This is a genomic window from Sphaerisporangium sp. TRM90804 (assembly GCF_029846175.1).
In the GTDB taxonomy this organism is placed as follows: domain Bacteria; phylum Actinomycetota; class Actinomycetes; order Streptosporangiales; family Streptosporangiaceae; genus Sphaerisporangium.
This window is the reverse complement of record NZ_JARWAC010000009.1, coordinates 388,991-446,661: the sequence shown is the minus strand read 5'-3', so window position 1 is coordinate 446,661 and position 57,671 is coordinate 388,991. Positions and strand designations below refer to the sequence as shown.

The 57,671-nt window shown below is 75.0% G+C and carries 46 protein-coding genes (2 of these 46 running past the window's edge); 27 read left to right on the top strand and 19 right to left on the bottom strand.

The features are described 5' to 3' along the window. Both PYR91_RS12765 and PYR91_RS12760 read right to left on the bottom strand, forming a co-directional pair. Positions 1–297, bottom strand: the start of a protein-coding gene (locus PYR91_RS12765; protein WP_279779875.1) for a BTAD domain-containing putative transcriptional regulator. The gene continues 2,799 nt to the left of window position 1, outside the view; the window shows 297 of its 3,096 coding nt (coding positions 1–297); the start codon lies at positions 295–297; the stop codon falls past the left edge of the window. 413 nt (positions 298–710) lie between these two features. Continuing rightward, on the bottom strand, positions 711–866 hold the full coding sequence (locus tag PYR91_RS12760; RefSeq protein WP_279779873.1) for a hypothetical protein: 156 nt from the start codon (positions 864–866) through the stop codon (positions 711–713). 506 nt (positions 867–1,372) lie between these two features. Between PYR91_RS12760 and PYR91_RS12755 the strand changes: the two genes are divergently transcribed. The 3 genes from PYR91_RS12755 (at position 1,373) to PYR91_RS12745 (ending at position 6,726) form a co-directional block, all read left to right on the top strand. Beyond that, entirely contained in the window at positions 1,373–1,708 is a 336-nt protein-coding gene (locus tag PYR91_RS12755) for a hydroxyisourate hydrolase (protein ID WP_279779871.1), read from the top strand. A gap of 129 nt (positions 1,709–1,837) precedes the next feature. Continuing rightward, complete coding sequence (locus tag PYR91_RS12750) at positions 1,838–3,712, top strand: 2-isopropylmalate synthase (RefSeq protein ID WP_279779934.1); 1,875 nt, start codon at positions 1,838–1,840, stop codon at positions 3,710–3,712. A gap of 221 nt (positions 3,713–3,933) precedes the next feature. After that, positions 3,934–6,726, top strand: coding sequence for an AAA family ATPase (locus PYR91_RS12745; RefSeq protein WP_279779870.1), 2,793 nt, complete (start codon positions 3,934–3,936; stop codon positions 6,724–6,726). A gap of 205 nt (positions 6,727–6,931) precedes the next feature. Here PYR91_RS12745 and PYR91_RS12740 read toward each other — a convergent pair whose 3' ends face one another. Then, positions 6,932–10,399, bottom strand: a complete 3,468-nt coding sequence (locus PYR91_RS12740; protein ID WP_279779868.1) for an AAA family ATPase — start codon at positions 10,397–10,399, stop codon at positions 6,932–6,934. A gap of 14 nt (positions 10,400–10,413) precedes the next feature. On the opposite strand from PYR91_RS12740, the gene PYR91_RS12735 reads away from it, so the two are divergent. The 10 genes from PYR91_RS12735 (at position 10,414) to PYR91_RS12690 (ending at position 22,705) form a co-directional block, all read left to right on the top strand. After that, positions 10,414–11,556: a GTPase gene (locus PYR91_RS12735; protein ID WP_347943051.1), complete on the top strand. Its 1,143-nt coding sequence runs from the start codon at positions 10,414–10,416 to the stop codon at positions 11,554–11,556. 65 nt (positions 11,557–11,621) lie between these two features. Further along, positions 11,622–11,834 carry a hypothetical protein gene (locus PYR91_RS12730; protein WP_279779865.1) on the top strand — a complete coding sequence of 71 codons (213 nt, stop codon included), beginning with the start codon at positions 11,622–11,624 and terminating at the stop codon, positions 11,832–11,834. Positions 11,835–12,063: 229 nt separating this feature from the next. Beyond that, positions 12,064–13,230 (top strand): hypothetical protein, encoded by a 1,167-nt coding sequence (locus tag PYR91_RS12725; RefSeq protein ID WP_279779863.1) that lies wholly within the window; start codon positions 12,064–12,066, stop codon positions 13,228–13,230. Further along, positions 13,227–15,836, top strand: a complete 2,610-nt coding sequence (locus tag PYR91_RS12720) for a serine/threonine-protein kinase (RefSeq protein WP_279779862.1) — start codon at positions 13,227–13,229, stop codon at positions 15,834–15,836. Before PYR91_RS12725 ends, PYR91_RS12720 begins: the two co-directional genes overlap by 4 nt. Then, positions 15,833–16,744, top strand: a complete 912-nt coding sequence (locus tag PYR91_RS12715; protein WP_279779861.1) for a protein phosphatase 2C domain-containing protein — start codon at positions 15,833–15,835, stop codon at positions 16,742–16,744. Before PYR91_RS12720 ends, PYR91_RS12715 begins: the two co-directional genes overlap by 4 nt. Then, positions 16,737–18,026: a VWA domain-containing protein gene (locus PYR91_RS12710; RefSeq protein ID WP_279779860.1), complete on the top strand. Its 1,290-nt coding sequence runs from the start codon at positions 16,737–16,739 to the stop codon at positions 18,024–18,026. Before PYR91_RS12715 ends, PYR91_RS12710 begins: the two co-directional genes overlap by 8 nt. Before the next feature lie 2 nt (positions 18,027–18,028). Continuing rightward, positions 18,029–18,907 (top strand): FHA domain-containing protein, encoded by an 879-nt coding sequence (locus PYR91_RS12705; RefSeq protein WP_279779859.1) that lies wholly within the window; start codon positions 18,029–18,031, stop codon positions 18,905–18,907. Between the two features lies 1 nt (position 18,908). Beyond that, positions 18,909–20,297, top strand: a complete 1,389-nt coding sequence (locus tag PYR91_RS12700; protein ID WP_279779858.1) for a hypothetical protein — start codon at positions 18,909–18,911, stop codon at positions 20,295–20,297. Between the two features lie 15 nt (positions 20,298–20,312). Next, positions 20,313–21,143 (top strand): glutamate ABC transporter substrate-binding protein, encoded by an 831-nt coding sequence (locus tag PYR91_RS12695; RefSeq protein ID WP_279779857.1) that lies wholly within the window; start codon positions 20,313–20,315, stop codon positions 21,141–21,143. Between the two features lie 281 nt (positions 21,144–21,424). Continuing rightward, a complete protein-coding gene (locus tag PYR91_RS12690; protein WP_279779856.1) occupies positions 21,425–22,705 on the top strand; it encodes an alpha/beta hydrolase in 1,281 nt (426 codons plus the stop codon). A 38-nt stretch (positions 22,706–22,743) separates the two neighbouring features. Here the strand turns inward: PYR91_RS12690 and PYR91_RS12685 are convergent, their stop codons facing one another. Next, entirely contained in the window at positions 22,744–23,178 is a 435-nt protein-coding gene (locus tag PYR91_RS12685) for an Lrp/AsnC family transcriptional regulator (RefSeq protein WP_279779855.1), read from the bottom strand. 146 nt (positions 23,179–23,324) lie between these two features. On the opposite strand from PYR91_RS12685, the gene PYR91_RS12680 reads away from it, so the two are divergent. The 9 genes from PYR91_RS12680 (at position 23,325) to PYR91_RS12640 (ending at position 34,053) form a co-directional block, all read left to right on the top strand. Next, entirely contained in the window at positions 23,325–24,206 is an 882-nt protein-coding gene (locus tag PYR91_RS12680; protein ID WP_279779854.1) for a tryptophan 2,3-dioxygenase family protein, read from the top strand. Between the two features lie 132 nt (positions 24,207–24,338). Continuing rightward, complete coding sequence (locus tag PYR91_RS12675) at positions 24,339–24,839, top strand: 2Fe-2S iron-sulfur cluster-binding protein (protein ID WP_279779933.1); 501 nt, start codon at positions 24,339–24,341, stop codon at positions 24,837–24,839. Next, a complete protein-coding gene (locus tag PYR91_RS12670; RefSeq protein WP_279779853.1) occupies positions 24,836–25,822 on the top strand; it encodes a xanthine dehydrogenase family protein subunit M in 987 nt (328 codons plus the stop codon). The genes PYR91_RS12675 and PYR91_RS12670 overlap by 4 nt, the downstream gene beginning before the upstream one ends. Beyond that, complete coding sequence (locus PYR91_RS12665) at positions 25,819–27,909, top strand: xanthine dehydrogenase family protein molybdopterin-binding subunit (protein ID WP_279779851.1); 2,091 nt, start codon at positions 25,819–25,821, stop codon at positions 27,907–27,909. The genes PYR91_RS12670 and PYR91_RS12665 overlap by 4 nt, the downstream gene beginning before the upstream one ends. Before the next feature lie 15 nt (positions 27,910–27,924). After that, complete coding sequence (locus PYR91_RS12660) at positions 27,925–30,252, top strand: FUSC family protein (RefSeq protein ID WP_279779850.1); 2,328 nt, start codon at positions 27,925–27,927, stop codon at positions 30,250–30,252. 343 nt (positions 30,253–30,595) lie between these two features. Next, positions 30,596–31,600, top strand: a complete 1,005-nt coding sequence (locus PYR91_RS12655; RefSeq protein WP_279779848.1) for an NmrA family NAD(P)-binding protein — start codon at positions 30,596–30,598, stop codon at positions 31,598–31,600. Continuing rightward, positions 31,597–31,899, top strand: coding sequence for a hypothetical protein (locus tag PYR91_RS12650; RefSeq protein ID WP_279779847.1), 303 nt, complete (start codon positions 31,597–31,599; stop codon positions 31,897–31,899). Before PYR91_RS12655 ends, PYR91_RS12650 begins: the two co-directional genes overlap by 4 nt. 220 nt (positions 31,900–32,119) lie before the next feature. Beyond that, positions 32,120–32,902: a MerR family transcriptional regulator gene (locus tag PYR91_RS12645; protein WP_279779845.1), complete on the top strand. Its 783-nt coding sequence runs from the start codon at positions 32,120–32,122 to the stop codon at positions 32,900–32,902. Positions 32,903–33,204: 302 nt separating this feature from the next. Then, on the top strand, positions 33,205–34,053 hold the full coding sequence (locus tag PYR91_RS12640) for a hypothetical protein (protein WP_279779844.1): 849 nt from the start codon (positions 33,205–33,207) through the stop codon (positions 34,051–34,053). Between the two features lie 187 nt (positions 34,054–34,240). On the opposite strand, the gene PYR91_RS12635 is transcribed toward PYR91_RS12640, so the two are convergent. From PYR91_RS12635 to PYR91_RS12615, 5 genes are all read right to left on the bottom strand, one after another. After that, positions 34,241–36,400 (bottom strand): hypothetical protein, encoded by a 2,160-nt coding sequence (locus tag PYR91_RS12635; protein ID WP_279779843.1) that lies wholly within the window; start codon positions 36,398–36,400, stop codon positions 34,241–34,243. Positions 36,401–37,864: 1,464 nt separating this feature from the next. Then, a complete protein-coding gene (gene egtD / locus PYR91_RS12630) occupies positions 37,865–38,905 on the bottom strand; it encodes an L-histidine N(alpha)-methyltransferase (protein ID WP_279779932.1) in 1,041 nt (346 codons plus the stop codon). 207 nt (positions 38,906–39,112) lie between these two features. After that, positions 39,113–40,039: a class II glutamine amidotransferase gene (locus PYR91_RS12625; protein WP_279779842.1), complete on the bottom strand. Its 927-nt coding sequence runs from the start codon at positions 40,037–40,039 to the stop codon at positions 39,113–39,115. Next, a complete protein-coding gene (egtB, locus tag PYR91_RS12620; RefSeq protein WP_279779840.1) occupies positions 40,040–41,485 on the bottom strand; it encodes an ergothioneine biosynthesis protein EgtB in 1,446 nt (481 codons plus the stop codon). It lies immediately after the preceding gene. Continuing rightward, positions 41,482–42,720, bottom strand: coding sequence for a glutamate-cysteine ligase family protein (locus tag PYR91_RS12615; RefSeq protein WP_279779838.1), 1,239 nt, complete (start codon positions 42,718–42,720; stop codon positions 41,482–41,484). Before PYR91_RS12615 ends, egtB begins: the two co-directional genes overlap by 4 nt. A 500-nt stretch (positions 42,721–43,220) precedes the next feature. Between PYR91_RS12615 and PYR91_RS12610 the strand changes: the two genes are divergently transcribed. After that, positions 43,221–43,856, top strand: coding sequence for a hypothetical protein (locus PYR91_RS12610; protein ID WP_279779836.1), 636 nt, complete (start codon positions 43,221–43,223; stop codon positions 43,854–43,856). Positions 43,857–44,094: 238 nt separating this feature from the next. Here PYR91_RS12610 and PYR91_RS12605 read toward each other — a convergent pair whose 3' ends face one another. Together PYR91_RS12605 and PYR91_RS12600 are read right to left on the bottom strand one after the other, a co-directional pair. After that, complete coding sequence (locus PYR91_RS12605; protein ID WP_279779834.1) at positions 44,095–45,201, bottom strand: glycerophosphodiester phosphodiesterase; 1,107 nt, start codon at positions 45,199–45,201, stop codon at positions 44,095–44,097. A 160-nt stretch (positions 45,202–45,361) separates the two neighbouring features. Then, positions 45,362–45,862, bottom strand: a complete 501-nt coding sequence (locus PYR91_RS12600; RefSeq protein WP_279779931.1) for an HAD domain-containing protein — start codon at positions 45,860–45,862, stop codon at positions 45,362–45,364. Between the two features lie 187 nt (positions 45,863–46,049). On the opposite strand from PYR91_RS12600, the gene PYR91_RS12595 reads away from it, so the two are divergent. Further along, complete coding sequence (locus PYR91_RS12595; RefSeq protein ID WP_279779833.1) at positions 46,050–47,198, top strand: glutathione-independent formaldehyde dehydrogenase; 1,149 nt, start codon at positions 46,050–46,052, stop codon at positions 47,196–47,198. Positions 47,199–47,221: 23 nt separating this feature from the next. Here PYR91_RS12595 and PYR91_RS12590 read toward each other — a convergent pair whose 3' ends face one another. Next, on the bottom strand, positions 47,222–48,136 hold the full coding sequence (locus tag PYR91_RS12590; RefSeq protein ID WP_279779832.1) for a TIGR03619 family F420-dependent LLM class oxidoreductase: 915 nt from the start codon (positions 48,134–48,136) through the stop codon (positions 47,222–47,224). A 317-nt stretch (positions 48,137–48,453) separates the two neighbouring features. On the opposite strand from PYR91_RS12590, the gene PYR91_RS12585 reads away from it, so the two are divergent. Then, positions 48,454–48,684 carry a hypothetical protein gene (locus tag PYR91_RS12585; protein ID WP_279779831.1) on the top strand — a complete coding sequence of 77 codons (231 nt, stop codon included), beginning with the start codon at positions 48,454–48,456 and terminating at the stop codon, positions 48,682–48,684. A 59-nt stretch (positions 48,685–48,743) separates the two neighbouring features. Here PYR91_RS12585 and PYR91_RS12580 read toward each other — a convergent pair whose 3' ends face one another. Continuing rightward, a complete protein-coding gene (locus PYR91_RS12580; RefSeq protein WP_279779829.1) occupies positions 48,744–49,847 on the bottom strand; it encodes a nucleoside hydrolase in 1,104 nt (367 codons plus the stop codon). After that, positions 49,844–50,893 (bottom strand): hypothetical protein, encoded by a 1,050-nt coding sequence (locus PYR91_RS12575; RefSeq protein ID WP_279779828.1) that lies wholly within the window; start codon positions 50,891–50,893, stop codon positions 49,844–49,846. The genes PYR91_RS12580 and PYR91_RS12575 overlap by 4 nt, the downstream gene beginning before the upstream one ends. A gap of 360 nt (positions 50,894–51,253) precedes the next feature. Between PYR91_RS12575 and PYR91_RS12570 the strand changes: the two genes are divergently transcribed. Continuing rightward, complete coding sequence (locus PYR91_RS12570) at positions 51,254–52,597, top strand: lanthionine synthetase LanC family protein (RefSeq protein ID WP_279779827.1); 1,344 nt, start codon at positions 51,254–51,256, stop codon at positions 52,595–52,597. 21 nt (positions 52,598–52,618) lie between these two features. Here the strand turns inward: PYR91_RS12570 and PYR91_RS12565 are convergent, their stop codons facing one another. The 5 genes from PYR91_RS12565 to PYR91_RS12545 all read right to left on the bottom strand — a co-directional run bounded on the left by PYR91_RS12565 (position 52,619) and on the right by PYR91_RS12545 (position 56,997). Further along, a complete protein-coding gene (locus tag PYR91_RS12565) occupies positions 52,619–54,037 on the bottom strand; it encodes a HAMP domain-containing sensor histidine kinase (protein WP_279779826.1) in 1,419 nt (472 codons plus the stop codon). 184 nt (positions 54,038–54,221) lie between these two features. Further along, positions 54,222–54,377, bottom strand: a complete 156-nt coding sequence (locus PYR91_RS12560; protein ID WP_279779825.1) for a hypothetical protein — start codon at positions 54,375–54,377, stop codon at positions 54,222–54,224. A gap of 214 nt (positions 54,378–54,591) precedes the next feature. After that, the gene (locus tag PYR91_RS12555) at positions 54,592–55,662 is read right to left on the bottom strand and encodes an ABC transporter ATP-binding protein (RefSeq protein ID WP_279779823.1); all 1,071 of its coding nucleotides are present in this window, start codon (positions 55,660–55,662) and stop codon (positions 54,592–54,594) included. After that, positions 55,659–56,504, bottom strand: a complete 846-nt coding sequence (gene modB / locus PYR91_RS12550; RefSeq protein ID WP_279779821.1) for a molybdate ABC transporter permease subunit — start codon at positions 56,502–56,504, stop codon at positions 55,659–55,661. The genes PYR91_RS12555 and modB overlap by 4 nt, the downstream gene beginning before the upstream one ends. 67 nt (positions 56,505–56,571) lie before the next feature. Beyond that, positions 56,572–56,997: a TOBE domain-containing protein gene (locus PYR91_RS12545; RefSeq protein ID WP_279779820.1), complete on the bottom strand. Its 426-nt coding sequence runs from the start codon at positions 56,995–56,997 to the stop codon at positions 56,572–56,574. 163 nt (positions 56,998–57,160) lie between these two features. Between PYR91_RS12545 and PYR91_RS12540 the strand changes: the two genes are divergently transcribed. Further along, positions 57,161–57,671, top strand: the 5' portion of a protein-coding gene (locus tag PYR91_RS12540; protein ID WP_279779819.1) for a DUF1206 domain-containing protein. 314 nt of this gene lie beyond the right edge of the window; 511 of the gene's 825 nt are visible here — the first part of the coding sequence; its start codon is at positions 57,161–57,163; its stop codon lies beyond the right edge, outside the window.

The window sequence follows — 57,671 nt, the reverse complement described above, 5'->3', positions numbered from 1 at the left end:
GTCGATGTCGTCCGCCGGGACCTGCAGGGTGTAGCCGAGCGACTGGGTGACGATCACGTTCGGGCTGCCGGCGGTGGCGAACAGGCGCCGCAGCGACGAGATGCAGATCTGCACCTGCGCGCGGGCCGTGGTGGGCGGGTCGTCGCCGTAGAGGGCTTCCATGAGGCGGCCGATGGTGACCACCCGGTTGGCGTCGAGCAACAGGACGGCCAGCACGATCTGCTGTCTGATCCCTCCGAGGTCGAGGCGGTGGCTGCCCGCCGACACGTCAAGAGGCCCCAGAATCCCGAATTTCACCCGTATCTCCTCGCCCAAGCGCGCGGCCCCCCGTCAGGAAGTGCTCACCCTCCGATGCGAGCGGTAACAGGTGCGTGGTTCCAGGAGATCCGCCCCGTAACGACACCACCATTGGCCGGATCGTGACAACCTGCGTCTCAATACCGACAGGCGCGAGATGGTCACGTATGGCGATGTCCACTTATGTCTGAATCGTACAGCTATACGTGTTTCGGATCTATAGACGGTGTGAAGACTCTTTTGACTTCCTGCACTGTTTGCATGTGCAACCGAGTGTCAGCGCACAATTGACACCATATCTGAAGAAATGTCCGATATGGGAAGGTTGCCGTCCACGGGGCGATGTCGACCGGCACCGGTCGGGAGGGCGCGGTCCCGGGGCCGGAACACCCGGGACCGGAGGGGGAAAAGGGTCAGCCCCAGGGGGTGTTGCTGCCCGAGGCGGCCGCCGCGGCGGAGGCGGCGCGGGTCCGGGAGCCGGCGCGGACACGGCTTCCCGGGACGGCCGGGACGGGGGAAACGGCGGACGCGCTGTGGAACGGGGCGGCGATCGGGATCTGAGCGTTCATTCTCATGACCTCTTCATCGTGACGCGAAGGAGCGTGCTCCCCCTGAAGCAAGCCGACACCGGACAACGTATGGACCGCCGCCATTCGATTCCTATCGATTCGCTTTTCCTTCGCCATCGCCTGGTCCGCCGTATCGGCGGGCCGTCCCGCCGCAGGGTCCGGCACGGTCGCGCACGGGGTGGCGACGCCACCTGCGGGGCAGCGACGATAGCGGGCTGAGCTGGGGCTGGGCGCCCTCCGGGCCGGTCCGCGATAGCCGGCGATAGCGGAACGAAAGAGGGGTGATAGAGGGCTGCGCCACTCTCCTCGAAAGACCGGGACCGAGGGCGAAGCCGGGCCCCCGCCCCGGTCCCAGCGCGGCGGGTCAGGACGGTCCAACCGGATGTACGGAAATGGCCGTCCGTCAGCTCGGGTGGTCGCGCACGGGGCGCCGTCGGCGATCGGTGCGGGTCGCGATAGAGGGAGAGCTGTCCGTCACAGCGGGCGCGGTAGATAGGTGTCCTCCAATGAGTATTACTGCACAGGCCCTGGACAGCGTTTACGGCCGGTCGGCCGCCGGAGTGCGGGCACGCCTGGAGCGTGACGGCGACGGCTGCTGGCACGACATCGCGGACGCGGAGACGGACAGCAAAGGCCGTATCGAGGAATGGCGGGACAAGAAGTTCGAGCGCGGGCTCTACCGCATCGTCTTCGACAGCGACTATTACTTCGTCGGCCTGGGCCTGAGCGCGGCTTATCCCGAGATAATCGTGACCTTCAGAATGCAGGACGAGACGAACACCTACCAGATTCAGGTAATGCTTTCTCCGTATTCCTATTCGACGCATTTCAGGATCGCGTGATCCGCGGTTCTCGCTGCCAACGGCCGGTCCCGGCCCCAGTCGATCCGGAACGGCACGTGGCGTCCGGGGCCGGCAAGGGAAGAAGGGAACCCGACTGTGACGATCGTGAACCGCGCCGGCCAAGGGCGCCTGCTCGATACCGCGAGGACGCCGGCGCGAGCCTCGGGCCGCTACAGGCCGCTCCCGCCCGTGGACCTCGCCGATCGGCGCTGGCCGGGCAGGACCATCACCTCCGCCCCGCGCTGGCTGTCCACCGACCTGCGCGACGGGAACCAGTCGCTCGCCAGCCCCATGAGCCCCGAGCGCAAGATGGCGATGTTCGAGCTGCTCGTCGCCATGGGATACCGGGAGATCGAGGTGGGGTTCCCGGTCGCGAGCCAGGACGACTTCACCTTCGTGCGCAGTCTCATCGAGGGCGACCTGATCCCCGACGACGTGCGCATCTCCGTCCTGGTGCAGGCGCGCGACGAGCTGATCCGGCGCACGGTGCAGAGCCTGGAGGGGGCCAGGAGCGCCACCGTGCACCTGTACAACGCGACCTCGCCGCTGTTCCGGCGGGTCGTGTTCGGGATGAGCCGCGACGAGTGCAAGGACCTGGCGGTGAACGGCACCCGCCTGCTGATGAAGTACGCCGACAAGACGCTGGTCGGCTGCGACGTCGGCTTCGAGTACTCTCCCGAGCTCTTCAACGAGACCGAGCTGGACTTCTCCCTGGAGGTCTGCGAGGCGGTCATGGACGTCTGGCAGCCTGAGGCCGGGCGGGAGATCATCCTCAACTTCCCCACCACCGTCGAGCGCTCGATGCCGAACGTGTTCGCCGACCGCGTCGAATGGCTGGACCGCAACCTGTCGCGCCGCGAGCACGTCTGCCTGTCGATCCACCCGCACAACGACCGGGGCACCGGGGTCGCCTCGTCGGAGCTGGCCCTGCTCGCCGGCGCCCAGCGCGTCGAGGGCTGCCTGTTCGGCAACGGGGAGCGCGCCGGCAACGTCTGCCTGGTCACGCTCGGGCTCAACCTGCTGTCCCAGGGCGTCGACCCCGGGATCGACTTCTCCGACCTGACCCACGTGCGCCGGACCGTCGAGCGCTGCAACGAGATGCCGGTGCACCCGCGCCATCCCTACGGCGGCGACCTGGTCTACACGGCCTTCTCCGGCTCGCACCAGGACGCCATCAAGAAGGGCTTCGACGCGCTGGAGGCCCAGGCCGCCGAGACCGGCGTCCCGTCCGGCGAGCTGCCGTGGGAGGTGCCCTACCTCCCGCTCGACCCGCGCGACGTCGGCCGCACCTACGAGGCGGTCGTCCGCATCAACAGCCAGTCGGGCAAGGGCGGCGTGGCCTACGTCATGAACGCCTGGCACGGGCTGAACCTGCCGCGCGGCATGCAGGCCGACTTCGCCCGCGCGGTGCAGGCGCACGCCGACGCCGAGGGCGGGGAGATCACGCCTGAGGGTGTTGGGCGGCTCTTCGACCGCGAGTACTTCGAGTACCCGATGCTGCCCGTGCCGCTCGTCTTCGCCGGCAAGACCGTGTCGGCCGACCTGCACATCGACGGGGAGCGGTTCGACGCCGGGGTCACGAGGGCGGACGTGCTGAACGACGTGCGGACCGCGCTGGGGGAGTGGGGGGTGGACGTACGGGCCGTCCACCGCACCTCCTGGGGGGCCGCGGGGGACGACGGGCCCGAGGGGGAGCTCGTGGTGTACGGGGAGTGCCGCGTGGACGGGGTGACGTTCTGGGGGGCCGGCACCGACGCCGACGTGCGGGTGGCCTCGCTCTCGGCCGTGCGCTCGGCCGTCACCCGCGCGCGCCTGGCCGCCACCTCCTCCGGAGAGGCCCCGGAGCGGCCAGGGGACGGCGAGGCGCGGCCCGTCCCGGCCGCGAGCGCCCTCACGCGGCCCGAACACCCCGCCGCCGTACCGGCCCCCGTACCCGCCGCTGAGGGGACCGGTGTCCCGGCGCCCCGGTCTCCCCGGCGTGCTGGGGCCAAGCTCCGGCGGTGATAGCGGGGCGATAGGGGGTCGAAGGCGCCGTTGCCTAACTTTGCAAATGATCCAGAAACGGACAAAAGGCAAAAGTCGGAAGGCGCCTCGATCTATGGCCAGACAGCCGAGGACCCGGTAAGCGGGAGGATTCTCCGGATCCCCGATACCTCGTCCGGCTGCGGCCGCGGTCTACCACCGCGGCGTGATGTGATTCTTCGTCGGGACAAGGGAGGCTCGTGATGAGCCTAATCGAACGTCATGAGGCCCTGGGATCCTTAGAGGGTCTGCTCAGCAGCGCGGTGATGGGAAAGGGCAGGGTCGCCCTGGTGAGCGGCACGGTCGCGACCGGCAAGAGCGAGCTGCTCCACTCGCTGGCCGAGCGGGCCGTCGAGCTCGGCGCGCTGCCCGTCACCGCCACCGCCTCGCTGGCCGAGCGCGACCTCCCCCTCGGGGTGTTCGGGCAGCTCATCCAGGACGCCCCGCTGGTCCTGGAGGACCGCGACCGCGCCATGGCGCTGCTGGACGAGGGCGCCCGCACCGTGACGCCCTCCGGCCCCGGCAACGACACCCTCACGCAGGTGGACGCGCAGATCGTGCACGCCCTGTGCACCGTGCTGCTGGAGCTGTCCGAGCGCCACCCGCTGATGATCGTCGTCGACGACGTGCACCACGCCGACCGGGCCTCCCTGCTGTGCCTGGCCTACCTGGCGCGGCGGGTGCGCTTCGCCCCCATCGCGGCGATGTTCAGCCACTCCGACCACGGCCGGTACATCGAGTCGTCCTTCCCCACCGAGCTGCTGCGTTACCCGCACTGCCACCGCGTCCACCTGTCCCCGCTGTCGCCCGAGGGCGTGACCGCCCTGGTGACCGAGCGGCTCGGCGAGGACGCCGCCGAGCGGTTCTCCAACCAGTGGTACGCGCTGAGCGGCGGCAACGCCATGCTCATCGGCGGCCTGGTGCACGACTACCGCACGGCGATGCGGGCGGGCGGCGGACAGCCTCCGGTCGAGCTGGTCCCCGGGGACGGGTACGGGCAGGCGGTGCTCGACTGCCTGCGCCGCGCCGACCCCCGGATGCTCCAGGTGGCGTGGGGGCTGGCCGTCCTCGGCGACGCCGACACCCTCGACCAGCTCCTGGAGATCGGGCCGGAGTACGTCACCCGCGAGCTGAACTCCCTGGACGTCGCCGGGCTGCTCACCATGGGCCGCTTCCGCCACGAGTCGGCCCGCGCGGCCGTCCTGGCCGAGCTGAGCACCGAGGAGCGCGGCCGGCTGCACCGCCGCGCCGCCGAGCTGGCCTACGCCAACGGGGCCGCGACCACCACGATCGCCGACCACCTCGTGCACGCCGACCGCGTCGAGGGGCCGTGGGTCGTGGACGTCCTTGAGGACGCCGCCCGGCACGCCCTGCGCGACGGCAGGGTGGAGCCCGCGGTGGAGTACCTGCGGCTGGCCTACCGCATCTGCGGCGACGACCGCCAGCGGGTGAAGATCACCACCGCGCTGATGCGCGCCGAATGGCGGATCAACCCCAGCACGCCGACCGGCCACTTCTCCGAGCTGACCGACGCGATGCGCCGGGGGCACCTGCGCGGCAGCGACGCCGTCGTGCTGGCCAAGGCCTTCCTGTGGCACGGCCGGTTCGACGACGCCAGGGACGTGCTGACCCGGCTCAACGAGACCGGCCGCGACCTGGACCCCGACACCGTGACCGAGCTGGTGATCGCCCGGCCGTGGCTGCGCTGCACCTACACCCCGTTCCTGTCGCACCTGCGCCAGACCACCGGGGAGCAGTCGCGCGGGGCGATCCTGTCGGTGTCGGCCGACCGCCGCCTGGAGTCGGCCATCGCGCTCGCCTCCGTGCTGACCCGCGGCCCGCGTCAGGAGTTCGTCGCGGCGGTGGAGCGCATCCTGCGCGGCTCCCGCCTCGACGAGATGTCCATGGACACCGTGGAGAACGCCCTGCTGGCGCTCACCTACGGCGGCCGTTCCGACAAGGCCGCCCCCTGGTGCGACCTGTTCATCGACGAGGCCTCCTCCCGGCACGCCCCCAGCAGGCGGGCCAGGCTCTCGGCCATCCGCTCCGAGACGGCGCTGCGCATGGGCGACATGCTCGGCGCGGAGTACCACGCGCGCGTCGCGCTGGACGCCATCCCGCTCAGCGGGTGGGGCGTCGCGGTGGGCGGGCCGATGGCCAGCCTCATGCTGGCCTCCACGGCGATGGGCAAGTACGACGCGGTCAGCGACATGCTCGACCAGCCGGTGCCCGACGCCATGTTCCAGACGCGGTGGGGCCTGCACTACCTGCACGCGCGGGGCCGCTACAGCCTCGCCACCGGCTACGCGCAGCTCGCGCTGCGCGACTTCCAGCGGGTCGGCGAGCTGATGGGCATGTGGAACCTGGACGTGCCGGGCCTGATCCAGTGGCGCGTGGAGGTGGCCGAGGCGTGCCTGCGCCTGCGGCGGCCCGACCAGGCCAGGCGGCTGGTGGAGGACCAGATCAGGCGCTGCGCGACCGGCGCGCCGCGCGTGCACGGCATCGCCATGCGCGTGCTGGCCGCCACGAGCGACCTGCGGCACCGGCCGATGTTGCTGCGCCAGGCCGGCGACCTGCTGCAGTCGGGCGGCGACCGCTACGAGCTGGCCCGCGTGCTGTACGACCTGCACGAGACCTTCCACGCGCTCGGCGAGTACCGCCGCGCCGGGATGATCGCCGGGCGCGCCCGCGCCGTGGCGCAGGAGTGCCACGCCGACCCGCTGACCCGGGCGCTCTCGCGCGACAGCGACGTCGGCGTGACCCAGGTGTCGCCCGCGACGCCCGACGCCGACGACGCCGCCGTCCTGAGCGACGCGCAGCGCCGGGTCGCGGTGCTGGCCGCCGCCGGGTACACCAACCGGGAGATCGCCGACAAGCTCTACATCACGGTGAGCACCGTCGAGCAGCACCTCACCCGGACCTACCGCAAGCTCAACATCACCAGCCGCGCCGAGCTGCCGTCCACCATGGAGCTGGGCACCACCGTCCCGGTGTGACGCCCAAGCCCACGCCCCGCCCGGCCGCGAAGGAGGCCGGGCACCCCGCCCCGCCCCCGGAGCGGCCCCCCGTCGGGGCGCCGGGCGCGGGGCGGCGGCGTCGGCGGGCAGGGGGCCGGGCTCCGCCGAAGAGGCGGGCGCCGGGGGCGCCCGGCCGGCCGGTGCCCGGCGCGGGGCGGCCCGGGAGTGGCCTGGAAGGGCCGGGTCAGTCGGTGGTGAGCAGGGATCTGGCCTCGGCGGCGACCTGGCGCATGCCCAGGCGGTCGGCCATGCGCAGCGACCGGTGCAGCAGGCGGGTGGCCTCGCCCTCGGGGTCGGCGGGGTCGCGCAGCCGCAGGGCCTTGGCGCGGTCGAGCTGGAGCCTCGCCATGTGCGGCGGAGCGGCGGACACCGTGCGGACGGCCTCGTCGAAGTGGCGCAGCGCGGTCGCGGCGTCGCCGGCGGCCAGCGCGAGCAGCCCGCGCGGGCGCCCCGTCGGCTCCAGCAGCACGCTGGGCCACCCGGCCAGCGCGATCTCCCCCGGGTAGGCGGCCAGCCGGTCGGACAGCGCGCGCACGGGGCCCTCCAGCTCGGCGCGGTCGACGCCGCCCGCGGCCATCGCGGCGCAGGCCTCGGCCAGCACGGTCAGCGTCGGCACCGTCCACCCGTGGGGCGGCAGCCCGGTCAGGCCCGAGGTGTCGTGGAGGAACGCGGCGAGCCGGTCGGCCGCCTCGTCGTGACGGCCGGTCTCGGCCAGCGCCAGGACGTGGGCGGCCCGCCAGATGGGGAAGTACCCGTGCTGCTCGACCTGGCGGGCGAGCCCCATGCTGAAGACGGTCTCCAGGTCGCCGCGCTCGTGCAGCAGCCAGAAGTACTGCCCCATCCACGTCTGCCGGAGCGTCTCGGCGGGGGCGGCCTCGCCGCCCGCCTGCTCCTCGACCATGCGCAGCGACTCGCCCATGAGGCGCTCCTCGGCGCGCTGGAAGTCGCCGTTCCACAGGTCCATGAGGGTGTCGAGCGCGCCCTGCAGCCAGGGGCCCAGCCCGCGCGGGTTGCGGGCGACGTGGGCGCGGTGGGCGTCGACGGTGCCGAGCGCGTCGGCGAGCCGGCCGAGCCGCAGCTGGTCGACGGCCAGCGCCATGAGCGCCTCGCCCTGGAAGTGGGCAGACCCCGCCCGGACGCCGGCCTCCAGCAGCCGCTCGGAGATGCCCAGCAGCTCGGCCGGCCCGGTGAAGTCGAACAGCGCCCAGCGGCACTCGGTGAGCACCTCGCAGCGCACGAGGTCGTTGCCGGTCGCCGTCAGCTCCAGCAGCGTGGCGCGGGCCAGCTCCACCCCGGGGGGCGGGCCGGTCGCGGCGTTGTCGGCGACCGCCATCGTCCGCTTCTTGGCCAGGTGGGCCTTGAGCTGCAGGCGCAGCATCACGGCCTCCTCGTCGGCGTCGGCGCCCAGGCCGTCCAGGGCGCCGCCGAGCAGGTGCAGCAGCTCCCGGTCGACCTGTCCCGGCGCCGACCACCGGCGGGCCAGGCGGATCGCCGCGGCGGCGGCGAGCCTCGGCAGTCCCTCGGCCGCCTCGCCGGCGGCCAGGTAGCGGCGCCCTGCCTCCTCCATCCGGCCACCGTCGCCGAGAGCGTCCCCCAGCGTGATCAGCAGGCCCACCCGGGTGGCGGGGTCGCAGCGCAGCCGCAGGCCGGCGTGCGCCCAGCGCATCGCGCTCTCGATGTCGAAACCGCGCTGCTCGGCGCGCGCGGCGTCCAGGCACGCGGCGGCGGCGCGCTCCTCGGGCAGGGCGGCGCCCGCGGCCACGGCGTGCTGGGCGACGCGGACCGGCAGGGAGGGATCGGCACGGCCGGAGGCGCCGGTGCGGGCGGACAGTGCCTCGAAGGCGCGGCGGTGCAGGTCTCTGGCCAGGGCGGGCCGGCCGCCGAGCTCCTCCAGCACGGCCTCGCGTGAGCGGTCGTGCGCGAACCGGGCCGCGCCGTGCCCCCGCACGGCGTCGCCGGACGCGGCCTGCGCCTGCAGGCGGTCGGCCGCGGCGGAGTCCAGCCCGAGCACCCGCGCGACCAGCGCGGCGTCGATGTCGAGGCCCACAGCGGTGATGGCCGCGGTGGCGAGCCACCGGAAGGCCGGGAGGGCGGCGGTCACCGGCCGCGCCGGCACGGGGCGCGTCTCGCCGGGCTCGGTCAGGCCGAGCAGCGCCAGCGGCAGGCCGTCGGTGACGTGGGCGGCCTCCTTGGTCTCCTCGGGGGTCGGCTCGCGCCCCCAGGCGCGCCCGAGCCACTGCGCCACCTCCTCCACGCTCAGCGGCGCGACGGGGAGGGCGCTCATCACGCCCTCCCATCGCGCGGGCTCGGACCGGGTGGCGAGCAGGAACCCGACCGGAGCGGTCGAAAGGCCCTTCCTGACGTGCTGGAGCAGCTCCGCGGCGTAGGGGCTGAGCAGATGGGCGTTGTCGAAGGCCACGAGCAGGCCCTGCCCGGACGCCCGGCGCAGCAGGCTCACCAGCAGGAAGGTCAGCTCGCGCGGGTCGCGCTCGTGGCCGGGGCCGGCCGGGGTGTCCAGCACGCCCGCCGACATGAGCTTGCCGAGCGCGTCGCGCTCGTGCGGGCTGACCGGGTCGGGCGGCGCCGACAGGTCGCGCCGCAGGTGCGCCCACACGACGCCGGCGAGTTCGCGCCACGGCTGCAGGCCGTCCAGGGCCTGGCACATCACCGCGACCGCCGGGATCCCGGCCCGGGCGGCCAGGCGTCCGGCCTCGGCCAGCAGGCGGGTCTTGCCGACGCCGCCCACCCCGCAGACGGCGAGGGCGGCGGAGTTCCCGCCGCCCATCCGCCGCAGCAGCGCGGAGACCTCCCGCACCTCCTGCTCCCGGCCCACCAGCACCGAGGGGCCGTCGTGCTCGGCGGACGCCTCAGGGCCGCCCAGCGGCGCCCCCACGTCGAAGCCGTGCTCGTGCAGGGCGAGCAGGTCGCGGGCCCGGCGCACCGCCTCGTCGCCCGGGAACCGGGCGTCACGTAGTCGCACGGCCCGCCCGGCGGCGGCCCCGCCGTCGGTGCGCAGGGTGGTCAGGAACCGCAGCAGCCACACCGCCGTGGTGTCGTCCTGGCCGTCGCCCACCACGCCCTCGGACAGGAAGGCGGCCTTCTCGTAGCGGCCGAGCCGGAGCGCGATGCGGGCGACCAGCCTGACCAGCTCGGTGCGCTGCTCCTCCAGCCGGGCGCGGTAGCCCTCGCACACCCACGGCAGGGCCCACGCGGCGGCCAGGGAGGCGAACGGGGCGCCCCGCCACTCGGCCGCGGCCTCGCGCAGGCGGGTCAGGGCGGCGACCGGGTCGCCGCGCTCGTACAGCTCGCGGCCCTCGCGCAGCCGCGCCTCGAAGCGGGCGGCGTCCAGCGTCTCGGCCAGGTAGCCCGGAGTCCGCTCCACCAGCTCGTAGGCGTGCGACCACTTGGCCGGCGGGATGTCCAGCTCGCTGCCCGCCAGGGCGTTGCGCAGCCGCGACAGCGGGGGCGCGACGTCCGTGACGGGGCCGTCGTTGCCGAGGGCCGCGGCCAGGGTGCCCTGCGGGACCGGGTTCCGTGCCGAGACCAGCATGGCCAGGGCCTTGGCCGTCTGCGGGAGCAGCTTCCGAGGCGTCCCGTCCGCCAGGACGGTGACCTCGCCGAGCAGCCTGATGTCGAAACGCGCCACGTTCACCGCCGCGAAGATCGATGGGTGAATCTCACTCGACGGCCTTCCCGCAAGGTCATCGCAAGGATCGGTGGCCACGATGGAGCCGGTGGCAGAAAACAGCCGTAAACGTCATTAACGCTATGACGCGAGGTGAGCTTGTGGCAAGGATCGACCGAATTTCGGTTGATGCGCTGGATGAACGTCAGCTCGGCGAGGTGAGGGAGAGCGTCCTCCGCGAACGTGACGCCGAGGCGGGCAAGCCATTGAGCGTCGCGGTAATGGGCCAGACGGGGGTGGGAAAGTCCTCGTTGCTCAACGTTCTGTTCGGCACGCGGCTGCCCGTGGGGGACGGGAAACCGGTCACGCGTGAACCCCGGGCCATCACTGTGCCCGGTAACTCCGACCATTTAGTGACATTTTGGGATATGCCCGGAATAGGGGAATCCGCCGCCGCGGACCTGGAGCACTCGGCCGTTTACCTGGAGAAGCTCGCCGAGTGCGACGTCGTCATCTGGGCCATCCACGCCGACAGCCGCTCGGTCGCCTACGACGCCGCGTGCCTGGACCGGCTGCTCGCGCAGGCAGGGCCACGGGCGCGGGCCCAGGTGCTGGGCAGGCTCACCGTCGTCCTCACCAAGGCCGACACCCTCACCCCGCCCCCGTGGATCTACGACATGCGCGGCCCGCGCGGCTCGTTCGTGCCCAGCGCGCCGCTGGCCGCCCGGCTGGAGCGCAAGGCCGTCCACTTCGAGCAGGTCTTCGTCCGGCCCTGGGGCGACCTGCTCGGCGCCGCCACCTACAACAGCGGGGAGTTCACGCTCCGCGACGACCGGCTCGACTGCGACGCGCACACGGTCCGCTACCGGGGCCACTTCTCCCAGGAGGCCTGTGACGCCTACTCCGCGGCCCACCCCGAGCACGCCGAGGTGTTCTCCCGGCTGCGCGACAACCACCGTGTCCTGCCCTGCTCGGCGCTGTTCCGCTTCAACCTCGTGCCGCTGATGCTCAGCGTGGTGAACAAGCTGGGGCCCACGGCGATCTTCCGGTTCGAGCGGCTCCTGGACGACGTCGCCGGGCTCGGCGGCGTCCCGGTCGAGACCATGCGCGAGTACGGCAACTTCGTGGTGTGGGACGGCGTGCGCGGGGTGAACGCCTTCGACCTCACCCGCTTCCCCTTCTGAACCGGCCGCGGCCCGGCCGCCGACACCTCGGGTACCGACGAACCCCCGGATGCGAGGACCCCACCATGATCGAGGACGAGGACATCCGCCGCGCGGTCGAGGCCGCGCGGCGGGGAACCGCCGAGTACCTCACCCGATTCGACTACGCGGTGCAGTACCGCGACGAGACCGCCATCGAACACCTGATCAGGGCCGCGGTGGCGCGCGTCCTCGGCGTCGTGGGCGAGGTCGGCTTCGACGTCGTGAGGAGCATCTGGAACTGGCTCGTCACCCGCTGACCGCGCCGGCGCCGCGCCTGGCACCCCCGCCCCCGGCCGCTCACGGGCCCCGGGGGCCACGCCGTGACTGCGGCGTGATCGTCATGTGATCGAATACCCGCCTTCGCCGGTTCCTCTCTGGGCACGCGTCTGCCCGAATTATGGAAAGAATGAGTATGGAGAGGGACAGGTCGTTCCATGCCGGGGGAGGCGGGGAGCGTTGAACACGCGCGGGGCCCCGGGGCCGCCCATGAGCCTGGAGGGGATCGACCACGCCCTGAGCCGGCGCGTTGCCGAACGCGACCGCATCGCCGGCGACCTGCTCGACCTCGACGACCACCCGAGCCGCCGCCTGCTGGCCGGGATGACGCCCGCGGGCGAGACCGGGCGACGCTGGGCGCGCGCCGAGGCCACCTCCGTCACCCTGTGGTGGCTGTTCGACGCCTACCGCCGGGTGCTCGACCGCGCCCTGGAGCTGCGCGCCGCGTCCAAGCCCGACCTGGCCGCGCTGAGCGACCTGCTCGCCGGCTCCTCGGTGGAGCTGGAGCCCGGGGACGTGCCCGTGGAGAAACGCTCCCTGCTGCGCACGCCCGGCGAGTGGATCACCCTGGACACCGTCATGGCCCGCATGGACCGGGCCTACCGCGAGGTCGCCGAGACCGTCGCCGCCGTGGACGCCGCCTGGGGCACCCTGCTGCCCCGGCTGGAGGAGGCCGACGCCGCCCGCCGCGCGGCCCGCGTCCTGGCCGACGACCTCGGCGCCGCCGACGCCGAGCTCGACCGCCTCGGCGAACGGCTCGACCGGCTGCGCGCCGCCGCCACCTCCGACCCGCTCGGCGCCCCCGGGCTGGGGGAGGAACTGGACGCCGCCGCCTCGGCCCTGGCCGCCCGCCTCGGCGCGCTTGAGCGGGCCGCCCGGTTGCGTGAGGAGTACGCCGAGCGCGCCCGCCTGCTCGGCGAGCGCGTCGCCGAGGTCGCCGCCGCCGAGGAGGAGGCGCGACGCGTCCGGGACGTCGTCCTGGCCAAGATCGCCTCGCCGTCGCTGCCCCGCCTGCCCGACCAGGCCGCCGCGCTGCGCGACCGGCTCGCCGCGCTCGGCTCGGCGGAGGGCCGCTGGCTGGAGCTGGCCGAGCGCCTGGCGGAGCTCGAACGCGCCGTGCTGGACGCGCTGTCGCGCGCCGACGGCGTCACCGGGTCGATCGGCGGCCTCATCGACCGGCGCGACGAGCTTCGCGGGCGGCTGTCGGCCTACCAGGCCAAGGCCGTCCGCCTGGGCCACGCGGAGGACGTCGCGCTCGCCGGCCTCTACGGCACGGCCCGCGACCTGCTGTGGACCGCGCCGTGCGACCTGCGGCGGGCGACCGTCGCCGTCGCCGAGTACCAGCGGGCCATCACTCGGATCGGAGCGGCCGGATGACCAGATGCGACCAGCCCGGGTGCACCGGGACCGTCGTGGACGGATACTGCGACGCCTGCGGGATGGCGCCGGTGTCCCGGCCCTCCCCGGTGCCGTCCGGTGGGCCCGGCGCGCCGCCGCCGTCCGGTCCGCCGTCTCCGCACGGTCCGCCGTCCCCGCACGGGGCGCCGTCCCCGTACGGGCCGGGCGCCTCGGGCGGCGCCGCGCCCGCCCACGCGTTCCCGGCCGCGCCGCCGATCGCGCCGCCCGGCGCCGTGCGGCCCGGCGACCCCGGCGCGGTACCGCCCGGCGCGCCCGGCAACCGCGTGGGCACGGGCGCCTCCGGACGGCCGGTCACCGCCTGGCCCTCGGCCGCGGGCGGCTCCCCGCCGCCCCCCGGCGCCGCGCCGCCGCAGTCCGCCGGCCGCCCCGGGACGGCGTGGCCCTCCGGCTCGGCGGCCCCGCCCCCGCAGGCGTCCGGGTGGGCGCCGCCGCCCGGCGGGATGACCCGGCCGTCCATCGGCGTCCCGGGCACCGCCCCCACCGGCTCCACCGGCTCCACCCCGAGCCAGATGACCGGGTCGCGGCGCACCAGCAGCCGCTCGCGCCGGGGCATGCTCGGCATGGGCCTGGTCGAGGTCCCCCCGGTGCCCTACCGCGACCCCTCGGCGGTCGTCCTGCGCGACCCCGTGGTGCCCGAGGAGCGGCGCTTCTGCGGCAACCCCGACTGCGGCAAGCCGGTCGGCCGCCGTCGCGACGGCAACCCCGGCCGCGCCGAGGGCTTCTGCCCGCACTGCGCCCACCGGTTCTCCTTCACCCCCAAGCTCGGCGCGGGCGACCTGGTCGCGCGGCAGTACGAGGTCAAGGGCTGCCTCGCGCACGGCGGCCTGGGCTGGATCTACCTGGCCGCCGACCGCAACCTCGACGGCCGCTGGGTGGTCATGAAGGGCCTGCTGGACACCGGCGACACCGAGGCGCTCGCCGCCGCCGAGGCCGAGCGCCGGTTCCTCACGGCGATGGACCACCCCAACATCGTCAAGATCTTCAACTTCGTGAACCACCCCGACCCGGTCACCGGGACGCTGGTCGGCTACATCGTCATGGAGTACGTCGGCGGCCAGTCCCTGCAGGACCTGGTGCGCCACCGCCTCCGCGAGAGCGACAACCGCCAGGCGCTCCCGCCGTCCCAGGTGATGGCGTACGGGCTGGAGATCCTCAGCGCCTTCGGCTACCTGCACGACCGCGGCATGCTCTACTGCGACCTCAAGCCCGCCAACGTGATCCAGGTGGAGGAGCAGCTCAAGCTGATCGACCTGGGCGCGGTGCGCCGGCTCGACGACAACGACAGCGCGATCTACGGCACCATCGGCTACCAGGCGCCCGAGATCGCCACCCACGGCACCTCGATCGCCTCCGACCTGTACACCGTCGGGCGCACGCTCGCGGTGCTCGCCTTCCCCTTCAGCCCGTCCGCGGGCGGCGCCGCCGCCCCGCTGCCCGACCCCGGGCCGGCGTTGGAGTCCTTCCACCGGTTCCTGCAGCGCGCGACCGACGCCGACCCCACGCGGCGCTTCCAGAGCGCCTCGGAGATGTCCGAGCAGCTCGTCGGCGTCCTGCGGGAGACCAGGGCCCAGGAGGAGGCCGCGCCTCACCCCGCGCAGTCGGGGGTGTTCGGGCCTGAGAGGGCGGCGGTGGGCACCGAGCTGGCACCCCTCACCAGCGGCCAGGTGTTCGGGCCCCTGGAGCGCCTGGACGCCGCCTCGGCGCTGCCGGTACCGCTGGTCGACCCGCTCGACCCGGCCGCCGGCTTCCTGGCCGGGCTCACCTCCGGCAGCCCCGACGAGCTGATCGCGGTGCTGGAGTCGGCGCCGTCCACGCCCGAGACGCTCCTGGCCCGCATCCGCGTGCTGAGCGAGCTGGGCCGCCCCGTCCCCGACGAGCTGTACGCCGCCGCGGCCAGGGACCTGCCGGGCGACTGGCGGCTGTGGTGGTACCGCGGCGTCGCCGAACTGGCCTCCGGGGACGCCGGCATGGCCGTGCGCTTCTTCGACGGGCTCTACTCCTGGTTCCCCGGCGAGGCCGCGCCCCGGCTCGCGCTGGCGTTCGCGCTGGAGGCGGCCGGTGCCGGTCCCGAGGCCGCGCGGCACTACGCGGCCATCTGGCAGACCGACCGCTCCTACGCCGGCGCCTGCTTCGGCCTGGCGCGCATCCTGCTGGCCCAGGGCGAGCGGGCCGGCGCCGTCCGCGCCCTGGACGAGGTGCCGCCCACCTCCATCCACCGCACCGCCGCGCAGGTCGCCGCCGTAGCGGTCACCGTGCGCGGGCAGGCGCCCGCCGAGCCGGAGCTGATCGCCGCCGGCGAGCGGCTGCGCGGCCTGAGGCTGGACTCCCGCGACCGCGACGGCCTGGCCTCGGAGGTGCTGGAGAGCGCGCTGGCCAGGTTCGTCACCGGCCAGGCGGCGCAGGGGAACGGCGGCACGCTGCTCGGCACCCCGCTCAGCGAGCGCGGCGTGCGCGGCGAGCTGGAGCGGGTCTACCGGGCCCTGGCCAGGTCGGCCGGCACGACCGAGGACCGGCACGCCCTCATCGGCCGCGCCAACGCCGTCCGCCCGAGGACGCTGTGGTGAGCGCCTGCCCCGTGTGCGGCACCCGCGTCCTGGCCGGCGAGGCGTTCTGCGAGCAGTGCGGCCACGACCTCGCAGCGCCCGGGCCCACCCCGTGCACCGCCTGCGGGGCGGCGCGCGTCGGCGCCGACGGGTACTGCGAGAACTGCGGCATGCTCCAGCCCACCGGGCGCGACCACGTCGAGGTGGAGCTGGACGGCTCGGCCGGCGCCAGCGACCGCGGCCGCCGGCACAGCCGTAACGAGGACGCCATGGCCCTGACCGCCGCGGGGCCCGGGACGGTGGTGGGCGTCGTCTGCGACGGGGTCTCCACCTCCCCGCGCCCGGACGAGGCGTCCCAGGCGGCGGCCGACGTGGCCGCCGCCGCGATCGCCAAGCGGCTCGCCGAGGGCGAGGGGGCGGAGGCGGCCACCCGCGAGGGCGTGCGGCTCGCCGCCGCGGCGGTCGCCGCCGCCGCCCGCGCCGGCGAGGACGCCCCCGCCTGCACGTACGTGTCCGCCGTCGTCTCGGCCCGGCAGGTCACGGTCGGCTGGGTGGGGGACAGCCGGGCGTACTGGCTCGGCGCGCAGTCGGCCCTGCTGACCCGCGACGACGCGACGCCCGGCACGCACATGCTGACCGCGTGGCTGGGCGCCGACGCCGGCGAGGTCGTCCCGCACGTCACGACCTTCACCACCGACGGGCCCGGCATCGTGCTGCTGTGCAGCGACGGCCTGTGGAACTACTACCCGGAGCCGGAGGACCTCGCCGCCGCGGCCCCGCAGGACGCCCCCCTCGCGACGGCGCGCAGGCTCGTGCGCCTGGCGAACCAGGCGGGGGGACACGACAACATCACCGTCGTGGTCATCCCGTTCGGCCAGGGGGACCGGGCCGATACCACGGTGGCCTTCCCGAAGGAGAGAAGTGACTGACTTCACCATGCGCGTGGACCAGAACAAGTACCTGCCCGCGGGGAGCCAGGAGGTCCACGGCATCATCACCGTCGAGGCCAGCGGGCCGGTCGGGACCTCCCGGGCCACCGACGCCGCCGAGGTGATCATCGTCGACACCTCGGGCTCCATGTCGTACGGCAAGATCGCCGAGGCGCGCAAGGCCGCGCAGGCCGCCGTCGACACGCTGCGCGACGGCGTGTACTTCGCCGTCATCGCGGGCAACCACCAGGCCGAGGTGATCTACCCGGGCAACGGCCGCCTGACGCCGGCGGACGCGCGCAGCAGGGACGAGGCCAAGGAGGCCGTCTCCCGCCTGCGCGCCGACGGCGGCACCGCGATGGGCCGGTGGCTGCGCCGCGCCGCCGACCTGTTCAGCGCCCACCTCATGGAGCACCCCGGCGCGATCAGGCACGCCATCCTGCTCACCGACGGCAAGAACGAGCACGAGCCCGCGCCGGAGTTCGACGCCAACCTGGCCTACTGCTCGGGCAAGTTCGTCTGCGACGCCCGGGGCGTGGGCACCGACTGGGTGGTCGCCGAGCTGCGCAGGATCGGCTCCACCCTGCTCGGCAGCGCGATGGACGTCCGCAGGCCCGAGGAGCTGGAGGACGACTTCCGCGCCATGACCGAGGCGGCCATGGGCAAGACCGTCGCCGACGTCGCGCTGCGCGTGTGGACGCCCCGGGCCGCGACGCTGAACTTCGTCAAGCAGGTCTCCCCGGCCCTGGAGGATCTGACCGGGCGCCGCTCCCCGGTCGACGCGCAGACCGGCGACTACCCGACCGGCGCGTGGGGCGGGGAGTCGCGCGAGTACCACGTCAGCGTGAAGGTGCCCCCGGGCGGCGTTGGCCAGGAGATGCGCGCCGGCCTGGTCAAGCTGGTCGTCCCCGCCACCGGGGAGGTGCTGGCCAGCGGGAACGTGCTCGCCCAGTGGAGCGACGACCCCGCGCTGTCCACCCGCATCAACCCCCGGGTCGCCCACTACACCGGCCAGCAGGAGCTCGCGTCCCTCATCCAGGAGGGCCTGCAGGCGCGCAACGACGGCGACCTGGAGACCGCCACGGCCCGGCTCGGCAAGGCGCGCGGCATCGCCGAGCGCGCGGGCAACGACGAGACCGCCAAGCTGCTGGACAAGGTCGTGGACATCGACCCCGAGACCGGCACCGCACGCCTGAGGCGGGGCGTCGACAAGGCCGACGAGATCGCGCTGGACACCCGTTCTGTCCGCACCGTCCGCATGCGCAAGGACCCGGAGGGCTGAGGATGGCCACCTGCCCGGCAGGGCACGACTCCGCCGACGAGGAGTACTGCGACGTCTGCGGCGCGCTGATGACCGGCGCCCCCGGCCAGGCGGCGCCCGCGCCGCCCGCCTCCTCCGGCGCGCCGCGGGGCGAGGGGCCCTGCCCCGACTGCGGCGCGCCCCGCGGCGGCCGCTTCTGCGAGAGCTGCGGCTACGACTTCGTGCTCGGCGGCTCCTCCCAGGCGTTCGCCCCGCCGCCCTCGCGCCCGGCAGCGGACCCCGGGGCGCCCGCCCAACCGGCGCAGCCGGCGCAGGCGTGGCGGCCCGCGCAGATCGTCCGCCCGGGCTCGTCGCAGCCCCGGCCCGACCCGGCCGGCCCCGCGCCCACGCAGGGACGGCACGAGGGCGCCCCGCACTCCCAGGGATGGCACGAGGGCGCCGGCCCGCAGTCCGGGCGGCCTCAGACGACGGGCGATCCCGGGTCGCGGGGCGGGCCCGCCGGGAGCGGCTGGCTGGCGGTCGTCGCGGCCGACCGCGGCCACTACGAGGCGATGATCGCCCTCGGCGGCCCCGACGCGGCCCGGGTGGCGTTCCCGCCCTACTGCCCCGAGCGGCGGATCCCGCTGGCCGGGCGCGAGATGCGCATCGGGCGGCGCAGCCGGACGCGCTCGCTGGAGCCGGAGATCGACCTGTCGGGCCCCCCGGAGGATCCCGGCGTCTCCCACCTGCACGCCGTGCTGCTGGCCGAGCCCGACGGCGGCTGGCGGCTGGTCGACCCCGGCTCGGCCAACGGCACCCTGCTGAACGGAAAGAGCGTGGAGGTCAACGTGCCGGTACCGGTCGGCGACGGCGACCGCGTCAACGTGGGCGCGTGGACCGTCATCACCCTGCGGAGAGGCTGAGATGACGTTAGTGCGGCCCGCGCCGCCCCGCCGAGCCGGCAGGGCCCGCACCGTGCCGGGACGCATCCGGCTGCTCACCGCGCTGGCCGTGGCCGCCGTCCTGCTGCTGGCCGGCGCGGTCGCCATGGCCGTCGCGCACGCCAGGGACGGCCTGCGTGTCATCGGCCACACCGCCGGCCCGCAGGTGGTGGCCACCGCCGACCTGTACTTCGCGCTCAGCGACATGGACGCCCAGGTGGCCACCGTCCTGCTCGCCGGGCAGGAGACCGGGCTCGGGCCGGGGCGCCAGGCCATGCTCGCCCTCTACGACCAGCGCAGGTCGCAGGCCGACCGCGCGGTGCTCCAGGCCGCCGACCTCGCCGGGGACGACGCCACGGCGCAGGCCACCGTCCGCGCGCTGCTGGACGGCCTCGGCCGCTACGAGCGGCTCGCCTCCCGCGCCCTGGTGCTGGACGAGCGCGCCGGGCACGCCGCCGGGCCGCCCTCCTCACAGGCGCTGGCGGTCTACCGCCAGGCCACCGACCTCATGCGCCTGGACCTGCTGCCCAAGGCCTACAACCTGACCCTCGACAGCGGCACCATCGTCCGGCGCGCCTCCATCGCCGAGCTGTCGGCCATGCGGATGGGCGGCATCTGGACCGGGGTCGCCTGCGCGCTCGCGCTCGCCGTCCTGCTGACCCTGCAGATCTACCTCAGCAGGGGTTTCCGGCGGACGATCAACCTCTCGCTGCTCGCGGCGACCGTCCTGGCCGCCGTGCTCGCCCTCGGCGGGGTGCTGGTGCTCCAGCGGGAGACCGAGGTGCTGACCCACGCCAAGGAGGACGGGTTCGACTCCGTCCTCGCCCTGTCGCGGGCCCGCGCCATCGGCAACACCCTGCACGGCGACGAGATCAGGTACCTGCTGGACCCGCAGCGTGCCGACACCTACGAGCAGGTCTACCTCGACAAGTCGCAGGCGGTCATGTACGTCCCGGCCGGCAGCCTCGACAAGTACCAGGCCGCGCTGGACTCGCGGTCCTCCGGCGAGGGCGACTTCCTCGGGTTCTTCGGCTCGGAGGCCTCCCGGCTCACCCTGACCGGGCAGCGGGCGGCCTTCGAGGAGGTGCTGAGGCGCTACGGGGAGTTCCAGGACAACGACCGGCGGATGCGCCAGGCCGCCGCCGGCGGCAGCCCCAGGGACGCCGTGCGCCTGGCGCTCGGCCCCGCGTTCGGCGAGTACGACGAGGCCCTGGTCGAACTGATCGCCCTGCACCGCCGGGAGTTCGACTCCGCCGTCCGCGACGGCGACGGCGCGCTCACCGGATGGGACGTGGGGCCGCCGGCGGCGGCGCTCGCCGCCATCCTGCTGATCCTCGTCGGTGTCCGGCCCCGGCTCGCCGAGTACCGCTGAAAGGCAGGAGTCGCGATGCTCACGCTCACTGGCAACGGCCGCGGGATCCGCGCGCTCGCGCGGATCCTGCCGGCGGCGGCGCTGCTCGCCGCGCTCCCGCTCGCGGCGGGGTGCGCCGCCGGGACCTCGCTGCTCGACAAGGAGTCCCTGGTCATCGGGGTCAAACCCGACCAGCCCGGGCTCGGGGTGAAGAAGGACGGCAAGTACACCGGCTTCGACGTCGACGTCGCCACCTATGTCGCCCGCAAGCTGGGCAAGACGGCGCGCTTCGTCGACGCGCCGTCCTCGGCGCGCGAGAAGATGCTCGCCCGGGGCACGGTCGACCTGATCTTCGCCACCTACTCGATCACCGCCGAGCGCAAGACCAAGGTGTCGTTCGGCGGGCCCTACTACGTGGCCCACCAGGACACGCTCGTGCGCGCGGACGACGGCGCCGTCGCCGGCGTGCGCGACCTGAGCGGGCGCAAGCTGTGCCAGGTGACCGGGTCGAACTCCTGGCGCCGGGTGAAGGAGGAGCGCAAGGTGGCGGTCAGCCTGGTGAGCTCCCCGTCGTACAGCCAGTGCGTCTCGCAGCTGCTGGCGGGCGAGGTGGACGCCGTCTCGACCGACGACCTCATCCTGGCCGGCTTCGCCACCTCCAGCACCCGCATCGTCAACGCCCCCTTCAGCGACGAGCGGTACGGCGTGGGCATCCGCATCGGCGACCTGGACGGCTGCGAGGCGGTCAACAAGGCGATCACCGAGATGTACCAGGACGGGACCGCCAAGAAGCTGCTGCAGAAGTGGTTCGCCAAGTCCGGCCTGGCCCTCAGCTTCACCGTCCCCCAGTTCGAGGGCTGCGGCTGACCCATCCCCGCCCACCCGGCGGGCCCCGGACGAGCCCGCCCGGTCTCGCCCGGGCCTGTACGCCCCGGGTTCCGCCAGGGCCCATCCGGGCTTGCGGCCCTGGCCTCCCCCTCGGGGCGCGGCCGGGTTCGCGCGCCGGGCCGTCGCGTTCGCGCGCCGGTCCGCCCGGCTCGCGGCGCGGGCGGGGACGGCGGTACCGTCTGTGCCGGCCCGCGACGTGGCGCGGTGCCGCGGCGCGTCCCGGAGCCCGGCTTCGCGGCGCCTTCGGGGAGGTGGGCGGGGTGGAGGTGCTGGTCGTCGCGGGGCCCGGGGTGGTGGCCGACGCCGGGCTGCTGGAGGAGACGGCGGCGGCCGAGTGGGCCGCGCTCGGCGTCCAGGGCCGGTTCGCCGCCGTGGCGGACGTGGCCGCGCTCGCCGCCGAGCTGGAGCGGGCCGGGGAGGGGTGCGCCCTGGTCGCGCTGCCGGGGCCCGACCCCGAGGCGAGGCGGCTCATGGACGTCGCCTCCGGCCACGCGCCCCGCACGGTGTGGCTCGACCTGGACCGCACCGGGCCGCGAACGGTCGCCGGGGGCGCGGCGCACGTGCGGGGACGCGGGGTCGCGGGCCTGGGATGGGCCGTCCGCCACGCCGTGCACCGCCTGCGCCGCCCCGCGCGCCGGATCCCCTACGGCCCCCACCCCGACCAGTGGGCCGACCTGCGCCTGCCGGCCGCCGGCGCGCGCCTGCCCGCGCCTGCTCCGAAGACGCCCGCGTCGGATCCATCCCCGACCACGCCTGATCCGCGTCCGGGCCCGGTCGAGCCCCGGACGCCCGCCGTGGGGAGCGTGGCACCGCCGGTCGTGGTGCTCGTGCACGGCGGCTACTGGCGGTCGGTCTGGGCGGCCGACCTGATGGACGCCCTCGCCATCGACCTGGCCGACCGCGGCTTCGCGTCGTGGAACCTGGAGTATCGGCGCCCCGACCTGCACGGCTGGGCCGCCACCACCGCCGACGTGGCCGCCGGCGTCGAGGCGCTCGCCTCGGCCGGCACGCCCCTCGACCTGGCCCGGGTGGCGGTGGCGGGCCACTCGGCGGGCGGCCAGCTCGCCCTGCGCGCCGCGGCCGACCGCGCCCGCGGGGGAGGGGATCGCCCGGGCGCCGCGGCGGACGCCCGCCGAGCCGCGCCGTCTCCGGCCGCGCCTTCTGCGGGTTCCGGGGAGGGGTCGCCGGTCGTGACGCTCGCGGTGTCGCTGGCCGGGGTGCTCGACCTCGTGGCAGCGGACCGGCGTCACGTGAGCGCGGGGGCGGTCGCGGGCGCGCTGGGCGGCGGCGCGGACGAGATCCCCGAGGTGTACGCCGCCTCAAGTCCCCTGGAGCGGCTCCCCCTGGGCGTCCCGCAGCTCGTCGTGCAGGGCGCCTCGGACGACCCCGACCTGGTCGACGTCAACCGGCGGTACGCCCGGGCCGCGGGCGAGGAGGCCGTCTACCTGGAGCTGCCCGGCGACCACTTCGCGGTCGTCGACCCGGCGTCCGCGATCTGGCACGCCACCGCCGCCGAGCTGGCCGCCCGCCTCACGCGCTGACCCCGCGCCTCCCGCCCGGCGTCCCCGCCCGGCAGGGCTCAGCCGCCGGCGGGGCGGGTCAGGGGGCGCCAGGGGAGGGGGCTGGAGAGCATCATCATGCTCGACGGCTGGCCGTAGGGGGCCAGGCGGTCGATCAGCTCCTCGAAGGCGCCCATCGAGGTGGTGGCGACCCGGAGCAGGCAGCAGGTGTCCCCGGTCACGCGGTGCACCTCGACGATCTCGGGCCAGGCCAGCGCCGCCTCGTCGCGGAGCAGGCAGCGGGGGCCGTAACACGCCATGCGCACCAGCGCGCTCACCGTGTGCCCGGCGCGCGACAGGTCGACCCGCGCGTGGTACCCGGTGATCACCCCGGTCTGCTCCAGTCTCCTGACCCGCTCGGCCACGGCCGGCGCCGACAGGTGGACCCGCCGGGACAGCTCGCTGAACGACAGTCGCGCGTCCGCCTGGAGTTCAGCCAGCAGAGCCCAGTCCATCGTGTCCACGGTCACGCCCCGTCACTCACAACCCGAAAGCCCTCCGAGACCTTTCAACCCGCAGGTGAAAGGGACGAACGACCTCAGACTCACCATTTCCCTGAAATCCTATAGACGTGACCATAGAGGGAAGCGAGGGAGGCGTGATGACGAGCAGGCCGAGAGACGGGGCCATCACGGAGAGGCCGGTCGGCGCGCCCGGCGCGCCCTCCGAGGGGCCGGGCGAGGCCGCGCCGACCCTGGAGTTCGCGGCGGGCACGCCGTACGACGATTACGTGGAGGCCGAGACCCTGCACGGCCTCCAGCACACGATCACCGACGTGCCGGAAGAACTGCCGTTCCTGGTCACCACCCAGGTCATGGAGCTGTACTTCGGGCTGGTGCGCACCGAGTGGCGGCTCGCGCAGCGGCTGCTCGACGACGACGAGATCGCCGAGGCCACCGCGGTGCTCGCGCGCACCGTCCGCTACTTCGAGGCGCTGAACGCCTCCTGGGCCGCGCTGAGCTGGCTCACCCCGGTGCGGTTCAACGCCTTCCGCGAGGCGCTCGGCGAGGCCTCCGGCTTCCAGTCCGCCATGTACCGGCACCTGGAGTTCCTGCTGGGCAACAAGTCCGAGCCGCTCACCCGCCCGCACCGGCGCAGCCCCGCGGTGTACGCCGAACTGCTCGCCGCCCTGCGCGCGCCGAGCCTGTACGACAGCGTGCTCGACGTGCTGGCCAGACGCGGGTTCGCCGTCCCGGAGGGGCGCGACCTCACGGCCGAGTACGTCCCGAGCCCGGCCGTGGAGGCCGCATGGGTGACGATCTACAGCGAGCGCGCGCCCGGCGACGAGCTGTGGGAGCTCGCCGAGACCCTGACCGACCTGTCGGAGCGGTTCTCCGACTGGCGCTACCGCCACCTGATGGCGGTGCGCCGGTCCATGGGCGCCAAGATGGGATCGGGCGGGTCGGGCGGCGTCGGATGGCTCCAGCGCAGCCTCAGCCGCGACGTCTTCCCGGAGCTGTGGTCGGCGCGCACCGTCGTCTGAGCGGCGCCTTGGAGCGTCCGCTGCCGAGAGATGAACCTCCGGTGGGATAAAGCATGGCCGGGCCCGGGTAAGGAAGCGCGGGTGAACGGCGAAGCGAACACGATCCGAGGTGACGCCGCCGCCCCGGCCCCGATCACCAGCGACCTGCGGCTGTCGGTCAACAAGGACGTCCATCCCATCACCGTGGACACCCGGGAGACGCTCCTGGACACGCTGCGGGAGCGCCTCGACCTGACCGGCTCCAAGAAGGGCTGCGACCACGGCCAGTGCGGGGCGTGCACGGTCCTGGTCGACGGCCGGCGCGTCAAGTCGTGCCTGACGCTCACGGTCACCGTCGACGACCGGGAGATCACGACCATCGAGGGCCTGGCGGGCGGCGACAGCCCGCACCCGCTGCAGGAGGCGTTCATCGAGTACGACGCCTTCCAGTGCGGCTACTGCACGCCCGGCCAGCTCTGCTCGGCGGTCGGCATGCTCGCCGAGGCGCAGGACGGGTGGCCCAGCGCGGTCAGCGAAGGCGACGGCCCGGTCGTGCTGGACGAGGAGGAGATCCGCGAGCGGATGAGCGGCAACCTGTGCCGCTGCGGCGCCTACCCCAACATCGTCGAGGCGATCAGGCGGGTGGCGCCGTGAGGCCGTTCGGCTACCAGCGCGCCGCCAGCACCCGTGCGGCGGTGGAGGCCGTCGGCGCGGGCGACGGCGCGGTGTTCCTCGGCGGCGGCACCAACCTCGTCGACCTGATGCGCCTCGGCGTCGCCACGCCGCACACGCTCGTGGACGTCACCCGCATCGCCCCGGCCACCATCGAGGAGACCGCCGGCGGCGGCCTGCTCGTCGGCGGCGGGGTGCGCAACGGCGAGCTGGCCGCCCACCCCCTGGTGCGGCGCCGCTACCCGGTGCTGTCGCAGGCCGTGCTGGCCGGCGCCTCCGGCCAGATCCGCAACATGGCCACGGTCGGGGGCAACCTCCTCCAGCGCACCCGCTGCTCCTACTTCCAGGACGTCACCAAGCCCTGCAACAAGCGGCAGCCCGGCTCCGGCTGCCCGGCGCGCGAAGGCGACCACCGCAACCTGGCGATCATCGGCCACTCCGAGAGCTGCGTCGCCACCCAGCCGTCCGACATGGCGGTGGCCCTGGCCGCGCTGGGCGCCACGGTCCACGTCGAGGGCCCCGGCGGCCCGCGCGCCGTGCCGATGCCCGGGCTGCACCGCCTCCCCGGCGACCAGCCGCAGCGGGACACCGTGCTCGGCCCCGGCGACCTGATCACGGCGGTGGAGCTGCCGCCGCTGCCGCTCGCCGCCCGGTCCCGCTACCGCAAGGTGCGCGACCGGGCGTCGTTCTCCTTCGCGGTGGTGTCGGTGGCCGCGGCCCTGGAGGTCGCGGGCGGCGTCGTCCGCGACTGCCGCATCGCGCTCGGCGCGGTCGCGCACGTGCCGTGGCGCGCGGAGACGGCCGAGGCCGCCCTGCGCGGGGCCGAGGCGACCGAGGCGGAGTTCACCCGAGCCGCCGAGCTGGAGCTGGCGGGGGCCCGTCCCCTGCCGGGGAACGCCTACAAGGTGCCGCTGGCCCGCAACCTGCTGGTCCGCGTGCTCACCGACCTCGCGGAGGCACCATGACCGTCACAGGCGCGCGGGTAACCGGCTCGGCGCTCGACCGCGTCGACGGCCCCGAGAAGGTCACCGGGCGGGCCCGGTACGCCTACGAGCACCGCCCGCGCGACGTGGCCTACGCCGTCCCCGTCCAGGCTGCCATCGCGCGGGGCGAGGTCGTCGACGTGGACGTCGACGCCGTCCTGCAGTGGCCGGGCGTCATCGCGGCCATGTGGCACGGCAACGCGCCCCGGCTCGCGCCGTCGGCCGCCGCCGAGCTCGCCGTGCTGCAGTCCAGGCAGGTGGCCTACCGCGGCCAGTACGTCGCCGTGGTGGTCGCCGAGACCTACGAGCAGGCCTGCGAGGCGGCGCGGCTGCTGCGCGTCCAGTACGAGGAGCGGCCGCACGACGTCGCCCTGCGGGTGGACCACCCGGGCATGTACCGGCCCGACCACGTCAACCCGGACTATCCCACCGACAGCTCGCTCGGGGACCCCGAGGCCGCGCTCGCCTCGGCCGCCGTCGTGGTCGACGCGACCTACGCCACGCCCGCCGAGCACCACAACCCGATGGAGCCGCACGCGGCAGTCGCCGTCTGGGAGGAAGGCGGGCTCACCGTCCACGACTCCACGCAGGGCGCCTCGGGCCTGCGGGCCACGATCGCGCCGCTGTTCGGCATGCCGCCCGACCGCGTGCGGATCGTCTCGCCGTACGTCGGCGGCGGGTTCGGCTCCAAGGGCAAGGCCCACCCGCACGTGGTGCTCGCCGCGCTCGCGGCCAAGCAGGTCGGGCGGCCGGTCAAGCTGGCGGTGACCCGGCAGCAGATGTTCGCCGTCACCGGCTACCGCACCCCGACGGTCCAGCGGGTCAGGCTCGGCGCCGACGGCGACGGGCGGCTCGTGGCGATCACCCACGAGGCCTTCGAGCAGACCTCGACCATCAGCGAGTTCGCCGAGCAGACCACCGTGGCCACCCGGATGATGTACGCGGCCCCGCACCGGCACACCAGCCACCGCCTGGTGCGGCTGGACGTGCCCACCCCGACGTGGATGCGCGCCCCGGGCGAGGCGCCCGGCATGTTCGCGCTGGAGTCGGCGATGGACGAGCTGGCCGTCGCGTGCGGCGTCGACCCGGTGGAGCTGCGGGTGCGCAACGACCCCGAGCGCGACCCCGAGAGCGGGCTGCCGTTCAGCTCCCGCAACCTGGTCGCCTGCCTGCGCGAGGGGGCCCGCCGGTTCGGCTGGCACGAGCGCGACCCCCGCCCGGGGATCCGGCGCAGGGGCCGTGTCCTGGTCGGGACCGGCGTGGCGTCCTCCACCTACCCCGCCTACCGCGTGGCGTCCCGGGCGTCCGCCCGTGCCGAGCCCGACGGCCGCTTCACGGTGCGCATCGCCGCCGCCGACATCGGCACCGGCGCCCGGACGGTGCTGACGCAGCTCGCGGCCGACGCGCTCGCCGTGCCGCCCGAGCGGGTGCGCGTGGAGGTCGGCGACAGCGCGCTGCCCAAGGCCTCGACCGCGGGCGGGTCGATGGGCACCGCCTCGTGGGGCACGGCCGTGGTCCGCGCCTGCGAGGCGCTGATGGACGAGCTGGCCCGGCACGGCGGCGCGGTGCCGCCGCCCGGCCTGTCGGCCGAGGCCGACACCGCCCAGGAGGTGCGCGGGCAGCGCAAGCTCGCCCGGCACGCCTACGGCGCCCAGTTCGCCGAGGTCGGCGTGGACGTCGACACCGGCGAGGTGCGCGTGCTGAGGCTGCTCGGCGTGTTCGCGGCCGGGCGCATCCTCAACCCCAAGACGGCGCGCTCGCAGTTCATCGGCGGCATGACCATGGGCATGTCGATGGCGCTGCTGGAGGAGAGCGTCCTGGACCGCGAGTTCGGCGACTACCTCAACCACGACCTCGCCCAGTACCACCTCGCGACCTGCGCGGACGTCCGGGACATCGAGGCGGCCTGGGTGGAGGAGGACGACCCCGACCTGAACCCGATGGGCTCCAAGGGCATCGGGGAGATCGGCATCGTCGGCACGGCGGCCGCGATCGCCTCCGCCGTCCACCACGCCACCGGCGTGCGGGTGCGCGACCTGCCGATACGGCTGGACAAACTGGTCGGCTGAGCGAGGCGTGAGCGCGTGCCCTCGCCCCGCCCGTTCCGCCGTCCGGACGGCCACCGGCTGGCGGACGTCGCGCCCGGGTGGCTGGTGGAGACCGTGCGGCCGGCGCCGGGACGGCCCCGGCGGGGGGCGATGGCGCGCACGGCCGTCGCGGTCACCACCCCGCTGATCATCGGGCTCGCCACCGGCCTGGTCGCCCACGCCGTGCTGCCCGCCATGGGGGCGATGTCGTCCTCGCTGGCCGACAGGGGAGGCTCCTACCGGGCCAGGGCCATCCGCATGGGGGCGGCGGCGCTCGGTGGCGCCGCGGGGTACGCGGCCGGGCACGCGGCCCGGGGGCTGGGCTGGTGGACGGTGCCGATCGTCGTCGCCATGGCCGTGCTGTCGGCGCTGGTCAGCACGGCCGGGGCGGCCGGCTCGCTCGGCGGGCTGCAGCTCCTGGTGATGACCGTCCTCGGCGTCGGCTCGCCGCTGCCCTCGTCCGCGCTCCCCGGGGCCCTGCTGTACCTGGCGGGGGCGCTGTGGGCGGTGCTCCTGGTGCTGGCCGGCTGGCCGCTGCACCCCCGAGCCGGGGAGGTGGCCGCCGTGGCGAAGGCGTACGACTCGCTCGGCACGCTCCTGGAGGGCCCGCCCGGCACCGACGCCGGCGCGTTCGACACCGCGCTCAAGAGCGGGTACGACACCGTCTTCGGCGCCCGATCCTCCTCGGCCGGCCCCGACCGCGAACGCACCCGCCTGATCGCCCTGCTCAACCAGGCCTTCCAGATCCGCAACGCCCTCCTGTCCCTCGCCCAGGAGGCCCCGCCCCCGCCCGGCGCGGAGGCACGGGGCTCCGACCGGGACGGCGCTCACCTGGACGGCGCGGAGGTACGGGGCTCCGCCCGGGACGGCGCCGACCCGCACGGCGCAGGGGTACGGGGCTCCGACCGGGACGGCGCCGACCCGCACGGCGCAGGGGTACGGGGCTCCGACCCGGACGGTGCCGAGCTGGACGGCGCGGAAGCACGGCGCTCCGACCCGGACAGCGCTCGCCTGGACGGCGCGGAGGTACGGGGCTTCGACCCGGACGGCGCCCGCCCACACGGCGCAGGGGCACGGGGCTCCGCCCCGCATGGCGCCGACCCGGACGGTGTCACCGCGCGGCCCGCCGAGCCGGCGGCGGCCGGTGCCGGGGAGCCCGCTAGCCGCCCGCCGCCAGGGCTCGCCGGGACCGTGCGGGAGGTGGGTGCCACGCTGGCCGGAGGGCGGCCGCCTCCGCGCCCGCCCGTGTGCGACGGCGGCACGCCCGCCATGCGGGCCCTGTGCTCGGGCGTCGAGGGGGCCGTCGACCTGGTGTCGGGAGGCGACATCGACGCCGCCCAGGTGCCGTACGAGCGCGTCGGGCGCGCCGCGCGGCTGAACGCCGTCTGGACGCGCATGTTGTACGGCCACCTCACCCGCGTGTACATCGTCAGGCTGGCGCTGTGCATGGGGGCGGCGGCAGTCCTCAGCCGCGTGCACACGATCGAACGGTCCTACTGGATCATGCTGACCGTCGCCCTGGTGCTCAAGCCGGACTTCGGCTCGGTGTTCGCGCGGGCCGTCCAGCGCGGCCTCGGCACCGTCGCCGGCGCCCTCATCGGCACCGTGATCCTCTCCGTGGTGCCGTACGGCCCCGGGATCCTGATCCCCGTCGCGATCTTCTCCGCGCTCCTGCCGTACGGACAGCAGCGCAACTGGGGGATGATGGCGATGTTCCAGGCGCCGCTGGTGGTGCTGCTGGTCGACCTGGTCAGCGGGGCCGGGCCCAGACTGGCGGAGATCCGGCTGGTGGACACCCTGGTCGGCTGCGCCATCGTGCTGGTGCTCGGATACCTGCCGTGGCCGGGGAGCTGGCAGGCGCCGGTCGGGCCGCGCTTCGCCGACGCGGTGTCGGCCACGTCGCGTTACCTCGGCCGCGCGTTCGACCCCGGCGACCCGCGGCGGGCGCTGCTGCACCGCCAGGCCTACGACGCCCTCGCCGACCTGCGCACGGTCTTCCAGCGCGCGGTCACCGAACCCGCCGTGATCAGCAGGCGGGTCACCACGTGGATGCCCGCGATGACGGCGCTGGAGCAGGTGGCCGACGCCACCGCCGCCACCGCCGCCCGCACCGAGCACGGGGCGCCCTCGCCCTCCGAGGAGGCGGTGCGCGAGGTGGTGACGTGCCTGGACGACATCGCCGACGGCATCCGCAGCGGCAGAGCGCCCCGCGTCACCCTCGCGCCCGACTGCGGCGAGTCCGCCGGCGGCGACGGCGCCATGGCCCAGGTGGGCCGCGCCGTCCGAAGCCTGCGCGCGACCCTCGGCGACGGCTCCTCCCGCTGACGTTCGTGGGGAGCGCGGGTCGTCAGGGGTTTCTGCCGGTCGTGGTGGTGGCGGCGTGGCCCAGGTGGGCCGTGCGGTTCGGGTCTGTGCGGGATGCTCGGCGACGGTTCCTCCCGCTGACGTTCGTGGGGAGCGCGGGTCGTCAGGGGTTTCTGCGGTCGTGGTGGTGATGGCGTGGCCCGGGTGGGCCGTGCGGTTCGGGGTCTGTGCGGGATGCTCGGCGACGGTTCCTCCCGCTGACGCGTGGGAAAGCGCAGGTCATCACGGGTTTCCGCCGGTCGTGGCGGCGGAAGGAGTGCGGTCGGGATCGCGGCGCCGGGGCCGCCCGGGGGGAGGAGGCGGGGTGATCCTGGTGACGGGCGCCACGGGGCGGGTCGGCCTGCGCTTGGCCCGCCTGCTCGCCGGGGCGGGCGTCCCGGCGACCGCCATGGTGCGCGCGAAGACGCGGGCGGGGAGGTTGCCGGCGGGGATGCCGCACCTCGTCGCCGCGCTCGAGGCGCCGCCGCCGCCCGACGTGCTGCGGCGCTTCGACCGGGTCTTCCTGCTGTCGCCCACCGGGCCCGGGCAGGCGGCGGCCGAGATCGTCTTCGCCGACGCGCTGGCCGCCGCCGGGCACCGCCCGCACGTCGTGAAGGTCGCCGCCGACGGCTTCCAGGAGCCCTGTTGCGAGGTCCGCTTCATGCGCGGCCACCGGCGGATCGCTGCCCACCTGGCACGCACCGGCCTGCCCGTCACCTACCTGGCCCCGAACCTGTACATGGAGGACCTGCTGGCGGCGGCGGCGACCGTACGCTCGCGCGGCGCGCTGCTCGCCCCGGCGGGGGACGGCGCGGTCGGCTTCGTGGCGGCGGCGGACGTGGCCGCGGTCGCCGTCCGCGCGCTGTCCGGCGAGGAGGAGGTGGGCCAGGTCCACCTCCCCACCGGCCCTGAGTCGCTCGGCCTCGCCGACGTGGCCCGCCGCCTTTCGGACGCCTGCGCCCGGCCGGTGCGGTACGCCGAGGTCTCCCCGGCGGAGGCGCGGCGTGGCATGCTCGCCGCGGGACTGTCCGCCTGGCACGCCGACGGCATGCTTGAGCTGTTCGACTGGGTGCGCCGCGGTGGCTGCGCCACCGTGACCGACGATGTCCCCCAGGCCACCGGCCGGGAGCCGGTGTCCATGGCCGAGTGGCTCGCCGGCACGCGCGCCGCCTTCACCGGCCGCCCGCCGGCCACGTCACCACTCGCGTGGTCGCCGGACACCGGGCGCGGGTCGGATGTTGGACGCGGGCCATGCGGTGGACGTGGGCCGGGCGCTGGAGGCGTGGATGGCATGATGGGAGGCTGGCGATCACAGGGAGACCAGCGATGACCCACCCCCTCGACCCCCGTCCCGCGCCCCGCCGCACCCCGCTCAGCGCGGAGGAGCGCATCCGGAGCGAGGCGGCCTTCGCCCCTTACGTCGCCCAGACGCTCGCCACCGAGGGGCGGTTCCGGGTCAGCGCCGACACCCCCGACATGGTGGAGCTGTTCCAGTCGGTCGCGCACAGAGTCGGAGAGATGCTCCAGCGACCCGTGGTCAGCTACGCCAACGGCAGGTACATGGTGATCACCTTCGGCGACCAGGACGACCCGGGCCTTGCGCCCCGGCCGGCCGTCGGGCCCGCTTGACCTTGACGCGGGCTTCCGCCTCGGCCGGCCCTGGGGCTCGCTGACCTTGACGCGCGCCCTCCGCTCCTGCCGGCCGTCGGGCCCGCTTGACCTCGACGCGGGCTTCCGCCTTGGCCGGCCCTGGGGCTCGCTGACCTTGACGCGCGCCCTCCGCCCCTGCCCTCCTGCCGGCCGTCGGGCCGCTTGACCTTGACGCGGCGTCAACGTCTGTAATGAAGGCATGCGCATCGGAGAGATCGCGGCGATGGCGGGGACGACGACCCGTGCCGTACGCCACTACCACCATCAGGGACTGCTGCCCGAGCCACCGCGCCGGGCCAACGGATACCGCGAGTACACGCTGCGCGACGCCGTCGAGCTGGCCAGGGTGCGCCGGCTCACCGAGCTGGGGCTGAGCCTGGACGAGGTGCGCGACGTGCTGGCCGACGACATGGGCCGGGACCTGCACGAGGTGCTGCTGGAACTGGACGCCGACCTCGCCCGTCAGGAGCGGGCGATCAGGGAGCGCAGGGAACGCCTGGCGGTGCTTCTGGAGAAGGCCGCCGTCTCCGAGCTGAGGCCCGACGACGTCGTCTCCCCCGAGCTGTCGGAGCTGTTCGGGACGGTCTTCACCTCCACGACCGACCTCGGCAAGTCGCCGGCCGCGGCCTGGGACCGCGAGCTGTTCGCCCTCATGGACACCACGGCCACCGAGGAGGACCGGCGCCGCCTGATGGCCGCGCTGACGCCCATGGCCGCCGACCCGGCCGTCATGGCCCAGGGCCACGACCTCTACCGCAGGCTGGACGAGCTGGCGGGGGCCGACCCCGGCGACCCCCGCGTCGCCCCGCTGGCGGCCGCGTTCGCCGCCTACCTGCCGGACGACCTGCTCGCCGTCCTCGCCCCCGGCCTGACGCAGGCGGCCGCCGACCCGGCGGGCGTGCCCCTGCTGGACGACCTCGCCCCCGCCCAGGCCGAGGTCGTCCGCCAGACGATCGACCAACTCGCCGCGAGGCTCCCATGACCCGGCCCAGCGGCTCCGGTAAGGACGCGGTGGTGCGGCTCCCGACCCCGGACGAGAACGGAGCGGGACGGCCGCGGAAGGCCGGTGAGGATGGAGCGAGCCCGCTCCGGGGTGTGAGCGATGAGGGGGCGCCCGGCCTCCGGGGCCCGGACGGGAACGGGGCGGGACGGCGGCGGGAGGCCGGCGGCGACGGCATTGGAGGCCTGAGGGGCGTGGGGGATGACGCAGCGAGCCCGTTGCGGGGCGTGAGCGATGACGGGGCGGGTGGGCTCCGGAGGGCCGGTGAGGACAGGGCGAAGCGGGTGCTTCGCGGCGTGGCCTACGGGGTGCTCCCGGCGGAGATCCTGCTCGTCGTGTCCCTGGTTCTGGGGGTGTCCATACCGTGGGTGGCGCTCGTGGCGGCCGAGGTGGCGGTCTTCGCGCTGGTGGTCGCCGAGGCGTTCCTGGCCGCTCGCATCTACCGCAGGCACCGCGCCGGCGGGCTGGCGCCGCGGGCCGCGGCGCGGGCGGCGGTGGGAGAGCTGGTGCCCGAGCCCGTCCTGCTCATGATGGCTCACGAGCTGAAGTCCACGGCCAGCATCGGGTACCTGCTGGCCGGGCGGCGGCACGGGGTGCGCGACGGCGCCGTCCCGATCGGCTACGCCCGCCAGCAGACCCCCATGCTGGCCGCCCTGCTGGTGGCCTGCGTCCTGGAGACGTGGGTGCTGCACCTGGTGCTGCCCTGGCCGGCGGTCCGCCTGGTGCTGCTCGTCCTGGACGCGTACACCGTGCTCTTCGTGCTGGCGCTGATCGCCGCCGGGTTCACCCGGCCCCACGTGGCCGGCCCGGGTGAGCTGCGGCTGCGCTGGGGCGCCCTGATCGACCTGCGGGTCCCGATGGCGACGGTCACCGCCGTCCGGGCGCACTGGCGCCACGACCACCAGGGCATGCTCGAACTGGACGGCACCACCATGTCCCTGACGGTGTCCTCGCAGACCAACGTGGTCGTCGAGCTGTCGGAACCGGTCACCGTGACCCGCCCCCTCGGCCGGAAGGGCACCGCCCGCGTCCTGCGCTTCTACGCGGACGACCCGGGCGCCGCCGTCACCGCCATCAACCGAGCCCGAAACCCGGCGCCCGCACCCGCCGCAGCCGAGGAGCCCGCCTCGTGACCGGGACCCGGCCACGGCGCCCGCCAAGCGCGGGCCTCGCGCACCGGGTCCGTCCGTAGCGGGGAGCCGGGTGTCTGGTCGGGGCCGCACGGTTGCGCGGGTGCGGCTTGCCCTGACGTCCGGCGGGGCGGTGGCGTGCCGGGGTGGCGCTCGGGGGGCGCCTCGTGCGGGACGCGGGAAGGGGGTGTCAGGCGTCCTCCCACAGGACCTGGCGGGGGGCCGGAGGGAGGTGGACGGCGCCGCTGCGGTCGGCCAGGGTGACGGACTTGAACAGCAGGGGATGGCCGTCGCCCAGGGCGGGGCGGCCGTGGGGGAGCGGGGTCCTGTCCAGCAGGGGGGCGAGCAGCTCCTCCAGGCCGTCGAACCTGCCGGCCTCGAACCGGCGGGCGGCCTCGTCGTAGCGGCCCTCCAGCAGGAGGGGGTGGGCCGCGTCCAGGCTCTTGTCTCCGAGGCCGGCCAGCGTGGCGCGGTGCCGCCGCGCCGCCTCGCCGTCGCCCTGGGCGTCGGCGCAGCGGGCGCCCAGCAGCAGCGTCCGCGCCCGGCCCGGGGGGTCGTCGTCGGCGGGCTCGGCCGCCCGGACCCTGCCCAGGACGGCCACGGCCGACGCCGGGTCCCCGTCCAGCAGGTGCGCCTCGGCCAGCGCCCGCCACACCGACAGCACCAGCCCGTCGGGAGAGGCCGCCGACACCAGGCCGGACAGCTCCTCCAGCGCGCCCACCGCGGTGCGGGTGTCGCCGCCCATGGCGGTCGCCAGCGCGTACGTCACCCGGCCCTCGGCCCACAGGCGGAAGGAGACGTGCCGGGCGAACCAGTCGTCCAGCACGGGAGAGCGTTCCAGCAGACGCAGCACGGCGACCGGGTCGCGCAGGACGAGCTCGGTCTGGGCCAGGCGCACCGTGTCGTGGTTGGGCCAGTAGGCGATCGGCTGGAGCAGGTCGGCGCGGTGCCGGCCCGCCTCCTGCAGCAGGTGGCGCGCCTCCACCGGCTGCCCGGCTTCGAGCAGGGCCTCGCCCAGGGAGACCCTGGCCGCCGCCACGTTGATGTCGCCCAGCTCGCCGAGCCGCTCCTCGCGGTCGACGACCACGGCCTCCGCGAGCCGCACGCCCTCCACCACCCGGCCGGCACGGGTGGCGGCCCGCGCCGCCGCCTGAGCGGTCAGCGTGTAGCGGCGCCACGAGGCCGACAGGCCCGCGGCCTTGCCCGCGCCCTCGGCCCGCGCCGCGCGCGCCTGGTCGATCAGCCGGGCGCCCTCCACCGGGCGGCCTGCCTCCACCAGGACCTCGCCGAGGTTGTTCCGGGCCCGGGCCGCGTACGAGACCGCCTCGGCGGCGTCGAGCGGGCCGATGCGGCTCTCGGCGATCTCCAGGGCCGAGGCGAACGCGTGCCGCGCCGCGTCCAGGTCGCCGTACCGCAGCAGCGCCAGCCCCCGGCGGCTCTGCACGTCGCACCCTGAGCGCGGGCCCGCGTGCGCGCCGGCCTCGGGGAGGGAGAACAGGCGTGACAGCTCCGCGGCCTCCCGGGCGGCCCGCTCCAGCAGGACGCCGGTGTCCAGCAGGGACCGCAGGACGTTGGCCTGCGCGCCCGACTCGGCGCGGGTGCCCGGCGCCGTGCGCCGCGCGACGTCCCGGCCCCGTTCGGCCACGTCCAGGTCGTTGATCCACGTGCCGGCCAGCGGCACCAGGTGCCTCTCGTACCAGTGGGCGCCCAGGGCGGCGGCCTGCCGGTCGACGGGCCCGTCGGGGTCGTCGGTGAGGGCGTCGAAGGCCAGGTCGGACAGTTTCTCGGCGCAGGCGCGCGCCCATCCGGGCGGTGGCAGGCACACGGCGGTGGCGGCCGCCGTGAGGACCGGGGCCAGATGGTCGGCGTAGGCGACCACCCGCCCCGCCCACCCGGCGGAGGCGGCCCGGCCCATGGGGCTGTCGGGCCAGCTCGGCGGCCCCTGCGGCGCGGACTGGCGCTTCTCGGAGGTGGCGATGTCCCCGATGCCGAGTTGCACCTGCTGCGTGAGGAACGATTCGGCGCGGTGGAACCGGGTCACCACGAGCAGCGCCTGGGTCACCAGGTCGCGCGCCTCCACGAGGCTCTCCGGCGTCTCCGGCGGCTCGTCCGCGGCGCCGTGTCCGGTGAAGGCCACAAACGCGTGGTGCAGCGCGAGCGCGACCAGGACCCGCCGGCTCCTGACCTCGTTGTACAACCAGACCGCGCTGCGCCGCCCGCTCTGCCCCTCCCGGGACAGCCGTACGGCCGCCGCCACGTCCTCGGCCCTGACGAGGTGGTAGTCGGTGTGGCGGAGGACCTCTGCCGCGGCCTCTCCGATCGCCGAGAGCCGTCTTTCCTGCGCCGACACCCTTGAGGCCTCCTCGTTCACTGATGCGGTGCGCGGGTGTGAGTTATAACGACAAAAGCCGCATTGTTCCTCAAAGCATATATCTCAGACAGATGCCTAGCTCCATTGGGCTTCCGCGCCCCGCCGCCACCCGCCGAGAACGGGGTCGACAGCACCCGTTTACGCCCTCCCGGGAAAGCGATCGGTACACGTCGGGAAACACTTAGTGGAAACAAGCCGGACGCCAAGGAGTTCCGCATAAAGCCCTTGCCGCAAATCCCCCGAAATACGAAACGCCCCTCCGAGGCCATGTATGCACACCCCCCCGAAGCCGCAGCCACCCCCCTCGCCCACATGACCACCCCCTTCCACCGCGCCCACGTAGCCGCCCCCTCTGGCCGTGCGGGCGGGGGCGCCGGCGTGGGTGGCGTCCGCGTGGCCGCTCCTCGCGGCCGCGCCGCCAGGGCTGCTCCCTCGCGCCCGCCGCGCTGTTCGTCCCCGGCGCCGGGTCGGCGGGAGGGGGTGCGGTCGGGGCGGCGCCGTTGTGCGGCGGGTTGCCCGGTGGGGGTTCGGGCCTGTGTCAGTGGTCCTCCCGGGCTCGGGTGTCCTCCAAGGGGTGGGGGACGCCGGCCTGGTCGGCCAGGCGGCGGGCCGCGCGGGGGAGGGGGTGGCCCTCGTGGAGGGAGCGGCGGCCTTGTGCCGGGGGGGTGCGGCAGAGCGATGGTCGCGGCGGGGCGCCGACCACCTCGTGGTCGCGTGAGCCCGCGTGGTCGCGTGAGCCGAAACGCGGCGCCTGCTCGCATGACGTGCGCGGCAGCACCGGGTGCACGGGGTCGAGACCGGGCGGCGCGGCCTCGCCGCCCTCTCGTCCGCCGGGCGCGGCGGACGGGATGGGGGGCTCGGGGGGTGGGTCGGCGCGTCCATCTGATGAAGGTGCCTCGCGCGCCGGTGCGTGGTAGCCCGGTGCGCCGGGTTGATCGGTCAGCGGCCCGGAAACGTCGGTGAACGGGATCCGCGGGCCGCCCCGTTCGCCCAGCGGCTCGCGGGCGTCCGCGAGACGGACGGCGGCACGCTCGCCCCGCCCGGGACGGAGCCGGCCGGGGCGGCCGTCCAGTCGCCGTCCGGCTCGGGCGAGGCGTAACGAAAGACCGGAATCACGAATAAGGTGCTACCAGCCGATGCGAGATCCCGTCTTCGCCGATGTATAGGGGAAGGCGTGGAGTCAGCTCCCGGACGATCGGATCCCGCCCCTTCGCCTTCGTACACCCTCCTCGCATCCGTCCGGCTTTCACGCCCCGGCCGGTCCGCCCGTTCCCCGGTCCGCCCGTTTCCCGGGCTCGTCCGTGTCACCGGGCTTGTCCGCGTCACCGGGCTTGTCCGCGTCCCGGGCTCGTTCGTGGCCCCCGGCTCGTCTGTGTCCCAGGCCCGCGCGGCGCGTTCGCGTGCCCCGGCCAGACCTGTCTGTTCACGCGCGACCGGCCCTCGTCACGCCGGGTCGGCGCCGTTCCCGGGGGCTCGGCGGGGGCGGGGCTCGCGCGGGCGGCCGGCGTCGCCGCCCCGTCTTTCGGGGACGTACGCCAGCGCGAGGCCGAAGTCCCGGCCCGGGTCGCTGTACCAGCGGCTGAGGGCGAAGCCGCTCCTGAGCAGTTCACCCTCCAGCCGGTACCGGTGGAACTTCGCGCTGATCTCGGTGCGCATCTCCTCGCCCGCCCGGAACGACACCGACAGGTCGAGGTCCCGGAACCGCACCCGCATCGGCCGGGTGGCGCGCAGCCGCATCTCGATGCGGTGCAGCTTGCCGTCGTAGAGCGCCACGTGCTCGAACGCCTGGGGGATGAAGTCCGCGCCCAGCTCGCGGTTCAGCACGTTCAGCACGTTGCGGTTGAAGGCGGCCGTCACCCCGGCGGCGTCGTCGTAGGCCGCGACGAGCCGGCCGGTGTCCTTGACCAGGTCGGCGCCGATCAGCACGCTGTCGCCAGGGGCGAGGCCGGCGCGCAGCTCCTCCAGGAAGGCGGTCCTGGCGTCCTGGTCCAGGTTGCCGATGGTGCCGCCGAGGAAGGCGACCAGGCGCCTGCCGATGCGGGGCAGCACGGCCAGGTGCCGCTCGAAGTCGGCGCAGACCGCCCAGATGGCCAGCCCCGGATAGCCGGCCGCGATCTGCCGCGCGGCGGCGTCCAGCGTGGACGCGTCCACGTCCACCGGCGAGTACGTCTTGAGCGTCCCGGCCGCGCCGAGCGCGTCCAGGAGCAGGACGGACTTCTCGCTGACGCCCGAGCCCAGCTCGACCAGCGTCTCCGCGCCGGTCCGCGCGGCGATGTCGGCGGCGTGCTCGCGCAGGATCGCCGCCTCACGCCGCGTGGGGTAGTACTCGGGCAGCCGGGTGATCTGCGTGAACAGCTCGCTGCCCCTGGCGTCGTAGAACCACTTGGACGCCAGCCACTTGGGCGTCGAGGTCAGGCCGGTGCGGACGTCCTGCGCGAGTGCCTGGCGCAGGCGGTCCGGGCCGAGGTGGTTGACCGTGTACAGGAACGGCAGCGGAATCTGGGTGACGGACACGCGGGCCTCCTGGTGTGGCGGTGGTCTCGCAGCGGTGTGTTCACGCGTGCGCTCGGGTCGGCGGTCTGCCCCGCCCGCCCCCGGCTCCGGCGGGTGGTGGATCGTGGACGGTCCTCGGTCGTGGATGAGGGTGGCCGGCGGCGGGCCGGCGGGTGGTCGCCTCGGGCGGAGGGACCGTCAGAGCGGGCGCAGGCGGACGCCGGCGGGTGTGGCGAGGACCAGGTGCCGGTCGGGGACGGCGTCCCACCCCGGCCGGTCGTCCAGCGGCTCGCTGGCGACCAGCGTGCCGCGTGCGCCCTCGCCCCGCTCGCCGGAACTCATGTCGCCGTCCCCGTTCCAGCCCGCCCCGTCGTCCGGCGGCTCGCCGGCGAAGGGCGTGTCCCCGTGCCCCTCGGCGGGGTTCGCGTGGTGGTTCCTGGTCCAGCTCTCCTCGTCGTCCGGCGGCTCGCCGGCGAAGGGCGTGCCCCCGTGCCCCTCGGCGGGGCTCGGGTCGTGGTCCTCGCCCCACTCGCCGAGGTGCAGGAAGAGGGTCTCGTTCCAGGCGGTGGCGGCGAGCCCGCGACCGTCCGCGACCAGGAGGTTGAGCCGGGCGCCGGGGTCGTCGGTCCCGGCGCGCACGACGACGTCGGCCACCGCGTCGCCGAGCGGCGCGCCGGCGGCCAGCCGGGCGAAGACGGCGGCGGCCAGCCAGGCGGAGTCGCAGGCGCTCTCGGGGACGCGGCCGTCCAGCAGCGGCTCCACCGCCTTGAACGCCACCCGCCCGTTGTGGCTGAGCAGCCGCCGCCCGTCGGTGAACGGCGCGGTGGCCGACTCCTCCACCGGCATGCCCGGCGTCGCCGAGCGCACCGCCGCCAGCAGGCAGGCGGACCGGGCGACGGACGCGATCCCCGGCAGGTTCGCGTCCGCCCAGATCGGGACGGACCGGCGGTACCGCAGCGGCGCGCGGCGCCCGGGGACGTACCAGCCGGCGCCGAACCCGTCGGCGTTGACCCGGCCGCCGCGCTGCAGGCGCGGGGCGTAGGACTGGCCGAGCAGCCCGCGCGGCTCCCCCAGCAGCGTCACGAGGGTGCGCGGCGCGCCCAGCCACGCGGCGTGGCGGCACATCTACGCCTCCCCGCGCGCGGCGTCGCGGGCGCAGCGGAACCCCGCGAAGATCTGCCGCCGGATCGGGTGGTCCCAGTTGCGGAACGTGGTGCGCGCCGCGGTGGGGTGCGTCGCCCACGACCCGCCGCGCAGCACCCGGTAGTCCCCGCCGAAGAACACCTCGCTGTACTCGCGGTAGGGGAAGCTGCGGAAACCCGGATAGGGCAGGAACCGCGAACCGGTCCACTCCCACACGTCCCCGATCATCTGCTCGGCCCCGCAGGCCGCCGCCCCGGCCGGGAACGCGCCCACCGGGGCCGGTCGCGACGCCCGGTGCCCCAGGTTGGCCAGCTCCGCGCCGGGGCCGTCGTCCCCCCACGGGTAGCGGCGCGCCCGCTCCGCTCGCGGGTCCCAGCCGCAGGCCTTCTCCCACTCGGCCTCGCTGGGCAGTCTCCTGCCCGCCCAGCGGGCGTAGGCGTCGGCCTCGTACCAGCTCACGTGCTGCACGGGTTCGGACGGCGGCACCGGCTCGGCGCGCCCGAACCGGGTGCGCCACCAGCGGCCGGCGTCCCGCGTCCAGAACAGCGGGGCCATCACCCGGTGCTCGGCCCGCCAGCGCCATCCGCGCGGGTCCCACCAGCGCGGGTCGGCGTATCCGCCGTCGTCGACGAACTCCATGTAGGCCCCGGCGGTCACGGGGTACCGGTCGATCCAGTACGCGGGCAGGTCCACGCGGTGCGCGGGCCGCTCGTTGTCGTAGGCCCACGGGTCGGTGCCGGTCCCGGCCACGAAGGGGCCGCCGGGGACGAGCACCTCCCGGCCGCCGGACGGCCGGCCGGGGGGCAGGGGCCCGTCGGGCACCAGCCCGGGTTCGCCCGAGAGCTGCAGGGTCGCCAGCATGGTCTCGTCGTGCTGGTGCTCGTGCTGCAGGACGAGGCCGAAGACGAACCCGCCCGAGCGCAGCGGGTGCGGGTCGCGCAGGTCGGCCGCGTCCAGTACGTCCAGCACGCGCCCGCGCACGCCGGAGATGTAGCGGCGGGCCTCGTCGGGCGGCAGGAGCGGCAGCGCCGGGCGCCGGCCGCGCGGGTGCGCGAAGGCGTCGTACAGCGTGTCGATCTCCGGGCGCAGCGGCGCGATGCCGCCGGCCTCCCGCAGGACCCACAGCTCCTCGTAGTTGCCGACGTGCGCGAGGTCCCACACCAGCGGTGACATCAGCGAGGAGTGCTGGCGCACCAGCGTCTCGTCGTCCACGTCGGTGTAGGCGAGGGACCGGTCGCGTCCCAGCTCCAGCTCGGCCGCGATCCACTCCTTCAGGCCGTCCCACTCGGGGTGGACCACGCCGGGACGCCGGGCGAACGCCCCGTAGCCCGTCGTGCGGGGCCGCGGCGCGCGGGCCGTGCCGGGCGCGTGGGGCCCTTCGGCGCGGGCGCCGCCGTCCGGCGCGCCCCGGGCCTCGCCGGCCGTCATGCCGGCACCTCCTCGGCGAGCCAGCCGGGCAGGTGGCCGCCGCCGAGGTCCCGCGCCCGGCGGAGCACGTCGGCGGCGGGTGAGCTGCCCGGGGTGACGTGGCGGTCGGCGAAGGCGCTCGCCTCGGCCACCAGGCTCGGCGGCGCGCCCAGGCGGGGCAGCGCCTCGATGGCGGCGCGGAAGCAGTCGTCGGCGGCCCGGCGCAGCCGCGGGTCGGAAAGGCCCGTGTACGCCGCCTGCCACCAGCGGTCGGCGAACGGCTCCGCGGCGGCCGTCGCGGCGTCCGCGGCGCGGTCGTCCAGCAGCAGCGCCGAGGTGACCGCCACGCACGCCGGCCACGAGGACGGGCTCAGCGCGTCGAGGTAGCGGATCTCCAGCCAGCCGCGCGGCCTGACCGGAGGGAACACGGTGGTCGCGTGGTAGGCCAGGTCGGCCGTGGTGGGCGCGCGCCCGGTCAGGCCGGGGGCGTCCATCCAGTCGCCGAAGGTGCACCTGCTCGGCTTGGGCCGGCGGGCGCGGCTGCCGCGGGGCAGCATCAGCCGCGCGTCCATCAGGCGCGTGGCCCAGGTCGCGGCCGGATCGTCGTCGTCGTACGGCAGCGGGCGGGTCCGCGTCGGGTCCAGGTGCAGCCATACCGCCTGACGGCCGGAGGTCCACCCGCAGGGCCGTGAGCGCAGCAGCGGGGAGTTGGCGAACGCGGCGCTGAGCACGGGGCCGAGCAGGTTGGCCCGCCGCCACCGGACCTCGGGGCGGTCGCCGAGGTCCACGTTGACCTGGATGGACGCGGTCAGGCACATCATGAGCGGCCCGTAGGGGACGCCCAGCAGCTCGGCCATCGCCTCGTAGCGCGGGCGGCGCAGCTGGCGCAGCGGCGGCCGCACCGGGTCGAGCCCCATCCCGGCCAGCACCAGGCCCCGGTCGAGCAGGGCGCGGCGCACCTCGTCCACGTCGGCCGCCAGCGCGGAGACGGCGTCCGGCAGCTCGCCCGGCGGGCCCGCGAGCTCCAGCTGGCCGCCGGGCTCGAACGTCACCGTGGCGCCGCCGCCGGGCACGGGGAGCGCGTCGGTGATCTCGGCCACCGACACGTGCCGGGACAGGTCGGCGAGGTCGAACACGAGGAACTCCAGCTCGACGCCGACCCTGTCTCCCGGCGTCCCCCGGAAGCAGCCGCGGGCGAACGCCTCCACGTCCGCCTGGCGGCGCACCCGTCCGTCGCCGTTCTCCGAACCGATCATGGGTTCCTCCGCTGGTGTGTACGGCCGGTACTGCCTTGCGGACCTCCTGTGAGCGGAAGCGGGCGCGTCGGGTGAAGGGAACGGAGCCGTGGTGCCGGCGCGACGGGCCGGATGGGCGGCGGCGGGCGGTGGACCGGGCGTCCACACCCGCCGGCCGGGTTGTCGTCGTCCTGGACCCGCCGAGGGCGGTTCGCCGGGGAACGGCGGGCCTGCCGAGCGAGGTGGCTTCGGCTAAATGCGTCTTACCCGGCAATACCTCGCATGAAGCACAAAATAGGACGTACAGATCAAATAGGATGATGTACGCATTAAGGGGATTGTCTGCCACGTCAACGGGGCCGTATTCGGCGTTGCGAACACCGTGTCACTGCGTGGATACTTCGGGTGACGAGACCGACGGCTTCCCGTCCGCGCCGTCCGGCGGCGCCCGCTCGCCGCACCTCACGGAGGGGCCCGGTCGTGCCGGCGGGGCGGGCGGGACGGTTCCAAGGGGGAGCACCATGCACGCCAGGAAGCTGTGCGCGGTCGCGCTGGCCACCGTCGCCTGCGCGGCCCTGACGGCCGCCGCGGTCGCCTACGCGTCCGGCGCCTGGCGGCCGAGGCCGCCGTGGGCGACGGCCGGGCCCGCCGCGCCGGCCGGGGAGAAGCCGCCGCCGCGTGCCGCACCCGGGGCCGGGCAGGCCTCGCCGGAGCGTGAGGTGCCCGTGCCGCGCCTGGCGTCCGTGCCGCTGGCGGAGTCCGCCTCCCAGGTGGAGGCGATGGCGCAGGTGGGCGCGGTGCCGCCGCCCGGGTCGGTGTCGGCGGACGGGCCCAGGCCGCGCACGGAGGCGGCCGCGGAGCGGGAGGCCAAGGGCCGTGGGGCCCCGGCCGAGGAGGACGGGAAGGCGGCGGCCCTCACCGGGTACGAGGTCGTCGAGCTGGAGAACACCACCGTCCCGAACTTCACCCGCCGGACGGCCGAGTGCCCCTCGGGCAAGAGGGCCGTCACCGGCGGGGCCGAAGCCCGCGGCGAGGACGCCATCCTCGTCGGAAGCTTTCCCGCCGACGACGGCACCGGCTGGGTCGGCATGGGCCGCCAGAACGACTACAGCGACGTCGGCATCAGCGTCTTCGTGGTCTGCGCCGACGTGACCTGACCCGGCCTGGCGTGGTCGCACCGACCTGACCTGCGTCGAGGTGACGTCACCCGCGTCGAGCGGACGCGAGGCCAGCGCGACCTCGCCGCCGCCCGCCCGTGGGTCCCGCGGGACGCACGGCCCCGTCCGGGGGCGGAGGCGGCGTGCACGCGTGGGCCCGGCCTGGGCCGGCCACGGACGACACGACGAAGGCGGCCGAGGCCGAGGGCGCCCCGGCCGCCTCGCGGGCCGGCCACCGTCAGTGGCCGTCGAGCACCCGCTCGCGGGTGGCGCGCGCGAGACCGGGGTCGTCGGCGAACACGCCGTCCACGCCGAGGTCGAACAGGCGCTCCAGCCAGCCCATCACGTCGCCGGTGGCGCGTGGGTAGGCCGGGCCGGCGGGGTTGCCCAGCCGGTAGTCCACGGGGAGCTGGGAGTTCTCGTTCCGGATCGTCCAGGTGTGCACCAGCAGGCCCCTGCGGTGCGCGTCCCTGATCAGCGTGGTGGGCGCCAGCAGCCTGCCGTCCGGGCCGGTCGGCACGATGCGCTGGGTGGCAACGCCCACCCCGTCGGCGTACCGGGCGATCTCGCGCAGGCCCTCGGGCGTCACCAGGTCGCCGTACGTGCGCGGGTCACCGGCCGCCACCAGGTCGTAGGGGGCGCCGGTGGCGTTGATCAGCTGGGCGATCGGCGCCCGGGTGGCCGAGCGCAGCTGCTTGAGGTTCCCGGTCTCGAACGACTGGATGAACACCGGGGCGCGGGAGCTGTCCCAGCCGAACCGCCTGAGCGTGCCGACCAGCGGCTCCTCCAGCGACAGCCCGATGGAGTCGAAGTAGGTCGGGTGCTTGGTCTCGGGGTACACGCCGACGCCCTTCTTCTTGGCGAGCGCGACGACCTCCTCGAACGTGGGGATCTGCGCCAGGCCGTCGAAGGCCGTGTTGTCCGGCCGCAGATCCGGGATGCGCTCCTCGGCCCGCAGCGTGCGCAGCTCCGCCAGCGTGAAGTCCTCGGTGAACCAGCCGGTCACCGCGGCGCCGTCGATGGTCTTGGTCGTCCGGCGGGCGGCGAACTCCGGGTGGCTCTCCACGTCGGTGGTCTGGGAGATCTCGTTCTCGTGCCGGGCGACGAGCACATGGTCCTTCGTGGAGACCAGGTCGGGCTCGATGTAGTCGGCGCCCATCTTGATCGCCGCTTCGTAGGACAGCAGCGTGTGCTCCGGCCGGTAGGCGCTGGCGCCCCGGTGGCCGACGATGATCGGCGCCTGGTCGTCACGCCCGCTCCTGTCGGCGGTCGCGGGCTGGACGGCCGCGAACACGGTTCCCGCGGCCAGGACGGCCAGCGTACCTGCCAGCGTCTTCTGCGACATCTGGGCACACCCCACTCTCTCGTCTCGCGGGGCACGCTAGTGGCGGGAGCTGTACCCGCGGTGGCGAGTCAGTTAACGATCAAAGGTCGGCGCGCGGCCAGAGCGCGCCGCCGCCCGCCCAGGGAAGGGGCGGCGGGAGCGACGGCCCCGCGCGCCCGCCTCAGCGACGCGGGCCGAGGCCCGCCAGCCAGTCGCGCGCCCGGGCCAGGTGGCCGTCGCCCAGGCCGGTCAGCGGGTCCACCTCGACCAGCAGGAACTCCCCGACGCCCGGGTGGTCCTTGAGGTACTCCCAGTCGGCGGGCCCGAGGCTGTCGTCGAACCACACGAACGGGCGCCTGGAGACGTACTCGGCCACGTGCCGGGTCTTGAAGTGCTCGCCGGCCCGCGTGCCCGGGTCGCCGCTCACCTCGATGACGGGCAGCGGCGGCAGCCCGATGCGGGGCGCGATCTCGACGTTGGCGTGCTGCTCCCAGGTGGTGGCCCAGGCCAGCTCGGCCCCGGTGTCGCGGGCCAGCCGCGCCAGGTCGCGCCCGTGCCCGGCGTTCAGCATGATCCGGTAGGTCTGGCCCTCCAGCACGCACTCGTAACGCCGTAGCCGCAGGCTGTGCCGCCGTGCCGGGTTGAGCACCCCGTCCACGTCCAGTAGCACCAGGGGACGCATGGTCACGGGGCTCTCCTCGCTGGTCGGTACCGCATGCCATGATGCCGCCCCGCCCCGCCGCCGCCCAACCGGCACCGCCCGGACGGCGCCGCGCCCTACTAGCCGGATGGGGGATGTGGCGCACGAGGGCCGGGGGGAGGGTCGAGGAAAGGGGCGGACCGCCCGCGCCCTGGCCGGGGAGGCGAGCATGAGGGCAGTCGTGTACAACGGACCCCGGGACGTCAGCGTGCAGGACGTTCCAGATCCGCGGATCGAGACCCCGCGTGACGCGATCGTCAAGATCATCACCACGAACATCTGCGGGTCCGACCTGCACATGTACGAGGGGCGCACGAGCATGGAGCCGGGCCGCGTGCTCGGGCACGAGAACTACGGGGAGGTCGTGGAGGTCGGCGACGCCGTGGAGCGGATCGCCGTGGGCGACATCGTGAGCGTGCCGTTCAACGTCGCCTGCGGCACCTGCAAGAACTGCGGGGCCGGGCTCACCAACTACTGCATACGCGCCAACCCCGAGCCCGGCCTGGCCGGCGCCGCCTACGGGTTCGCCGACATGGGCCCCTATCAGGGCGGGCAGGCCGAGTACCTGCGCGTGCCGTGGGCCGACTTCAACTGCTGCAGGATGCCCGAGGACGGCGTCGACAAGCAGAACGACTACGTCATGCTGGCGGACATCTTCCCGACCGGCTACCACGCCACCGAGATGGCGGGCGTGCGGCCGGGGGAGTCGGTCGTCATCATGGGCGCCGGGCCGGTGGGGCTGATGGCCGCGCTCTCGTGCGTGGTCAAGAACGCGAGCAAGGTCATGGTCGTCGACCGCCATCCCGACCGGCTGCGACTGGCCGAGAGCATCGGCGCCATCGCCGTCGACGACTCGCGAGGCTCGCCGGTCGAGCAGGTCCTGGAGCTCACCGGAGGAGAGGGAGCCGACCGCGGCTGCGAGTGCGTGGGTTACCAGGCCCATGACCCGCAGGGGCGCGAGCATCCGGACGACACCCTGAACAAGCTGGTGGAGTGCGTCCGGTTCACCGGCGGCATCGGCGTCGTCGGGGTGTTCATCCCGGACGACCCCGGCGCGTCGGACGAGCTGTCCGCGCGGGGGCGGGTGCCCCTGGAGTACGGGCTGCACTGGTTCAAGGGCCAGACGATGGGCAGCGGCCAGTGCCCGGTCAAGCGCTACGACCGCCACCTGCGCAACCTGATCCACACCGGCCGAGTCGAGCCGTCCTTCCTGCTGTCGCACGAGCTGCCGCTGAGCGAGGCCCCGGACGCCTACGCGCACTTCGACAAGCGCGAGCCCGGCTGGACGAAGGTCACCCTCAAGCCCGGGCTCGGCTGACCGCCGCCGTCGGGACGGGCGGTTCAGGCGCGGGCGTCGATGGCGGCCTTCAGTTCGGCGAGCAGCCCGACCTCCTCCTCGACGTCGGAGGCGTCGAGGCTCGCGAACAGCACGTGGTCGACGCCGCGCCCGGCCAGGCGGGCGACGTCCTCGGCGATCTCGGCGGGCGACCCTCCCAGGTACGGGCGGCCCTCGCCCAGCGGCTCGCGGGTGATCGGCACGTTCGCCCGCGCCACCACCGGAAGCGCGTCGGCGTCTCGCCCGTGGGCGCGGGCCGCCTCGCGGAAGCCGCCGGCGAGCTGGAGCAGCAACTCCTCCGACAGCGCGACCGGGTTGAGCCCGTCGGCGATCCGCGCCGCGCGCTCGACGCCGCCGGGGGTCATCGAACCGAACAGGATGGGGATGGACGCCTGGACGGGCTTGGGGTTCACCTCCGAGGCCTCGATGCGGTAGAACCGCCCCTTGTACTCCACCGGGTCCGGACCCCAGCAGGCGCGCATCGCCGCGACCACCTCGTCCATGCCCGCGCCCTTGCGCCGCATCGGCACGTTGGCCGTCTCGAACTCCTGGGGCATCCAGCCCTGCCCGATGCCCGCGATCACCCGGCCGCCGCTGAACCGGTCGAGAGTCGCGTAACGGCGGGCCAGCACCACCGGAGGGTGCAGCAGAGCGTCCACCACGCTGGTCCCCAGCTTGACGCGCTCGGTCAGCGCGGCCACGTAGCTGAGCGTCTCCAGCGGCTCGTAGGTCTCCCGGTAGATCTCCGGGATGCGCTCGGGCGGCCCCTGCGGCTGCGGGAGCTTGGCCATCGGCCTCAGCAGCCGTTCATAGGTCCACAGCGCGTCGTAGCCGATGCTCTCGGCCTCCCGGGCGACGCGGGCGATGTTGGCGGGGGAGGCGAGTGCGCCCGACGTGGGCAGTGCGACACCGAGTTCCATGGGAATCCTCATCCGAGCGGTAAGGGCGGACCATCGATCACTCGCGCCACCCTAACCGCCCACGATCTTGGGTGGCCGCGCCCGGGGGCGCCTCGACACGGCTTTGTCCGGCCTGATAGTCATGAGCTGCCGCTCCGTGGGCAGGATGAGGCACATCCGTGCCGTGCGGTTGCCGGGGCCGCGCCGGATTTGCCACCCTTGGCAGTCATATCGGCCCGCGGCATCGGCAGGCACGGCCCGGTCGCCGCGACCGGTCTCAGCCCGGTCGCGACGGCCGGCGACATCACGACCGACATGCCAGCCGCGAGGAGAATCCCTTGACCGCACCCAGAACCGACAACCTCGACCTCGCCACGAGCGCCCGCGCGATCGCCGACGGCAAGCCGGCCGGGACCCTCGGCCACGCCGCCGCCACATCGGTCGCCATCACGCTCGCCACCACCAGGGATGTGCCCGAGGCCCGCGCCGTGCTCGACGGCGTGACCCCCCAGGACGTGCGCCAGGCCGCGATCGAGCTGCTCGACCGGCTCTCCGGGCCCGCCCGCTAGACCGGGCCGCCCGGCCGCCCGGCCGCCGTGCGCCTCGCGCGTCCGGCGACCGCGATGCCTCACGGCCCCGTGAGGCCGGCGACGAACCCCGTGACGAACCTGGCGACGTCGACGCTCGCCACCACCCGCGCCCCCCGCGCGGCCGTGCCCCGTCCACGCCCCCCTGGCCCGCCGCTCGCGCCCGCCGGCTCGCCACCGGTGCCCGCCTGCCCGCCCCCGGTGCCCGCCGGCATCTCCCGACCGCCCGCCGGCGCCCTCGTGCCCGCGTCCGGCGGCTCGTCCACCGCGCCCGCCGGGCCCCGGGGGTCCGTGCCCGCCGGCTCGCCCGCGGTGGCCAGGACCGCACGCGCCGACGCCCCCGTGCCGACGACGTCGACCGGGCCGCGGGCCCATGCAGTCACCAGGGACGGGTCGAGCAGGACGCCGGCCGCCAGCGGATCGTGCAGCAGGGCCGCGCGCCCGCCCCGCCCGCGCGAGCCCTGGTAGGACTCCAGGAGCTCGGCGGCGAATCGCGCCACCGGCGTGCCGGCCCCGCGCAGGGCCGGGAGGCCGCTCTCGGGAAGCGTCGCCGTGGCCGTGACGTGCACTCCCACCCAGACCGGCGCGCCGGGCGCGCCGAGCACCTCCCGCGCCGCCGCCGGGTCGCCGGCGACGTTGGTGTCGCGCGGCAGCGGCGTCGCGCCGGGCGCCGGGCGGGGACCCGACCCGGCCATCAGCACGACCGAGCGGTACCTGGTCAGCAGGAGCGGGTCGTCGCGCAGCGCCAGCGCCAGGTTGGTGAGCGGTCCGAGCGTCAGCAGGTCGAGCTCGCCCGGGTGCTCGGCGCCCAGGCGGACCAGCAGCGCGGCGGCCGTCTCGCCCGCCACGGGCGGGAGCGGGCGCGCGTGGCCGCGGTCGCCCAGGCCGTCCCGGCCGTGCGACCGCGGGCCGATGGGCCCGGTCGGCGCCAGCGGCCCGGCGGCGCCGCGCGCCATGGGGACGGCGACGCCGGCCAGGCGCAGGGCGTAGGCGGCGTTGCGCAGCGCGTCCTCCTCCGCGCAGTTGCCGAACACCGAGGTGACGGCCGTGATCTCCGCCCGCGGGTGCCCGGCCAGGTACAGCAGCGCGAGGGCGTCGTCGATCCCCGCGTCGGTGTCGACGACCACGCGCCGGACCGCGCTCACGCCGGGGGCCCATCCCCGGCGAAGTGGTCGGACACGCGGGAGGGGGCGAAGGCGCCGCGCTCGGTGACGATGCGGGTCACCAGGCCGGGCGGCGTCACGTCGAACGCCGGGTAGTAGCCGCGCGCGCCCTCGGCGGCGGTGCGGGTGCCGAGCACCCGGAGCACCTCCTCGCCGTCGCGGTGCTCGATCTCGACGTCCGCGATGCCCGGCGAGTGCGGGTCGGGGGCGTGGGCGAGCACGTAGAACGGCACGCCGAACGCCTGCGCGGCCAGCGCGACGGCCAGCGTGCCCACCTTGTTGACCACGTGGCCGTCCATGGTGACCCGGTCGGAGGCCACCAGCGCCACGTCCGCCAGCCCGTCGGCGAGCGCGGCGGGCACCATGCCGTCGGTGATCACGGTCGGACGGTACCCCATCTCGACGAGCGTCGCGGCGGTGAGCCGGGCGCCCTGCAGGTAGGGCCGGGTCTCGGTGCAGACGAACTCCAGCCGCCTGCCCGCCTCCTCGGCCGCCTGGACCGCGGCCACCAGGTAGGCGTCCCCCCAGCAGTGGGTGAGCACCCGGGCGCCGTCCGGGAGCAGGGCCGCGGCGTGCCGCCCCAGCTCCCGCGTCGAGGCGCGGTAGGCGGCGTCGTGCCCGGCCGCCGCCTTCGCCACCGCCCCGGCCAGCTCCTCGCCCGGCGCGTCCGCCAGCGGGCCGTCCACCGTGGCGGCCAGGACGGCGTGCACGGCGTCGCGGATGTGGTGGTTGGTGGGCCGGGTGGCGATCAGCCTGCGGCCGGCGGCCCGAAGGCGGGCGGCCGCGTCGCCGGGCCCGGCGGCCCGCGCCTGCCTGGCCGCCAGCGCCATGCCGGCGGTCGCGGCGAACAGGGGCCCGTGGCTCTGGGTGACCATGCGCTCGATGGCCACCGCGACCTGTTCCACCGTCTCGCACCGCTCCCAGCGCAGCTCGAACGGGTAGACACGACGGTCGAGGATCTCAACCCAGCCGTCGTCCGCCGTCCGCACCGAGTCGGCGAGCGACGGGACGTTCCTGGTGCCGGTCACTCCCGGATACCCCCTCCGCGCGGGCGCGGGCGGACCGGCGCCCCCGCGCGGGCGTCCCGGCCGGGCGCCGGAGCGGGCGCGGACGGCCTCGCGGGCCGGTCCGCGCTCCGGCGCGCGTCTCCACTGAACCGCTTCCAGGCGCCGTCGGCCAGCCGGTTACTGTCCGTCTGCGGTAGGTGTCGGAAGTTGTACATGATTGTGCCAAGCGGAATGCGCATGCGCTCTCCCACGGACAGCCGGTTTGTGAAAGAGTTCAGCTACGGCGGACGACGGAGTCAGCCGTATGCCAAGTCCGCACGCAGAGCTATTGCCTAGTATTCCTACCAAATACGTGGGTTGTGATCTCGCGCAGGAGGCGACATGACTTCTGACGGGAACCATGCGCCGTGGCAGCGCGCGGAGTCCCCCTTCACGGCGGCGGTCATGGCCGGTCGGTGGATCCGCACCGCGGCGGTCGACGACGAACGGGGCCGGCACTGGCGCGCCAATCCCGACCCACGGCGCGACTCGGCCAGGTCGGGCCGGTCCTCGTCGCTCTACGCCGGGGCGGCCGGCATCGTGCTGTTCTTCATCGAGCTGGCCACCGTCACCGGGCACGAGGCCTACCTCGACGACGCCGCGGAGGGCGCGCGCTTCCTCGCGAGCACCTGGGAGGAGGAGACCGACTTCTCCCTGTACCACGGCCTGGCGGGCGTCGTCTTCGCGCTGGCCGAGGCGAGCTGGGCCACCGGCGACGAGCGGTTCGCCGCCGCCGCCAGGGCCGGCGCCGACCGCATCGTGCGCGGCATGCGCGGGAGCGGCGACGGTGCCGGGTGGACCGGCGACCCCGCCCAGAGCGGCGACGGCGGCATCATCCTGGGCCTGCTGCACGCCTCCGGCATTCTCGGCGTCCCGGCCTACCAGGACGTCGCCGTGGAGGCCGGCGCGGCGATCGCCGCCCGGGCGGTCCCGGGCCACCGCTTCGGCGCCGAAGGCTGCCCCGGGTTGCCCATCGACGCGGTCACCCCCGGCTTCCTTTCGGGCACCGCCGGCACCGCCTTCCTGCTGGCCCGCCTCTACGGCGTCACCCGCGACCGCCTCTTCCTCGACGCCGCCCAGCGGGGGGCCGACTTCGTCCGCACGGTGAGCACCGTCACCGACGACCACGCCCTGGTGCCGCACCACGTGCCCCAGGGCCGCGAGCTGCACTACCTCGGGCTGTGCTCGGGGTCGGCCGGCGTGGCGCGCATGTTCTACGAGCTGCACCGCGTCACCGGCGACCCCGGCGACCTCGAATGGGTCGAGCGCCTGGCCCGCGGCATCGTGTGCAGCGGCATCCCGTACCGCCAGACGCCCGGCTTCTGGAACGTCGCCTGCCAGTGCTGCGGGACGGCCGGCCTGCTGGAGCTGTTCATCGGCCTGTGGGCCGCCACCGGCGCCCAGCCCTACCTCGACTTCGCCGGCATCCTGGCCGACAACCTGATCGGCCGGGCCACCGGCCACGACGACACCGGGTACCGCTGGTACCAGGCCTACCGGCGCCTGCGGCCCTGGGAGGTCACCGCCGACACCGGCTACATGATCGGCGCCGCCGGCATCGGCTCGGCGCTGCTGCGCGCCGAGGTGGCCGCGGCGGTGGGGGAGCCGCGCCGGCTCATCCTGCTCCCCGACAACCCGTTCCCCGCCATCCCGCTGCCGGCCTCCGCCCTGCGCCGCTCTCCCTGAGCCGCTCCCGGCCGGCGGGCGTCACGCCGAGCGGGCGTCATCGCACGGGGGGACGGCCGCCGGGGCCGGGAACGGCGAGAGCGGCAGCCGCAGCACGAAGCGCGCCCCCTCGTCGCTCGGCTCGACCGCCAGCGTGCCGCCGCTCAGCTGGGCGATCTGGCGGGCGATGGCCAGGCCGAGGCCGGTGCCGCCGGCGTCCTTGTTGCGGGCCGCGTCGAGCCGGGTGAACCGCTGGAAGACGATCTCGCGCTTGTCCGGCTCGATGCCGGAGCCGTCGTCGCACACCTCCAGCACCGCCGTGCCCCGGCCGAAGCGGCGGTCGCCCGTGGGCGGCTCGGCGCGGACCACCACGGTGATCGTCGTCCGGGCGTGCCGTTCGGCGTTGTCGATCAGGTTCGTGAAGAGCCGGGCCAGCCGCAGGCGGTCGGCGGCGACCACCACGCGCGGCTCCAGGTCGCGCACGATCTTCCGGGTCCACTGCCGGCCGTTCAGCTCGGCGCCCACCATCTCCGCCAGGTCGAGCCGCTCCTCGGCGCCCGGCGTCCCGGCGTCCAGCCGCGCCACCATCAGCAGGTCGCAGACGATGGCCTGCAGGCGGTCGAGGCTGACGAGCAGGCTGTCGCCCATGACGTCGATGCTGGTGTCCTCCGGGGCCAGCAGGGCGTCCTCCACCTGGGCCCGCATGGCCGTGATGGGGCTGCGCAGGTCGTGGGAGGCGTCGGAGGCGAACTGGCGTTGCTGTTCCATGGCCGACTGGAGCCGGTCGAGCGTGTGGTTCACGCTCTCGGCGAGGTCGTGGATCTCGTCCTCGCTCGGCGGCACCGGGACGCGGCGGTCGGGACACGTGGCGTTGATCGTCTCCAGCTCGTTCCTGATGGCGTTGACCGGTTTCAGCGACCTGGTGACGACGCGGTAGCTGCCGAACGTGACCGCGGCCGTGAGGAACAGCACGCCGCCGATCATCAGGGCGGCCAGCCGGGGGTGGACGAGCGGCGGCAGCCCCGGGGCGGCGCTGTAGACCATCCACGTCTGCCCGGCGTAGTAGACACGCTGGGCCACCACCACGTGGCACACGCCGCCCGGCAGGACCCCGCCGCACACCACCGAGGACGCCATGTGCCTGCCGGGCTCCGGGACGAACCGCGCGATCGGCTCCCGCCCCGCCAGGGCGGGCGTGGACGCGGCCACCAGGCCCTCGGCGTCGACGACCTGGATGTAGTCGATCTCCCCGTGGGGGAGCGGATTCTTGACCAGGCCACGCTCGATCTCCGAGGCGACGCGCGCCCCGGCGGAGGTGACCTCGTCGATGAGGTACTCGGTGGCGAGACGGTGGATCGCGGTCATCAGGATGCTCGCGAGCAGCGTCGTCAGCAGGACCGCGACCACGCCCGCGAAGAACGTGATGCGGGTCCTGACCGACCACCGCCGCTCGGAACTCACCCTGCCGCGTCTCCCCACACACTCACTGTCACCACCAGTCGACCACATCGGCTGGAGGAGTCGGCAGCGGGGGCGGGGATCGGGGGGCCGGAGGCGGAGCGGTGTCCCCGCGGGCCGGGGCGGTGGGGGTCAGAGGCGCCCGGCGGCGGGTCGGCTCACCGGGAGGAACCGGTGGGCGGGGGTGTCAGTCCGCGGGACCGGTGGCGCCGCCTTCACCCGACGCCGCGGTCAGGGAGCGCACCGTCTCGGTGAGATGGGCCACCTGGACCTCGAGATTATGGACCCGGGCTTCGAGTTCGACGGCGCTGGCGGGCTGATATGTGGCGATCTGCCTTGGCATCGGCGACCGCTCCCTTCCCTCGTGGTCGGCTGCGGGCGTGAAGGGACATGGGGATCTCCGCGTGAGCCCCAGACGCTTTACCTCTGCCCACCCACAGGCCCGGCAAGCGCGATCCGACTCATTTACCGCCCGTGAGTTTGCCGGGAGGCCCCTGGCGGCACCCCCGCGACGCCGTCCGAGGCCGACGGCACCCCGCGACGCCGTCTGAGGCCGGCTAGGCCGATCCGGCCGGGTAGGCATGGGTCTCGGTGGCCTTGACCGCCGCCCAGACCTCCTGACCGGGGGACAGGCCCAGCTCGGCCACGGCCGCGGGCGTGATGTCGGCCGCGGCGGCGACCGGGCCGCCGAGGTGCACGCGCACGCGGTCGCCGTGCCGTTCGACCCCCTCGATGACGGCGGGCCACAGGTTGCGCGGCGTGCCGTCCGGCCGCGCCCGGTACAGCGCGACGGCCGAGGGCGGGAACGCGACGAACGCCGGGCCCTTGAGATCCTCGCTCACGCTGAGGACCAGGCCCTTCCCCGGCGCGGTCCCGCTCGCGGCCGAGGGCTCCACCCGCACCTCGTGGCCCTCGGCGTCGCCGCGGTAGAGGTTCAGCCCCACCAGGCGGGCGACGTACCCGGTGCGCGGGTGGCGGGCCACCTCGGCCGGCGTGCCCTCCTGCACCAGGACGCCGTGCTCGATCACCACCAGCCGGTCGGCCAGCACCATGGCGTCCAGCGGGTCGTGGGTGACCAGGACGCAGGCGCCGGTGAAGCCCTCCAGGTGGTGACGGAGCCGGGCGCGCACCTCCATGCGGGTGTGCGCGTCCAGGGCGGCCAGCGGCTCGTCCAGCAGCAGAAGCCGCGGCCGCACGGCCAGCGCCCGGGCGAGCGCCACGCGTTGCGCCTGGCCCCCCGACAGGTTCCCCGGCCTGGCGTCGCGGTGCTCGGCCAGGCCGACCCGCTCCAGCCAGGCGGCGGCGGCGCGCCGCGCCTCGGCCCGGCCGGAGCCGTGGCAGCGGGGCCCGAAGGCGACGTTCTCCAGCGCGCTCATGTGGGGGAACAGCAGGTAGTCCTGGAAGACCATGCCGATCGGGCGCCGCTCTGGCGGCCGGGCGCCCATCGGCACCCCGTCGATCGTGACGTGGCCGCCCGACGGCGCGGTGAGCCCGGCCAGGACGCGCAGCGCGGTGGTCTTGCCGGCGCCGTTCGGCCCGAGCAGCGCGACCACCTCCCCGGGCTCGGCTCGGAGCCGGACGTCGAGCCGGAAGCGCGGGCGCTCCACGACCAGGTGCGCGTCGATCATCCGGCGCTCACCCACCGGTCGCGCAGGCAGGCCAGCACGGCGACCGACACCGCGAGCAGGACGAGGCTGAGGACGATGGCGGCCTCCGGGTCGGTCTCCAGGGCGAGGTAGACGGCGAGCGGCATGGTCTGCGTGCGCCCGGGGAAGTTTCCGGCGAAGGTGATCGTGGCCCCGAACTCGCCCAGCGCCCGGGCCCAGCACAGCACCGCCCCCGCGGCCACCCCCGGCGCGACCAGGGGCAGGGTCACCCGCCGGAACACCGTCCACCGCGAGGCGCCCAGCGTGGCCGCGGCCTCCTCGAAGCGAAGGTCGGTCGCTCTGATGGCCCCCTCGACGCTGATGATCAGGAACGGCATGGCGACGAACGCCTCGGCGAGCACGACGGCCGCGGTGGTGAAGGGCAGCGTGAGGCCGAACGCCGAGTCGAGCCACTGCCCCACCAGCCCGCGCCGCCCGAGCACCAGCAGCAGGGCCACGCCGCCGACCACGGGGGGCAGCACCAGCGGCACCGTGACCAGCGCGCGCACGAACCCGCGCCCGCGGAACGGCACGCGGGCCAGCATCCAGGCCAGCGGGACACCGAACAGCAGGCACAGCACGGTGGCGACCGACGAGGTCACCAGCGACAGGCGCAGAGCCTCCAGCACGCCCGGCTCGGTCAGGCGGACGGCGAGCGTGGACCACGGGGCCCGTACCAGCAGCCCGGCCAGCGGCAGCACCAGGAAGGCCAGGCCGGCAAGCGCGGGCACCAGCAGGACCAGCGGGACGCCGCGAGGCCCGGACGGCGGGCCGGGGCGCCCGGCCCGCCGCGGCCCGGGCGGCGCGGTCGTCGATGCCCTCATGTCGTCTTCCTCCCCTCGATCACCCGCCGTCACGCGGCCGCCTCACCGCCCCGGGGGGCGGGTGCCGTCACCGGTCGGCGGCGGGGGCGCGGGTGTGGTCGGGAGAGAGCTCGACCACGACGTTGGTCGACTTGATCACGGCGACGGCCGGCACGCCGGGCTCCAGCCCGAGCTCGTCGGCCGCCTGGCGGCTCATCAGCGACACCACGCGGAACGGGCCGGCGGCGATCTCCACCTGGGCCATCACGGCGTCCCGCACCACCTCGGTGACGATGCCCCGGAAGCGGTTGCGCGCCGAGGACAGTCCCGAGCCGTCCTCGGACTCCACCCGGGCGCGCGCGAACGCGGCGAGGTCGGCGCCGGCCACCAGCCGGTGCCCGTGCTCGTCGCGGACCGCGGGCAGCCGCCCGGCGTCCACCCAGCGGCGGACGGTGTCGGGGCTGACGCCGAGCAGCCCGGCGGCCTCGCTGATGCGGAACGCCGTCGCGGCCATGAAGTGAGTCCTCGCGCCGTCGAGCTCGGACAGGCGCCGGAGCAGGCACCTGCGAGGGGAACAGGCGAGATGTCATCTCGTCTGCGTCACCAGCGTACAAGAAGGAATGTTTACCTTTCGCTGCCAGGTGTAGAGAACACTGGCTATCGAAAGGAGCCGTCTAATGAACTCCGTGGCATCGGCGGGGCAACAAGCGAAGGGCGCCGCAGGGAAGGCGACGAGAAGCCGGGCGTTCGACCGGCTCGCCCGGTTCGGCATGGCGTGTCGCGGCCTGGTGTACGCGTTGATCGGTCTGCTCGCGATGCGGATCGCCCTCGGCGGCGGCGGCGAGGAGGCCGACAAGACCGGCGCCGTCCGCACGATCGCCGAGCAACCCTTCGGCACCGTGGTGCTGTGGCTGCTCGCGATCGGGTTCACCGCCCTCGCGCTGTGGCAGCTCTCCGAGGCGCTGATGGGCGGCGTCCTGGACGTCAAGGAGCGCGTCGAGGCCGGGGCGCACGTGGTGGTGTACGCCCTGTTCGTCTTCACCCTCGTCAGCCTGCTGTCGGGCGGCGGCGCCGGCTCCTCGACCGACGAGAAGTCCAAGGACCTGTCGGCGACCGTCATGGACTGGCCCGGCGGGCAGTTCATCGTCGGGCTCGTCGGGCTCGCCATCATCGGCATCGGCCTGTACT

Bases quoted from the DNA above. Each gene is read 5' to 3' on its own strand.
- PYR91_RS12605 (WP_279779834.1), bottom strand. From the start codon at position 45,201: ATGTCGCAGAAGACGCTGGCAGGTACGCTGGCCGTCCTGGCCGCGGGA.
- PYR91_RS12665 (WP_279779851.1), top strand. From the start codon at position 25,819: ATGACCGTCACAGGCGCGCGGGTAACCGGCTCGGCGCTCGACCGCGTC.
- PYR91_RS12730 (WP_279779865.1), top strand. From the start codon at position 11,622: ATGATCGAGGACGAGGACATCCGCCGCGCGGTCGAGGCCGCGCGGCGG.
- PYR91_RS12545 (WP_279779820.1), bottom strand. From the start codon at position 56,997: ATGGCCGCGACGGCGTTCCGCATCAGCGAGGCCGCCGGGCTGCTCGGC.
- PYR91_RS12650 (WP_279779847.1), top strand. From the start codon at position 31,597: ATGACCCACCCCCTCGACCCCCGTCCCGCGCCCCGCCGCACCCCGCTC.
- PYR91_RS12685 (WP_279779855.1), bottom strand. From the start codon at position 23,178: ATGGACTGGGCTCTGCTGGCTGAACTCCAGGCGGACGCGCGACTGTCG.
- PYR91_RS12590 (WP_279779832.1), bottom strand. From the start codon at position 48,136: ATGGAACTCGGTGTCGCACTGCCCACGTCGGGCGCACTCGCCTCCCCC.
- PYR91_RS12735 (WP_347943051.1), top strand. From the start codon at position 10,414: ATGGGTGAATCTCACTCGACGGCCTTCCCGCAAGGTCATCGCAAGGAT.
- PYR91_RS12610 (WP_279779836.1), top strand. From the start codon at position 43,221: ATGCACGCCAGGAAGCTGTGCGCGGTCGCGCTGGCCACCGTCGCCTGC.
- PYR91_RS12615 (WP_279779838.1), bottom strand. From the start codon at position 42,720: ATGATCGGTTCGGAGAACGGCGACGGACGGGTGCGCCGCCAGGCGGAC.
- PYR91_RS12645 (WP_279779845.1), top strand. From the start codon at position 32,120: ATGCGCATCGGAGAGATCGCGGCGATGGCGGGGACGACGACCCGTGCC.
- PYR91_RS12705 (WP_279779859.1), top strand. From the start codon at position 18,029: ATGGCCACCTGCCCGGCAGGGCACGACTCCGCCGACGAGGAGTACTGC.
- PYR91_RS12695 (WP_279779857.1), top strand. From the start codon at position 20,313: ATGCTCACGCTCACTGGCAACGGCCGCGGGATCCGCGCGCTCGCGCGG.
- PYR91_RS12600 (WP_279779931.1), bottom strand. From the start codon at position 45,862: ATGCGTCCCCTGGTGCTACTGGACGTGGACGGGGTGCTCAACCCGGCA.
- PYR91_RS12555 (WP_279779823.1), bottom strand. From the start codon at position 55,662: ATGATCGACGCGCACCTGGTCGTGGAGCGCCCGCGCTTCCGGCTCGAC.
- PYR91_RS12560 (WP_279779825.1), bottom strand. From the start codon at position 54,377: ATGCCAAGGCAGATCGCCACATATCAGCCCGCCAGCGCCGTCGAACTC.
- PYR91_RS12625 (WP_279779842.1), bottom strand. From the start codon at position 40,039: ATGTGCCGCCACGCCGCGTGGCTGGGCGCGCCGCGCACCCTCGTGACG.
- PYR91_RS12760 (WP_279779873.1), bottom strand. From the start codon at position 866: ATGAACGCTCAGATCCCGATCGCCGCCCCGTTCCACAGCGCGTCCGCC.
- PYR91_RS12700 (WP_279779858.1), top strand. From the start codon at position 18,909: ATGACGTTAGTGCGGCCCGCGCCGCCCCGCCGAGCCGGCAGGGCCCGC.
- modB (WP_279779821.1), bottom strand. From the start codon at position 56,504: ATGAGGGCATCGACGACCGCGCCGCCCGGGCCGCGGCGGGCCGGGCGC.
- PYR91_RS12595 (WP_279779833.1), top strand. From the start codon at position 46,050: ATGAGGGCAGTCGTGTACAACGGACCCCGGGACGTCAGCGTGCAGGAC.
- PYR91_RS12680 (WP_279779854.1), top strand. From the start codon at position 23,325: ATGACGAGCAGGCCGAGAGACGGGGCCATCACGGAGAGGCCGGTCGGC.
- PYR91_RS12720 (WP_279779862.1), top strand. From the start codon at position 13,227: ATGACCAGATGCGACCAGCCCGGGTGCACCGGGACCGTCGTGGACGGA.
- PYR91_RS12725 (WP_279779863.1), top strand. From the start codon at position 12,064: ATGAGCCTGGAGGGGATCGACCACGCCCTGAGCCGGCGCGTTGCCGAA.
- PYR91_RS12745 (WP_279779870.1), top strand. From the start codon at position 3,934: ATGAGCCTAATCGAACGTCATGAGGCCCTGGGATCCTTAGAGGGTCTG.
- PYR91_RS12570 (WP_279779827.1), top strand. From the start codon at position 51,254: ATGACTTCTGACGGGAACCATGCGCCGTGGCAGCGCGCGGAGTCCCCC.
- PYR91_RS12755 (WP_279779871.1), top strand. From the start codon at position 1,373: ATGAGTATTACTGCACAGGCCCTGGACAGCGTTTACGGCCGGTCGGCC.
- egtB (WP_279779840.1), bottom strand. From the start codon at position 41,485: ATGACGGCCGGCGAGGCCCGGGGCGCGCCGGACGGCGGCGCCCGCGCC.